We start from the raw sequence: 57,671 nt of genomic DNA on the forward strand, positions 1-57,671 counted from the left end.
AGCCAAGCAAACAGAGGCAGGTTTGACTTTTAGTTTCGAGTACAACACGGATTTGTTTGCAGAGGAGACAATAAAGCGGCTGGCAGCGCGTTTTACGACTTTGTTGATAGGCATAGTGGCTTCTCCGTCCGAAAAGCTTGGCGATTTAACTCTGTTGCCGCCGGAAGAGCAGGATTACCTGCTACACAGTTTGAACCAGACAGCGGTAGAGTATGACCGTAGCCAATGTATCCATGAGCGGCTAGAAGCATTTGCTGAACAAACGCCGGATGCCATTGCATTGATCTTTGATGACCAGCGGTTGACTTATGCGCAACTTAATGCCAGAGCTAATCAGTTAGCACATCAATTAAGAGCGCAGGGCGTTTCAACGGGTGGGCGAGTTGCTGTGTTGTTGCAGAGAGGCATCGACATGGTTACAGCACTATTGGCAGTGATGAAAGCAGGAGCTGCGTATGTTCCGGTTGATCCTAGTTTTCCTGCCGATAGAGTGCGGTATATGCTGAACGATGCGGCGCCGCAATGTATTATAAGTAACCGCATTATAAGTAACCGCGAATGTGCATCAGGATTAGTCGGTTTTGCCGAATTAACCTGCTTACTGGATCACATTGACCTTAGCCAATCACCCACCACCAATATTTCTAAACAGTCGATCAGTTTAGCCGCATCTGCTCCGGCCTACGTGATTTACACTTCGGGTTCTACGGGTAATCCCAAAGGTGTGATGGTCAGCCACTCTGCGGTTAATAACTTCTTGATCTCAATGCAAGATAACTTGCAGTGTATGGCGCAGGACAATGTTTTAGCCATCACCACTATTTCCTTTGATATTGCCGTATTAGAGCTCTATCTGCCTTGGTTGTCCGGCGCCGCTTGTGTTGTGGCGGCGCAGCAGGACGTGACTGATCCCGCCAGACTGGTTGCACTACTCGAACAACATAACATTTCGCTGTTACAAGCCACGCCAACGACTTGGAATATGTTGCTTGAATCAGGCTGGCAGGGGCGCTCATCGTTAAAAATGATCAGTGGCGGCGAGGCCTTGCCATTAGCGACAGCAACGGCGTTATTGAGCAAAGGCAACGCTCTCTGGAATATGTACGGACCGACGGAAACCACGGTTTGGTCAACCATTGCGAAACTGGACGCACAACTACTTGAGCAGCAACTTGTTACTATCGGGTTACCGTTAAACAACACCACAATTTATTTACTTGATGAACAATTAAAACCGGTGCCTTTTGGGGCGGTGGGAGAGCTATACATTGGTGGTGATGGGCTTGCTGACGGCTATTTCAAACGTGAAGATCTGACTGCTGAGCGATTCATTAACCTGACATTTTCTGACGGTTTAACCGCCAGGGTTTATAAAACGGGTGATCTTGCTCGTTACACTACAGAAGGTTCACTTGTGTATTTGGGTAGAAATGATTACCAAGTGAAATTACGGGGCCACCGAATTGAACTTGGCGAAATTGAACAGGTTATCAACCTGTTTCCACAAATAACCCGTTCTGTTGTGATTGCGCTAAACGATCAGCAAACACAACAGTATCTAGCGGGTTATGTAGTCGCCGAACAACAAATTGATATTGATGCGCTACGTCAACACCTTGAGCAGAAGTTGCCAGCCTATATGTTACCACGAGCAATTATTCAGCTCGAAACATTGCCGCTTACGCTAAATAACAAGATTGATCGCAAAGCGTTGCCAATACCGCAAAACAGTAATATTGCTGTTAAAGCCAGTACGCCGCCTATCAACGAGAAAGAAGAAATACTGGCAGCTATTTGGTGCGAAATGCTAGGTATTGAGCAAATAGGCCGGGATGACAACTTTTTTATGGTTGGAGGCCACTCATTAATTGCGACTAAGGTGATCACAAAGATTAATGAGCAGTTTCAATGCAGTTTACAGGTAAAAGATATCTTTGAAGCTGCAACAGTGGCTCTTCTTGCAGAGAGAGTGCCTTATGAAGCGTCGGATAAGCATTATCAAACAATTCCTATTCTTGAACGCAAGACAAATTTATTACCGCAATCTTATGCTCAACAACGAATCTGGTTTATCGAGCAGTTTGGCGGTGATAGCACCGCCTACAACATGGTGTCAGCTTATACGGTAAGCGGTAAATTTGAACTGGCGGCAGCGAATCTAGCCCTGCAAACCATCATCGATCGACATGAAGTGCTGCGTACTGTTTACCACAGCGATGAAAATGGAACCTGGCAGGTTATCAAGCCGGAGTGGTCGTTTGAGATAGCTCAATCGGATATCAGTGACATCGGCAAAGCCGGGCAAGAGGTGTGGATTGAACAGGCTATTCAGCATGAAATGACCTACCGATTTGATTTGGCACAGGATGTGATGGTGCGTTGTCACTACATCATCACTTCAACGAAGCAGGGCGTGTTGTTATTTAACATGCATCATATTGCTTCTGATGGTTGGTCAATGGGGGTACTGGTTAAGGAACTTGTGAGCTTGTACCAAGCTTATCGCCAAGGTCGACCTAACCCGTTACCGGCTCTGGAGATTCAGTATGCCGATTATGCGGTCTGGCAACACAGCGCAGAAGGAGAATCTCAGTTAGCAGCGGGATTGGAATATTGGCAGCAACAGTTGTCGGATTTACCCCCAGTACACGGGTTGCCTCTGGATTACGGGCGGCCGGTCAACCAGACCAGTCATGGTCGCAGTTATGAATTTAGCCTGAACAATGAGGTTAGCAAAGGGTTGCAGCAACTGGCGCTGACACAAGGGTGCACTCTTTTTATGGTGTTGCATGCGGCGTTTACGGTACTGCTCAGTCGTCATAGCGGGCAACGAGATATTGTGGTGGGAACCCCGATAGCGAACCGTTTGCAGACATCATTAACGCCGTTGATCGGCTGTTTTATCAATACGCTGGTATTGCGCAGCGAATGTGAGCTAGAGCAATCGTTTATCGATTACCTGAGATCGATCCGGGAGGTAAACCTGGCTGCCCAGCGGCACCAAAATGTCCCGTTTGAATTATTAGTAGAGCGGTTGCAACCGGAGCGTAGCACCAGTTATTCACCGTTGTTCCAAATCATGTTTTCTATGAATACGAATGACCGTGTGGAGCTGCAATTGGACGGGGTAAGTTTGTGGCCGAGGCCGGAACAGACCCGCAATGCGATGTATGAATTGACACTGGATGCCAGCCAGACAGAAGAAGGTCTGACGTTTAATTTTGAGTACAACACGGATTTGTTTGCAGAAGAGACAATAAAGCGGCTGGTGGTACGTTTTACCACCTTGTTGATGAGCATTGCGGCTTCTCCGTCCGAAAAGCTTGGCGATTTGGCTCTGTTACCGCCGGAAGAGCAGGATTACTTGTTGCACGGTTTGAACCAGACAGCGGTAGAGTATGACCGTAGCCAATGTATCCATGAGCGGATAGAAAAGTTTGCCGAACAAACGCCGGATGCCATTGCGCTGATCTTTGGCGACCAGCAGTTGACTTATGCGCAACTTAATGCCAGAGCTAATCAGTTGGCGCATTATCTGGTTGTTCAGGGCGCCAAACCGGATTCAATGATTGCGATATGTATTGAACGAAGTATTGACATGATTGTGTCGGTACTTGCCATCTTGAAATCGGGTAGTGCCTATTTGCCTCTTGATCCTGCGTATCCGCAAGAAAGGCTTGCTTATATTATTGATGATGCCCAGCCTTTGATGGTGATAACCAACAGCCATAACAACAAGTTATTGCCTGAAAATAGTCCATTGAGCATTGATGTGACTACCACCTCGTTTGCCGGATTCTCAACCGATAATATCGCCGCCGCTGAATTGGGTTTGCGTTCTACCCACTTGGCTTATGTTCTCTATACCTCGGGTTCTACGGGCATGCCGAAAGGTGTGATGATTGAACATCAGGCATTGGTGAATCTGGTGGTGGGGCTTGCGGATGCCTATCTTTATTCAAAGCAGGATCGGGTACTGCAATTTGCCGCCCTCAGTTTTGATATGTCTATTGAAGAAATATTTGGCGCCTTTGGCAATGGCAGTACGTTGGTCTTACGTGGCGAAGATTGGTTGATAGATGTCGCTACTTTCTGGCAAAGGTGTCGGGAATACCAGATCAGTGCGGTGAATTTGCCAACCACGTTCTGGCACGAAGTGGTAAGTGAAGATACGGTCTTGGTACCTGAGCATATTCGCCAAATTAGTGTCGGCGGCGAGCAGATTAAGCCGGATAAAGTGGTTGCATGGTATCAGCGACCGGGGCATTTACCCCGTTTAGTCAATGCCTATGGGCCAACCGAATACACGGTCAATACTTGCATTGCCTACGATTTTCAGGGAGACACCCTCAGTATTGGGCGCCCAATTCAAAATACGGCCATCTTCTTGTTGGACAAAAATCAACAGCTTGTGCCTTTTGGCGCTGTTGGTGAAATTTGTGTCGCGGGTGATGGTGTTGCGCGGGGCTATATCAACAAACAGCAATTAACCCGTGAACGATTTATTGATAATCCTTTTGTCAGCCGCTATCCAAAGCTCTATCGAACCGGCGACTTGGGGCGTTACTCACTGGCAGGGGATATTCAATATTACGGGCGTGATGACCATCAGGTTAAGATCCGTGGATTCCGTATTGAGTTAGGGGAGATAGAAACAAGGCTGCGTAGCCTGCCTGCCATTCGCGATGCGGTTGTCATTGCTCGAGAGGATGAATCGTCCCACAAGTATCTGGCGGCCTATATCACCCTTGATGGTCAGCAAAAAATTGCTGAGATCCGACACCTATTAAGTCAGCAGTTACCGAGCTATATGGTTCCTTCGGCGTTTGTGGTGCTAGAGGAGATACCGCTTACTGCTAACCGTAAAGTGGATCGTAAAGCGCTGCCTAAACCGGATTTTGTTGCTCAGGGGGAAATTGAATATATCGCGCCAGCCACTGAACAGGAGACACTGCTAGCTGAAATTTGGCGAACACTGTTTGGATTGGCGCAAGTCAGTGCTGTTGCCAACTTCTTTGAGTTGGGCGGACACTCGTTGTTGAGCATGAAGATGCTATCCCATATTAAAAAGCATGGTTATCGATTGGATATTCGGGCCTTGTTTGAGTACCCGAAATTACGGGATATGGCGAAACAACTTTACGATCCACTACAGGCAACCGAGCAGAGATCACCGTTGTTAACAGCCCATGAAGCATTGGAAAGTCTGGTTTCCCTGTCGGAAACCGAGCGGGCTTTGATCGTCTCTCAGTCGCCGGGAGGTGAGCAAAATATTGTTGGCATTTATCCTTTGGCGCCATTACAGGAAGGGATCTTATTCCATCACATGATGTGTGGGCAATCTGACCTTTATGTTACTCCGATGCTGTATTCATTTCCGTCAAACACCGAGATGGAAAGCTTTATTGGAGCATTGGATAAAATAGTACAGCGACATGATGCGCTGCGAACCGGAATTTTTTGGCAAGGTATTGATGAACCGGTGCAGGTTATCTACAAAGAGGCGCCATTACCGGTGGTTGACATCGATTTGAGGGATGATGTTGATATTCAGCAGCAGTTAGCACAGTTTATGGAACCATCACAACAATGGATGGATGTTACTCAGGCGCCGTTAGTCAGGGTAACTCGGTTTATCGACCGCCAGCAAAAGCAGCGCTATGTTATGGTGCAGGAGCATCACCTGATAAGTGATCATGTGTCATTGGAGATTATTCAAGAAGAATTTCTGGCTATCTTGACCGGTGATGAAAAGTCACTGCCAGAAGCTTTGAGTTATCGGGAGTTTGTCTTAAACGCCATCAGCCAAACCGATACAAAAGCGGCGCAGCAGTTTTTTACCGAGCAATTGGCTGGGGTTGATGAAATCACGGCACCTTTTGGGATCACAAGTGGAATGGTTAACAATAACGTATTCACTGAAATCCAAATTGGGTTGCCTGCGGATTTATCCGCAGAGATTCGTCGCTCTTCTTCTGCATGGCAGATAAGTCCAGCGCTTATTTTTCACATGGCATGGGCATTGGTTCTGGCAAAAACCAGCGGCACTAAAGATGTCATATTCGGTACGGTATTATCTGGTCGCTTGCAGGGTGTTGATAATATTGAGCGAGTCGTTGGTTTATTCATCAATACCTTGCCACTGCGTGTTGATTTGAGTCAGTTGAGCGTGGCTCAATTAATGCAGGAAATGCAACAGAAACTGGTTAGCTTGCTGCAATTTGAGCAAGTACCGACTGCGATTGCTGAACAATGTAGCAAACTGTCGGGTTCTAGCAGTTTATTCGACAGTATTTTGAATTACCGTCACTCCGAAGTGAGTGGCGAGACAAGTGAACTTAACCAGCTTTGGCAAAAAACCGGCATTGAGTTGGTCGATGTAAGAGAACGTACCAATTACCCGATTACAATATCGATTGACGATTTCGGGGATGATTTTTCTGTTGCCGCCCAAATCGACAGTCGATTTGATGCTGAACGCTTGGTGGAATATCTCATCAATGCTAGCAGACAACTTGTTACTGCTTTGCAAAATCAGGTACAGGTTGCCGCATTGTCGCTCGACATCCTTGATGCTGAGGAACGGGCGTTCCTGTTGCATTCGTTAAATCAAACGGTATTACCGTATGACAACTCACAAACTCTGATTGGGAGATTCGAAGCCCAAGTTAAGGCGACTCCCGATGAGATTGCGTTGAATTTTGCTGGCGAGACGATGACGTACCGTGAGTTAAATCAGCGATCTAATCAACTTGCTCAGTATCTCCTGAACAAGGGAGCGAAAGTAAATACTCCCGTCGTGATGTTCATTGAACGTTCCTTTGAGATGGTCATCACTGTTATCGCTATCTTAAAAACGGGCGCCGGTTATGTGCCGCTGGATACCTCATTACCGACAGAACGCTTAAACATCATTCTTAGTGATCTGTCTGATGAGATCTTAGTAACGATGTGCTCCTTGAATGATAGGTTTGCGGTAAAACGCCAGAAAATGGTGTTGTTGGATGATCCGTATACAACAGAGATCTTGGACAAACAGCCAACCAGTAATTTGGCTATCGAATATTCCCTAGATTACCTTGGTTACGTGCTCTATACCTCAGGTTCAACGGGTAAGCCTAAGGCGATTGAAATGCCACAGCGGGCGCTGAGCAATTTATTACAAGGTATTAGCCAGCTTGAGCCAGCGCTGACGGGGCCGAACCGTTGGTTACAATTCTCATCAATTGGTTTTGATCTCAGTTTTGAAGACATATTCATGCCGCTGTTGTCCGGGGGTTCACTACAGCTTATTGATAAATCGACTCAGTTGGATATTCGGCTGTTAGCGAAGCAAATCCAGCAGGGGCAACTTCAAGTCCTGAACTTACCTTATGCCGTATTGCAGAATCTGGCTGAGTATAGCGGCGTCAATGGGCTACAGTTCCCCGAATTAAGGGTTATTGTTTCGAGCGCAGAAAGGCTCAAAATCACAGCGGCCATCAGACAGTTTTTCACGACACATAGTCAATGTAAGTTAGTGAACCACTATGGCCCGGCAGAGACCCATGTCGTAACGTCTAACACATTACAGGGAGAACCTGCCTCATGGCCTGATTTGCCGACGATTGGCCGCTCATTGCCTAACGTGGCCGGTTATATCTTGGATGAGTACTTGCAGCCTGTCCCGATGGGAGCCATTGGCGAGCTATATTTAGCCGGGGACTGTTTATCAAGAGGCTATTATCAGCAGCCCCAGCTTACCGCAGAGCGTTATCTTGATTGTGATTGGGTTCTTGGGAAACGAGTATATCGAACCGGGGACTTAGCCAGCTTTCATCAAAACGGTGAAATCAACTACTTTGGCCGCAACGATCATCTGGTCAAGATCCGTGGGTTCAGAATTGAACTCGGTGATATCGAAGCTCAATTAAGTAAGTTCGATGGCATAACCGGAGCCGTAGTCATTGCGATTGATACAGAAGCAGGCGATAAGCAGCTTATTGCTTATTTTATCGCGGCTAACCCATTGGATTTACCTGAAATTAAAGCCTATTTATCGGCTAGCTTACCTGATTACATGTTGCCATCTGCGTATGTGCAGATGGCGGCTTTTCCGCTGAATACCAATGGCAAAGTGGATCGCAGCCGACTTCCACAACCTGGAGCAGATAACTTTGTCAAAGCCAAATACATCGCGCCAGTGACTGAACTGGAACAAAGTGTTGCGAAAATTTGGCAGGGGTTATTGCAACAAGACAGGGTAAGCATGGCCGACAACTTTTTTGATTTAGGTGGTCATTCCTTATTAGCGATGAAGCTAATTTCTCGAATTGAACAGGCATTTTCCGTTGGCGTGCCAATTGCGATTGTGTTTGAAAGATCAAGATTAGAGCAGTTATGTGATTGGCTTGAAAAAGAAATTGTTATTCAACGTAACAAGTCAGTTGGGGCTGTAGTGGAAGAATATGAGGTAACCGAGTGGTGATTATGAACCTAAAAGGCTTTATTGATAGATTGTCCGAGCAGGAAGTTCGTCTTTTTGTTGAAAATGGGACGCTAAAATCTCAGTCTGCTCCTGGCGCCATCACACCTGAGCAGGGAACATTTATTAAACAAAACAAACAAGCAATTATTGATTTTCTCTCTCAGGCGGAGGTAGGGGGGCAACCGAAGCTTGCGTTATTACAACGTCGGCGCCTTACCAAGGCACCGTTATCCTTTGCGCAGCGCCGTTTTTGGCTGGTCGAACAGGTTTCTACGGTTGAACGTCAGTATAAGATTTCAACCGCGTTCAATGTATATGGTCAATTTTCCTTAGCAGCCGCAAATCAGGCGATGGATGCCATTCTTAAGCGACATGAAATTTTACGCACTGTTTATCAAGAATCACAAGGCATGCCGGAACAAGTCGTGTTGGACGACTATGTTTTCCAGATTGACAAAGACACCCTTGCCGATGGTGTTGACCAACAGCAACAGATAGAGAATTGGCTGGTGGGGCAGGGACAGAGAAGATTTGATTTAAGTAGGGATTTGCCGCTAAGAGTGGCTTATCTGGCCTCTGATCTAAAGTCAGAGACATCTGATAAGCCATTGGCTGGCGTATTGTTTTTTGATTTGCACCATATTGCTGCTGATGGCTGGTCTCTGGCGATATTGGTGGATGAATTTACCCTTCTTTACCAGCAAATTGTGCATGATAAGCCCGCCTTGTTGACTGAACTTGAACTGCAATACTCGGACTATGCCTACTGGCAGAACCAAGCTGAAACTCAGCAAATGTTTGACGAGCAGTTGCAATATTGGCAACAACAGTTGGCTAACCTGCCATTGGTTCATGAATTGCCTTTGGATTATGCTCGTCCTCAAAAATTGGATATGCGCAGCGCAACGCACACACAAAAGATACCGCTGGAGACGGTGAGTAAACTTAAGCGATTAGCGGTGGATGCAAATGCCACTTTATTCATGCTGTTGCATACCGCTTTTGCTGTGATGTTGGGGCGTTACAGTGATAACCCGGATGTGGTTATTGGCACACCTATTACAAGCCGACCGGGACAAAAACTGGAATCGCTCATTGGTTGCTTCCTCAATACGCTAGTGTTGCGTTTGGATTGTACACCGACGCTGACATTCAATGAGTTGTTGAAGAGTGCAAGGCAGGCGCACCTTGATGCACAGAGCAATCAGGCCATTCCATTCGAATTATTAGTTGAGAAGTTGCTAGCTGAGCAAAGCACCGCGTTTACGCCCTTATTCCAAGTGCTTTTCTCAATGCAAAATTATGAATCTCAACAGTTGGAACTTGCTGATGTTGAATTTGAAGAGGTTATGGAACAACGGGGACAAACGCAGTTTGATTTGACCCTAACCGCGACAGAAGATAAGGACGGATTGTCGCTGATTTTTGAGTTTAATCAAGGTCTCTTTAATCCAGACACAATCGCCCGTTTTGCCGAAAATATGCAATTGTTGTTGGCACATATTGCGGTCAATGATGATAGACCCATTAATCAATTGGCGATCGTCAGTGAGCAGGAACAAGCTGTGTTGGACAAGTCTCATCAATCGGCTTGGCAACTGCCTGAGGAACAACCTTTTGTGCATCAGCTTATTCAACAGCGGGCGGCTGAGTATCCTGAGCGAGTGGCAATTCGCTATCAGGAGCAAAGCCTCAGTTTTGCTGAACTTGATGCAAGGGCTAATCAGATCGCTCAATTATTATTGGCTAAAGGCGCCGACAACAACCAGTTAATTGCTATTTTGATGGAACCCGGCATTGACTTTGTTGTCAGCATGTTAGCGATATTGAAAGCAGGGTGTGCTTATTTGCCATTGGACCCCACTTATTCTGTAGCACGGTTAAGTTTTATCTTGGCTGACAGCAATGTTGGCTTGGTTATCGTCGATAACAAAAGTATCGATAAGGTCGATTTACCAACGAGTAGCGTTTGCACTATCTTGCTTGATGACACTGAAATTGCCGCCCAGTCTCGTACTGAACCGATGCTGACCTCAAGTGTGACAGCAGATTCCCTTGCCTATGTCATTTATACCTCAGGTTCGACAGGTAATCCTAAAGGGGTGATGATCCCTCACGGGGCTTTGAGCGCATCAACGGTTGGGCGGTTTAATTCATACTCGATAGTGCCGGAGAAATTTTTACTGGTTTCATCATTTGCTTTCGATTCATCGGCTCCGGCAATATATTGGGGGCTTGGCAGCGGCGCAACGTTGCATTTAATGGCCCCCCAAGATGCGAAAGATGCATCATATGTGGCAAAGATGATAGACAGTCAACAAATTAGCCACGTTCTTTTTATTCCCAGTTTCTACGATGCCGTTCTTGATTCCCTTACAGGACATTCACTGCGTAAGGTGATTTGTGCCGGCGAGAATTTGTCGGACCAAGTTAAGACAAAACATTTCCAATGTCAGCCTCAGGCAACTCTGGTCAACGAATATGGGCCAACGGAAACCACGGTATGGTCTTCGTTGAAAATCTTTGCAAAGGCGACTGAGCCAGTCACGATTGGTCGTCCAGCGCCCCATGTGTCGCTTTATGTATTGGCGAAAGATCGCTCCCAATGTCCGGTTGGCGTAGTTGGAGAACTGTATGTCGGTGGTGTCGGATTAGCAAAAGGATATTTGAACCGTCCAGAACTGACGGCCGAACGTTTTATTGATCATTTGGACGCTAAAGGTAACAGCGAACGACTATATCGCACCGGTGATTTAGTGAAAGTATTGCCATCAGGCGAAATTGCTTACATTGGCCGAAACGATTTCCAAGTGAAATTGCGTGGTTTTCGTCTCGAATTGGGTGAAATTGAGAACTGTATCCGCGCTAATTTTGAGGTAGCGGATGTTGTGGTTTGTGTCAGGCAGGATGACAAACAGAGGCAATCCTTGGTGGCTTATTTAGTCGCTCCGTCAATGCTCGACATACGTGAACAGCGCGATAAAGTCGAGCGCATCTTGCCGGAGTTTATGTGGCCTGGCTGCTATGTGTTATTGCCGGAAATGCCGCTGACTGAGAACGGTAAAGTTAATCGTCAAGCCCTGCCTGCGCCAAGTATGGAAAATATTGCTGAGGAGCCTTTTACGCCACCAGAAACGGCAACTGAAAAGCAGTTGGCTGAATTGTTCCATAGAGAGCTTGGCTTGGAGCGAATCAATACTGCGGCCCGGTTTGTACAGCTCGGTATTCACTCACTGCAATTTGTCAAACTCGGCAGTGTCATCAGCGAAGAATTGAAGATAGAACTGTCCGTAAAGGATTTTTACGTCTACGACACTCTGTTTGCTTTAGCACAATATGTTGAGCAGCAGCTTGCCGAAAGACAGAAACAGATTGGGGGAGAAAGGGAGGTCGTTGAACTGTGAATATCGCCGCATTTTTAGCTGACTTAAAACAGCAAGACATTATGGTATACCTTGAATCTGACTCGCTTAAGCTGAACGCGCCTAAAGGCGCAGTATCGCAAGATATGCTTACGGAGTTGAGAACGCATAAAGTAGAGATTATTGCGTATCTGCAAGGGCAACAATCAAATCCATTACCGATCAAGACTGTCGATAGAGGGCTGACTCGGTTACCGCTTTCTTTTGCACAACAACGCCTGTGGTTCATCGACCAGCTCTTTGGCAGCAGTGAACATTACAATATGGCGACGGTGTTGGAAGTGAGTGGCGGGTTCGATTTAACGATTGCTGAAAAAGTCATGCAACGCATTGTCGAACGCCATGAAGTGTTGCGCTCAGTTTACCGAGAAGAACAGGGCGAAGTATGGCAAGAGATTCAGTCAAATGTTAAGGCAAAGATCAATGTTCGGCACTTGACATGTGAACCTGACGAGCTGAAAGCGATATTTTATCAGTATGTTTCTGCTCCGTTTGACTTGCAGAAGGATCTCATGGTCCGGATCGACTTTTTTACAACGGATACTCAGCGGCAATTTCTTATCATCAACTTGCATCATATTGCTGGAGACGGATTGTCTTTCTCTCTATTGATGGAAGAATTTGTCACCCATTATCAAGCGATTAAGCAGAATCTGCCGGAATCCTTGCCTGTATTACCCGTGCAATATGCAGATTATGCTTACACTCAGCAGTCATGGATTGCTGACGGGGTGTTTGATGCGCAACTTGATTATTGGCAACAAAAATTAGCGGATATACCGCAAGTTCACCAATTTCCATTGGATTTTCCGCGGCCGGTGAAACAGACCAACTATGGTGTTAAGGTGCGATTCAGATTGGATCGGCAATCTTCGGCGATGTTGCGTAAGCATGCAGGCAATGCCGGGGCGACCCTGTTTATGTTATTGCACGCCGCATTTTCAGTATTTATCGCTCGCTACAGCCAGCAAACGGATATTGTCATTGGTACACCGGCCACTAACCGGAAACAAAAAGAGTTACAGTCACTGCTCGGGTTGTTTGTCAATACGTTGGCGTTGAGAACCGAATATCAGGGCAAGATTGATTTCATGCAGTTTGTGCAGCATGTAAAGCAAGTCAACATTGAAGCGCAAATGAATCAGGATTTGCCGTTTGATGTTCTGGTGGAGAAATTGGCGGTGAATCGGAACATCGCTTATTCACCGATATTCCAGTTCATGTTCACAATGGATACGACTGAGGCTGGTGAATCGAGACTGGATGACGTGGTGTTTACCCCGGTATCTTCGGGGGAAGCATTCTCTAAATTTGATTTGGAACTCGATGCGATTGATGACAGTGACACCATTCTGTTTGAAGTGGTGTACAATAGTAGCCTATTCCATGAACATACTATTGCAAGGTTACTCAAATCGTTTGAAATCTTGTTGATTGATATCGCCAAAAATCCTTATAAAACATTAGACTCTTTAGCGTTGTTGGATGAAGACGAAAAGCGCCGTTTAGGGCAACAACTGGCGATACCCTCTTCTATCGCGACAACGACAGAATCTGTGCAATGCCAGTTTGAACGTCAGGTAGAGCAAAGATCCGATGCTACCGCTTTGGTATGGCAGGTTGCAGGAGAAAACCAAACCCTGACATATCGCGAGTTGAACCAGCGGGCTAACCGATTGGCGCATCACCTAATTGAAAAGGGGATTAGGCCGGGCAATATTGTTGCGTTATGTTTACCGCGTTCCCCGGAGATGATTATCAGTATATTGGCGGTACTGAAAGCAGGCGCCGCTTACACCCCCATTGACGCTGACAACCCTCAGTCCCGAATCCAGCACATTATTGCGGATTGCCAACCGGCGGTTGTGTTGACGAACAACGCCTATGCAGACAAGTTTGCTGAACTGAATGTCATTGTTGAGCTGTTAACCTCGGAAATGGAGCCATTTTTAGGGATTGCATCTGATAATCCGAATATCAACCATAGCTTGGATGAACTTGCTTATGTCATGTATACCTCTGGATCGACGGGCAAGCCTAAAGGGGTCATGGTAGAGCATACGCAGTTGAGCCATTTTGTTGCGGCAGCATTGGCAATGTATTCCGTTAAACCTGATGACAACATATTGCAGTTTTCTTCGTTTGCATTTGATATTTCCATTGAAGAGTGTTTTGTCACCCTATGTGCAGGGGCCGCTTTAGTATTGAGGAACGATGATTGGTTGAACAGCGCTGATCTATTTTGGCAACAGTGTTGTCAACACAACATCACCGTAATGAGCTTACCCACCGCATTTTGGCATCAGGTAAGTAGTGGCGACGCCTTGGTGCCTGACACACTACGATTGGTTATCGTTGGCGGTGAAGCCATTAATGCTGAAATTGTCAGGCATTGGTTCGCATCAGCAAACCGTCCTCCGGTGATGAATACCTACGGGCCGACCGAAACAACAGTTTTGGCGAGTTACTACCTGATTGAATCCGCATTGCAGATTGAACAATCGGTTCCCATTGGCAGGGCGTGTGGTCATGTTAAAGCCTATATTGTTGATGAGCATTTGAATTTGGCGCCACAAGGTGTCATTGGTGAATTAGTGGTTGGTGGTAAAGGCGTTTCCCGAGGTTACTTAAACCGACCTGAGGAGCAGCAGAGAAGTTTTGTCCAGGTTGCTTTTTTCGACGGTGAGGTTGAACGGCTTTACCGGACCGGCGATCTGGTGAGGTTTAATGTTCATGGTGAAATTGAATATATCGGGCGGAAGGATAGCCAGATAAAAATTCGGGGTTTCCGCATTGAGCTCGGTGAGATTGAGAACCAACTTATTGCGATTGATGGGGTGAGGCAGGCGGTTGTCACTGCGGATGAGCTTAACGGCAACAAACAACTGATTGCATACTACGTTGCGGATGCGCCGCTGGAGCCAGTGGCGTTGAAGGAACAAATAAGCCAAACCTTGCCGGAATATATGGTCCCCAATGCCTTTATTTCGCTAACCAGCATTCCAATGACGGTAAACGGTAAAGTTGACTACAAAGCGTTACTGAGTGTAGAGACACAAGAGCCGTTACCAGAGAATTATTGCCTCCCGCAGGGGGAACTGGAAGAACAACTGGCTGATATGTGGCAGCAGTTGTTAGGTCATCCTAAAGTGAGCCGTACCGATAACTTTTTCAAGCTAGGGGGACATTCCCTGTTGGCGATTAAATTGGTATCGGAAATCAAGAAAACCTTGGCCGTACAGATCTCTGTTCGGGTAGTGTTTGAAAGCCAAACCTTGGCTGAATTTGCACAATTGATCGCTGAACAACAGACAGCAACTAGCGGCAATGCAACGATAGCGCCAATTACGCCTGTTGTTGAAATAGCAAGAGTTGAAATAGCAAGAGTTGAAATAGTAAGAGCTGAAATGGCAAGAGCTGAAATGGCGCGGCTGCCATTGTCGTTTGCTCAGCAACGGCTTTGGTTTATTGACCAGTTAGATGGACAAACGCCTCAATATAATATGCCGTTGGCATTAACCATTAAAGGGGACTTTAATCTCGCTATCGCTGAACGTGCGATAAACATGATTGTTCAACGCCATCAGGTGCTCCGAACGGTCTATCGGCATGATATTGCTGGTGCATGGCAGGAAGTGTTGGACAAGGTAACTGTGAAGATCGACTGTATTGACTATCAAAGCCTTGGGGAAAAAAGCTGTCAGCAGCAGGTGCAAGAATTTATTCAGCAGCATGCAGAGCGGGCATTTGATTTGGCTAACGATGTCATGCTGCGAGCGGCCTATCTAAAAATAGCCGAAGATCAGAGTGTTATGGTATTCAATATGCACCATATCGCATCAGATGGTTGGTCAATCAACGTGCTTGCTGATGAATTTGTCAACATATACAGCCAACTGCTTGAGGGCCGTCAGCAACCGGCTTTGCCATCGCTACCCATTCAATATAAAGATTATGCTGTCTGGCAACGGCAACAACTACAGGGTGAAACGTTACACACGGATCTTAACTACTGGTTAACTCAGCTTAATGAGCTGCCGCCTGTACACGACTTACCGTTGGATTACCCGCGCCCATTACAACTTGGCAGCCGTGGCGGGTTACTTGAATTTAGTGCTGACAAGTCTCTTTTGATTGGACTTAAATCCCTTGCCAGTCAACATAATACGAGTCTGTTTGTGGTATTGCATGCTGCATTTACCCTGTTACTTGCCCGTCATGGTCAAAGCAAGGATATTGTCATCGGGACGCCGGTTGCGAATCGTTTGCAGCCAGAAGTTGAGCCGCTTATCGGCTTTTTCGTCAATATGCTAGTGCTGCGCACCAAATACCAGGCAAATCTCACTTTTGCTGAATATCTGTCACATATTCGCCAGGTTAATATTGATGCTCAAGCGCATCAATTACTGCCGTTTGAACTGTTGGTTGAGAAAATGCAGCCGGAGCGGAGTACAAGTTATTCGCCGCTCTTCCAAATCGTATTCTCAATGGATACCAATGAATCCAAGGTATTGCAATTGAGTAACGTTGAATTTGAATATCTTGATAGCGAACATGTTACCGCCCAGTTTGATTTGACCTTAGATGCCAGTGAAAGTGAGGACGGTCTTGATTTTAGTTTTGAATACAACTGTCAACTATTCGAACGGTCAACAATAACCCGATTCAGCCAACGGTTCCTGACTTTATTGTCTGCATTAGTGACTGACCAATATCAAACAGCGCCTTTGACTAAACTGCCGGTGTTAACTGAGCAGGAAAGGCAATATCTGTTGAGCGATATCAATGACAATTGGCAGCCTTATCCTGCGGATAAGTGTATTCACCAGTTGTTCGAAGACCAAATGGAACGGAGTCCAGAACAAATAGCGGTTATTGACGGCGAGCTTCATCTCACTTATCGGCAAGTGAATGCGCAAGCGAATCAGGTCGCTCACTTTTTATTGGACAAAGGTTATACATCGGATTCCTTTATTGCGGTTTGTATGGATCGTACTGCGGCCGCAGTGATTACCGTACTTGGCATCTTGAAGGCGGGTTTAGCCTATGTGCCATTTGATGCTGATCAGCCATTGCAGCGGATTGAATACATTCTTCAAGATAGCGGTACCCCATTGGTTGTGGTTGATGATATTCAGCGTTTGCCTATTGAAGTGGCTTCGGCGTACAACGTCTGGAGATTGGATGAAATATTAAGCCAGTCACGGATTGATACCCATATTGCGGCGACGCAGAGTCATTCAACTGCGACCAATTTGGCTTACATGACTTACACTTCAGGAACAACCGGCCATCCCAAGGGCGTGATGGTTGAGCACACGGCGATGATTGCCCGTTTATATGGCTGGGATGCGGTATTTGGCTTATTCCAGCAGCCGCCGACAGTATTGCAAATGGCGGGTTTGGCGGTGGATATTTTTCTGGGTGATATCGTTAAGAGCTTGACCACCGGTGGCCGCTTGGTGATTTGCCGCAAGTCGGATTTGATTACCACAGAAGCTTTGTATCAGCTTATCGAACAACAGCAAGTGACGTTTGGTGACTTTGTGCCGGTCATTCTGAGGAATTTACTCGATTATGCTGAACAAAACAGGGTTCAATTGGATTCCCTGCGCCATATATTAGTGGGTTCTGAAGCTTGGTATGGTCGTGATTTGAACCGTTTGCAAAAGCTGATGCATACCGATGCCCGTTGTTTCAATATTTATGGACAAACAGAATCGGTGATTGATGCCAGTTACGGTGATGTGACGCATCTCTCTTTGCCTGATGATGCCTATGTTCCTATCGGTACGCCGTTTGCCAATACCCACATTTATATCCTTGATGCTTATGGCGAGCCTGTGCCTATGGGGGTGGTTGGTGAAATTGCGGTAGGCGGCCCGGGTTTGGCAAGAGGTTACAACCGCAATAGCGAATTAACGCAACAAAAATTTATTAAAGACAACCTTTCTGGCGGTTGTGGTTATATTTATCACACCGGTGATCAAGCTAGATTAAAATCTGATGGGACTCTGGAGTTTTTAGGGCGTAATGATGATCAAATAAAACTGCGTGGATTCCGTATTGAACTGGCTGAAATTGATGCCAAGCTGCGTGCATTGCCTGATGTGCAGAATGCGATTGCTGTGGTACGGGAAATTGAGCCGGGCAATAAACAAATTATTGCTTATCTGCAAACGCCGCAATCGTTATTGGTTGAACAGATCAGAGAACAGCTACGGCACCAATTACCTCATTACATGATCCCCAGCGCATTTGTCTGTCTGGATGCTTTCCCGGTAAGTATTACCGGAAAAGTGGATAAAGAAAAACTACCTGCGCCAGCAGCCAGTGCTTTTACCAGTATTGAATATGTTGCGCCGCAAAATGACGTTGAAAGAACATTAGCGTCTATTTTTGCCGTGGTTTTGAAGCAGGAGAAAGTGAGTCGTTACGATAATTTCTTTGCTTTGGGTGGTGACTCAATATTAATTGTGCGTGTTGTTGCGATGGCTAAACAAGCTGGTTTAGCGCTCAGTGTAAAAGATGTTTTGGCTTATCAAAGTATTCATGAAATAACGCAGCAGTTACCTGATTTGAACAACAAAAGCGTCTCTTCTAAAGATGCTTATCACGCTTTTTCATTACTCACAGATGACGAGCGGGCGGCATTGATTGAGCCATCAACATTGGATGATGCATATTCATTATCGAGTTTGCAAATGGGGTCTATTTATCATCAGCTAAAAGATAAAAGTTACCACATTGTAGAACATTACTCGATTAATGCAGAGTGGAGTGAACAAGCGTTTGGTCAAGCATTTAATGCCATAGTACAACGCCATGAATTATTGCGTGCGACATACAACTTCGAATTAGGAAGAGCGTTGCAATATATTCATAAAACGATTGCTCTGCCGGTTACCCTTAATGATTGCCGCCACCTTTCCGTACAGGAATTTGAACATCAATTAGATCACTGTTTGCAACAGGAAAATAGCCACTTTTTTGTTGAAAATGAATTAATGTGGCGAGTTCATGTATTTATTGATGCTAATAAGACATTTGCTCTGGTTTTGTCCCATCAACATGCCATTCTTGATGGTTGGAGTGTTGCCAACCTAAATGTTGAGTTCATGGAAAACTATTTATCGGTATTGTCTGGCGGTTCTATTCCACTAAGAGCTGACTTACCGCATTACGGTGAATACATTGCTGAAGAATTGGCGGCTATTGATGATCCTGAACACAAAGCTTATTGGCAGCAGATTGCCAACGCGGCTGTACTTCCTGACTGGACTGGAAAAGGAGCAACACAACATTATTCCGCTCGTCTTGAGCTATCTCATTTACATGACGATTTGCAACAACTTGCGACGCAATTAAAAGTGCCGTTGCGCACATTACTGTTGGCGGTACATGTTTATGTATTGGCGAAAATCAATGGCACTGATGCCATAACCAGTTCGGTGGTAAGTCACGGAAGACTTGAAGTGGAAGGTGCCGAATCCTGTCTTGGATTATTCTTGAATACGCCGCCGGTTAATGCAGATATTCATCAACAAACCTGGGCGTCGTTGATTGAGCAATTAACCGAATACAGCACGGCAAGCTGGCCTTATCGACATTATCCAGTAGCTGTGATGCAAGAGGAATTCAAGTGTGATTACTCTGGCGCTTTATTTAACTATGTCGATTTTCATGTGTCTGATGAATTACAGACAACTCAGGATGTTGATCCCGGGCAGGATTATGATCATGAATATGAACGAGTTGATTATGGTTATGATTTTGTTTGCCATCATAGTTCAGCTAATAGTTTTCTGATTCTGCAATTGGCGTTAACTCAATCGGTGTTTGGGCAATATCAGGCGGGCCAAATATTGGCCTATTATGAAACGGCAATAAAATCGATGTTAGTTTCACAACATCATCACTTGGGGCATGCGGATTATTTAGTTCCAGATCAAATCCAACACTTGCATCAATTAGCCGGTCATGCGTCATCTATTGCTAATGACTGCACATCTCTGACTCAATTATTTGCCCGAGTTGCGCATCAGATACCTGATGAAGTGGCCTTATCAGGGCCTTGGGGAAGCATGAATTATGCGCAGTTGGCGTTAGCGGCTGACAAACTAGCGGCACTTCTTATTGCGCGGGGTATTGGGGTAAATGATACGGTGGGTATTTATTTATCAAGTAGCCCTGAAGTGGTGATCAGTGTCTTGGCTATTTTGCAGGCGAACGCAACGTTTGTGCCATTGGCAACCGATTATCCAACAGAACGCATTGTCCATATTATTAATGATGCTGATATTCAGCTTATTGTTTCACAGCGTTCTGAAAGCCGCACTTTGCCGGTTGATGAACAAAATATTGTCATGGTTGATGAGATTGAGTCGGTTGATACTGCGGTTGTGGCACAAGAAGTGGCATTATCAGCGCAAGATCGTATTGCTTATATCATGTATACCTCGGGTTCAACGGGTACGCCTAAAGGCATTAAGATCAGTCATCACAATTTATTGAGCTATTATGAGGCCGTTCAACGCTATTACCCGACAACTTCTGCTCATGCGGTATTGCAAATTGCCAACATTGGTTTTGATATTTTTATCGAAGAATTAATGTTGTCGGTATTTTCCGGTGGTCGTCTGGTTCTGGATAGTCATAAAACAGCGTATAGCGTTAAACAGTTATGTCAGATCATTGATGCACAAAAAGTCACACTGATTTCGGTACCCACAGCTTTATGGCATGAATGGACGTATCAGTTAACTGCCGACGATGTTGAACAACTCGTTAAGCATTTGGAGGTATGCATTGTCGGTGGTGAAGCCATGCGAATGGAGTTATTGGCGCTATGGCAACAAAAAACACAAGGAAAGATCCGTTTATTCAACACTTATGGACCGACAGAAACAACCATTGTCGCGACTGCTATTGATGTTACCCAGTTAGACACCTTAACCGACGCAGTGGTGCCGATAGGTCGTCCTTTGGCACATTGTCAGACCTATGTTTTGGATTCTCAGGGTGGATTGGTGCCGCCGGGTGTTATTGGTGAACTCTACATTGCGGGTGATGCTTTAAGTTTAGGTTACGTGAATAACCCAGAGCAAAATGCGGCCCAGTTTGTTGAAATGGCTATCTTGCCGGAACAAACAGTACGTTTATATAAAACCGGTGATCGTGTTTATTGGAATAACGAGGGTGAACTGGTTTATGTCGATCGTCTTGATAATCAGGTCAAGATCAGAGGTTTTCGTATTGAAACTCGCGAAATAGAGTCAGCACTGTCAGCTATTGATGGCGTGGCGACAAGTATTGTGCGAGTGATTGTCGATGCAACGGGCGAAAAACAACTGTGTGCTTGGCTGGTTATGCCAGAGGGTACCGAAACGGATGCTGTCATTCCTCCGATAAGAGAGCAACTGAAAACCCGATTACCAGAATATATGGCGCCAACCCTGTATGCGGTGATAGCCACGATACCAACCACGGCAAATGGTAAAGTGAATTTTGCTGCCCTACCTGAGCCAAAACCTTGTATTACGCGAGGGTTGGATCGTATTGCGGAAACTGAAATTGAAAAACAATTGGTACAACTGTGTGCCGACGCACTGAAATTACCGTTAAGCATGGTGAGATTAACCGCGTCTTTTATCGAGTTGGGAGGAAATTCATTAACCTTATTGAGGTTTTTACATCAGATACAACAGACTTTTGCTGTCACGGTCAGCGTTGCCGATATCATGACGGCCAGTGATTTGGCAATACTGGCATTGATAATTGAGCGTAAGCAGTTGCAACAAGCTGAACAAGTTAATCAGGGGCATAACTCGGTGGCAGAAGAAGGCTGGTTATGATGATAAAAATAGACGCTGATAAATAAGGTGGAATAATGCGAGTCGTTGATATTATTCGGCAAACTTCGGCTGCGGGGGTGCAGTTATTTGTTGAGCACGGCAAACTGGGTTTTAAGGTCATGTCAGGTTGTGTTTTTACTCCTGAACTAAAAAATCTGGTGATTGCTAATAAAGCCGACATTATTACTTTTTTAGCGCCAGATGAAGCCATTAAATTGGTGTCATTGGGTGCTGACCAAACGCCATTATTTTTGGTTCCTGGCGCAGGTGCGCCAGTATCATCTTTTATTGATTTAGCCCGAGAAATAAAAAACGATTTCTGCCTCAAAGTATTTGACGCAACCTCCCTATTCTTAGGGGGGAACACCATGACTGTTAAAACATTAGCTGAACGTTATGCGGCATTACTTTTGCAAGACTATCCACAAGAGCATTATCGACTGGTGGGTGATTGTGTCGGGGCCTGTGTTGCTTTCGAGGTTGCTTTGGCGTTGGAAAATAAAGGGAAAACCGTTGACTTAATAGCGATTGATAGTTTTCTTACCGCCTATGAGCAACAGCCTTATACTCGCGAAGAGATCGACGAAGTGAGTGCCGAGTTAGCTCAAGGCATTGAAGGCGAAGCGCTGGAAAGGTTTATTGAAGTTTATAAAAGCTACTCTGTGATGGCTTGCAATTATGTACCATCGGCCAGATTAAAGGGCAAGATGACATTCATTTATTGCGAAACTTCTATACAACTACGGGCAGAAAAAAAGAAGATTATTGCATCCTTACAAGATTATGTCGCACAAACGATTACTTGCGGCATGGTGGGTGGTGATCATTATTCAGTATTAAAACCGGGTGCCGTTGAAGAGTTGGCTGAGGCTATATTGCGACAACGCTACCGGCCGGAGCCTTTATTCAAAAAATCGAACTTAACCTATCAGGAGTTGCTCGACATTGTGCAATATCGGGCCGATATTTATCGGCCTATAAATAATATCAACCATTGTCACCGCGTGAAGATATCACAGGTCGGATATTGGTTTATTGAGATAGCGGATGGCGGTGTACATATTGATTTCAACGCTGATGATGCAATGTATGAACAATGTGATTTTTATAGTGAAATTGAAATCAGTGTGGAGTCATTAATAGCGTGCGTAACCAGTGAGGAGCCATCAGCCGCTATCGCTAAGGCGATATTGGATAATAAAATTCAGGTCCAACGAGGAGAAGAGCTGTATCACTTATTATGGATTATTTTTGGCATCACGCAACCGGATGAAATTTTTCACTGGATTGATCAACAAGATAGCCAAGATAAATATTTAGGTGTTCAAACTAATGGCATTGCTTTTGACAATAAATGGCATGTCAATTCTCCCGTTGAAACTCGCTATATGCCTGCTCATTACAGTGTGATTGATAAAGCATTAATGTCTCTGCCGATCGAGTACAGTGACTTTGAATTTGTCGATTTGGGATGTGGTAAAGGGCGAGCGATTATATGTGCATCTAGTTACAATTTTAGCAAGATTACTGGAGTAGAATTTGTTGAGTCATTGGTGTTAATTGCACGGCAAAATATTAACGTTATAAATAAAAAAAATCACATTGAGATAATACAGGCTGATGTAAATCATTATCGATTTAATGAAAACCATGTGGTTATTTATCACTTTGATAGTTTTTTAAATGATCAGCTTAAGCAACTTCTACAGCGGTTGAAAACAGATGTTTATGACAAAGGCTATAAGGTGTTGATTTTGCAAATTAATGGTGATGATGCTATTTATCAACACTGTTTTTGGTTAACGCCAAAAACCATTAGCCGAGGTTTTATGGGGGGATGGAATATCACTTTGTGGCAAAGTAAAGATTGTTAAAGTCAGGCAATAATAAAATTTTATTTAGGAGTTAATCTCGATGATCTCTGATTTGGTTAAAGCCAATCGGTTAAAAATTATATTTAATAGTATTGTTGGTGCTTTTAGTGCTTTCTTTAGTATTTGGTTAATTTCCTTGATTACTGACGATGCATTGGAGCAGATTAGTGCTGACTTATTATCGTGGACAGTTAAGTTTTTCACCGGGCTTGCTTGCTTATTTATTGTAAGTTCTTTTGCTAATTACCTAATGACAAAGTTAAGTGTCAAAATTATTTTTGAAGTTCGTAGTACCTTAGTGAAACGGATCTTGAATACCCCTTATGCCATTTTGGATAGGATTGGCGGGCATAAAGTTCAGGCCAGTTTAACATCTGATGTGAGTGATATTTCCAGGGCTATCTCTACCATGCCGCAGTTTATTTATCATGTAATTACTGTGATTGCATGTTTAGGTTTTCTGGCATTCAGATCGATTGAGCTGTTTATGGTCACGCTGGTCATTCTCCCATTAGGGCTTTTGGTTTCCCGTTATTTCATCAGTCGAGCTGAAGCTTATGATGAGATATATCGTGATGATTATGATAATCTTCATGAACAATTTAAGAGTCTGGTGGATGGAGTTAAAGAGCTTAATAATAATGAAAAGCGCAAACATTCGTTTTTTAATCGAGGTGTTTTACCCTCATTAGAAAAGATTAATGACTCTGATCTTAGATCAGAAATTTTCTGGAAATTGAATGAAAATTGGGGACAAATATTATTATTTATGGTGCTTGGCGCTATTTTATTTTCTCATGTTATGTGGGGGATAGGGGAAAGTAACGATATTCTTACCTTTATCTTTATTATGACCTTTTTACTGGGGCCTGTTGATTTTATTTTGTCCTCACAGGAAACTATAGTAAAAGCGCTCATATCTCTGCGTAAGATTGATCGCTTGAGGTTTTCTGAAAACTTATCAATGGAGCCAACTGTAACCAACACCGAAGAATATAAAGAATGGTCTCGAATTTCTCTGCGTTCCATAAGCTTTCAGTATACCGGTGAAGGGAACTGTTTTTCTGTTGGACCGATTAATCTGGATATTCAGCGCGGCGAAATTATCATTATTAAAGGTGGCAATGGCAGTGGTAAATCGACTTTTGCCAAATTATTGATTGGACTGTTGAATAAATCTGAAGGTGATATTTTCATAGATGATAAGGTGGTTAATAAAGATAACCGAGAGAATTATCTGAATATGTACAGTGTTATTCATTCGGATTTTTATCTGTTTGATACGGTAATTAACCGAAAAGGTGAACTTGCCGATGATGAATTAACGCGTCAATATCTGAAAAAATTGGATTTAGCAGAAAAAGTCACGGTTAAAGATGGCAGATTATCCACAACTAAGCTTTCTCATGGTCAACGTAAACGCTTAGCTCTGGTTATCTCTTATATGGAAGATGCGCCTATTTATTTATTTGATGAATGGGCTGCCGATCAGGACCCTAATTATAGAGGGTTTTTCTATAACGAATTACTTCCTGAAATGAAGCGCAATGGAAAAACTATCATCGTTATTAGCCATGACGATAAATATTTTCATATCGCGGACAGAGTTATCACTATGGATAATGGTTTGGTGGATAATATTGAAATCAACGTACACCCCGATAAAGTAGAAAATGGTGCTTTAGAGCCCGCTATTTCTACTGTATGACTATAATAAGGAAAGATAACTATAATAAGGAAAGGTAATTATAATAAGGAAAGGTAATTATAATAAGGAAAGGTAACTATAATAGGGAAAGATAATTATAATAGAGAAATATAATCATAATAGAAAATAGATATCAGGAGGTTATCATGTTGGAACTATTTGAAGATCAATTAGCTGGAATTAAGGAAAGATATGGGAGTGACTGTTTAAAAAGAGTAGAGGATATGTTTTATCCTTTATTACAACAAAGAGCGCCATTACAAGCAGATGCTAAATATATCATGCCTGGGCTTTCTACCACGCCGTGGTTAGATACCCATTCTTTTCCGCAGTTGCAGCCATTAGTCACCTCATTGATGAATAATGCGGGTAAAATAAAACAGGAAATTAACGCGGTCATCAGCGGTGAATCCCAACATATAACCGATTATGAGCACTATTTGGGAACGCAAAGAGATTGGAAAGCGTTATATTTGTTCAAAAATGGTCAGCCTAATAATGCAGTTGCCAATATTTTGCCCGCTACATGGCATATTTTTAATAATGAATTACGGGATTGGCATTGTCCTCTATTGGAAGTTCACTTTTCGGTGTTGCAACCGGGTACGGTGATTAAACCGCATTGTGATTTATGGAATTTCACTCTTAATTTACATTTTGCGGTCGATATTCCTGCTAGCAATTGTGAGATCATCGTTGCCAATGAAGCCAGATGTTGGAAAGAAGGAGAATGTTTACTTTTTGATTATTCTTATCAGCATGAAGCTTATAACCGTTCAGATAAACATAGAATTTGTTTATTAATGGATATCTGGCATCCAAATTTATCGTTTGCGGAACGAGAAGCATTGGTTTTGATTATTACCGGTATTCGTGAACTTTTCGATTAGCTTATACCCAATGGATTTCAAAATGCATCGCGACGGCAAGGGAGCGAATCCCCGGGAACATAGATAACGATGTGACCGGGGTGAGTGAGCGCAGCCAACAAAGAGGCAACTTGAAAGATGACGGGTATATTTTCCTAGATATGTGTTGCTGGATATGGCAACACAGTTTAAAAGGATAGCCTTTATGAATAGAAATGGGCAATGCATGGTGTCTGATATTCAGGAGTTTGATGACTTCATTTTTGAGCTTGACTCAACAGAACAGACATATTTAAAGCAGGAATTTTTAGCGTCTACGCTAAAATATGACATTGATAATTTCGAGGAATTTTACTGGCAATGTTTTTATCAATCGTTCAATTTGCCTGTGCGTTTACAGAAAAAGCTATTTGATTTCCGTGCGTTAGAAAATGAAAATTATTTGCTGATAAAGGGATTGCCTATTCCTGATGATCTTGGTTTAACGCCTTTATCTTATGAACAAACAAATAGTTCTGAGGTGGCGGGTGTTCGTACTTTGATATCCACGATTTTATCTCGCATTGGATATATTTATTCGTTTGTTAATAAAAAGAACTTTAATTTTATCGATGATGTTTTCCCAATGGAAAAGTATAAGAATATGCAGTTAGGGGCAAACAAAGAATTTTTGGAATGGCATGTTGAAGATGGTTTCCATGATGCAAAAGCGGACTGGGTTGCTTTATATTGTCTACGTGGCGATAAAAATGCTGAAACCTATTTGTTTCAAACCAAGAATATTCATTTAGATGCTGAAACTATTGCCGAATTACAAAAGCCAAACTTTGAGATCGATGTCGATCCTACATTTATGTCAAATACCAGTGGCCGCCGTTGTGTTGCCATATTAAGTCAACATCAAGAACCAGAAATGATATTTGATCCAGCTTATATGCGTTGTTTAACCCCAAATGCAGAAGCCGCGTTAGAAAAGTTGAATCAGTGTATTAATGAAAATAGAGAGTCCTTTATATTATCGCCTGGAGAAATGTTGCTATTTGATAACCGCAAAGTCGCTCATGCACGCAGCGAGTATGAACCTCGATACGATGGTTATGATCGCTGGTTACTCAGGGCATTAATATTGGAATCAAAATTCAAAGCTAGAGATTACTTTTATACAGGTACTTTAAGGGCAAAATAAAAATGACATCATTTAAAACAATATCATTTAAAACAATATTATTTAAAACAATATCATTTAAATCAATCACATTACTGTTGATTACCTTATTAACAATAAGTTGTAGCGGATTTAAAAGTTATTCAGAAAAGACGAAGACAGCATTTGAAGCGAAAATTGTTCGTACTCATTATGGTGTCCCTCATATTTATGCACACGATTTGGGAAGCTTGAGTTTTGGCAACGCCTATGCTCAGGCACAAGATAATATATGTATTATGGCGGATAGTTACGTGCGCATTAGAGGGGAGCGTGCGCGTTTCTTTGGTGCTGATAGAGATAAGCAGGGGGACTCACTGAATTTAATTCAGGACTTCGGTTATAAAACGTTAGCTTTGGTGGAACAGGCGCGTGAAAAATGGCCGCAATTAAGTGCTGATTCACAGGTAATTATTGATGGATTTGTTGCAGGTTATAATACCTACCTGTCCCATGTTAAGGAAGGGCGTTATACCTTACCAAAAGCTTGTCGAGATCAAGAATGGGTAACACCTATTCAACGTGAGGATGTACTGGCATATGTATTTTCTATTGCGGTATTTCCGGGTTCTGCTCAATTTCTTGACGATTATTATGCCGCTGATCCCAATAAAGAAGATCAAAAACGATTGTCTTTAAATATATCTAGGAATAATGGTTATTCCATTGGTTCGAATGGTTGGGCATTAGGCCGTGACAAAGTTGAAGAAGTCAATGGCATGTTATTGGCTAATCCCCATTTTCCTTATGAAGGCAACCTGCGTTTTTGGCAGGTGCATCATGTCATGAACGGAAAGATTGATGTCATGGGAGCCTCCTTAATTGGTTTCCCGGGTATTATTAATATTGGATTTAATCACAACATTGCCTGGACTCACACTTATTCACAGGCTGAACATGTCATTGTTTACAAAATGCAAACTGCTGCTAACAATCCGCTGAATTATGTGATTGATGGGGTTATTAAGCCGGTAATGTCGAAGCCGATTCATATTGAAGTCAAAACCGACAGCGGTATTGAAACGGTCACGAAAGATCATTTTTATACTGATATTGGGCCGATTATTGAAAATGAAGACTTTGCTTGGTCCGAGTCTGAATTTTATGTCGTGAAAGATGTCAATCTTTACAATCTTGATATGATTGATCATTGGTTGGCGTTGAATCGAGCGGATAGTCTTGCTGATGCAAAACAATCTTATAAAGATTTTAATGGCTTGGCTTTTAATAACACGTTGTTAACGGGTAAAGAAGGCGTTGGTATTTTTATTGGTGATAAAGCTGTACCGGCATTGTCTCTTGAAGCTATTCAATTATTGAATGATAACGAAACCCTAGCGGCAGCACGTGAGAAGTATGACGTGACTATTTTACCGGGTAACTCATCATCCATGATTTTTACCGAAGCCTTGGGTTATGATCAGATCCCGCAGCTTGTGGAAACATCCTATGTACAAAATTCCAATGATTCTCACTGGGCAACGAACTTGGAACATTTACTCGAAGGTTTTTCCCCACTTCTGGGTAATGAACGAAAACCCCTGTCGTTCAGAACGCGTATGGGATTGCAACTAATACAGGATGCGGCGGGTGATAATAAGCGATTTTCTCTCATGGAGTTAGAGCGGGCGTTATTCTCTGAGCGTTCATATTTAGCCGAACTGATATTAAAAGATGTGGTTGCCCTATGTGATAAAACACAGAACCGATTAATTAGATTGGTGAATGGCATGAAGGTCGATATTACTCAGGCATGTCAATTGCTATCACAATGGAACGGTGAATTTAATGCTGATAGTCGGGGCGCTATTATATTCCGTGAATTAGCTTTTTTAATTGATCAGCAAAAACACTTTGCCGTACCGTTTGACATAGCCCACCCGGCAACAACGCCACGCCAATTAAAACAAAGTGAAGAGTTTGTCACCTTGTTAGCACGAGCGGTTGCTAATGTGAATAATGCGGGGCTGGCTTTAGATACTCCGGTGAGTCAGTTTCAATTTATTGAAAGTACCGCGCCTGACGGTAAACCGGCAGATAATCGCATGAGTTGGCCGGGGTTGTTTGGAAAAGAAGGCGGCTTTAATATGATCGCTCCGTGGGATGGGGATGAAACCCTGTTTCCTAAACATCATTATACTGTGGGTAATGATGTGGTGACTGGTGAGGCATTGGAATCGGAGCTAACTGATCAAGGATATCATATTCGTTATGGTTCCAGTTGGATAATGTTGGTGGCATTTGATCAACAAGGACCTAATGCGCGTGGGTTACTCACTTATTCGCAATCTTCTGATATTGATTCGCCTTATTTTGCGGATCAGAGCAGATTTTATTCTCATTATAAACAGCTATTGCCGTTGCCTTATCGGCCAGAAGAGATTAAACGATCAACTATTTCAGAATTGGTTATCCAACATTAGGCAATCAGATTATTTGGGCCTTGGCTGGATAAAATTATTAACTGGCGGATTGGTTCCGTCAGTTATCGAAAATACTATTTATTCTTTGGAACTATATAAATATGATGGATTTTTCTAATTCTGGATGTCAGAAATGTGTAGAGTTCACCATGCCATCCATAGAGGATGTGTTTACTTGTATGCTGGATAGAGTCCCTTTTATTATTCGAGGAGGGGCTGAACAGTGGGTAGCAAGAACGAAGTGGACATGGGACTATTTTCAGCAAAAATTTGGTCATCACCTGATAAAAGTATTTCGATCATCAAATAATAAAGATAATAAATATATGTCTCTTGGTGACTATATTGATTATATAAAAGATGTGGAAGAACCCGATCCTTATTATGCTTCTGCGTGGCAGTTTTCGCTCTATTTTAAAGAATTGGTGAGTGATTATGAGGTCCCTGACTATTTTTCCTGCTTGATTCGTAAGCATGTTGCTGACGATATTTTGCATAATGAAGCCGCATTACTATTACTTCGCTGGATTTATATGGGGCCTAAAAACAGTGGTTCTCGTTTGCATTTGGACATTGCTTCTACTCACGCCTGGAATGCGGTTATTAGTGGTCGAAAAGAGTGGGTATTTTATGGGCCGGAAGAAGCAGCGAAAATAGGTTATGGCAAAGTTGATGCTTTTAACCCTGATCTGGCCTTATATCCCGATTTCACTCAGGCGCAGGGTATTCATTGTATACAGAATCCTGGTGATATTGTTTTCACCCCTTGTACACACTATCACCAAGTTAAAAATTTGGCGTCAGGAATTTCAATCACTGAAAATTTTATTAATGACACGAACTTGGAGCTTGTTAAGAACGCCATAACTAACGACGATGATATATCACCTGAACAGGCGAGTTTTATTCGGATATTGATTCCTGAATTAAGTTAATTGTCGGAAATAACGGGGCAGTTAATGGTAGTAATAAGGTGAAAAAATACCTTGGGGCTAACGTAAATGGCGTTTTTAGCGCCGATTATCATAGTCAGGCGACTTGGCCCCGTCGGCTGACTTATTGGATTGAAGCAGGTTGTTCTACTTTGCAAAAATGGGTAGCTTTATATTGCATTAAAAAAACGATGGTCGAGACACTCTAATATGTGGCTACGACCATGATGTAGTATAGAAAACTCAGCATATCAAGGAGCTGCTGTGCTTAACTCAGCTAATGAAATGGCTATTTCACTAGGTAGAGTGGGTATTTTGTTGGATAGGAATCGTATTCAGATGACGGTACCATCTTAATGGATGATTTATTACCTCTGATTATCTTTATTCCATTTACTGGCCATTTAGCGGAATCAAGAAGAAATGCGGCCGGTTGTCCAGTTGTACCAATAGCGGGAGCGCCGATTTTTAATGACGCGCCATAGGGAATGGCATGGAAAATCTCAGGTGTAACTTCAACGAAGTTCTTAGTTAAGAGCTGAATTGACCGAATTGACTCAGTTTGAAAACGCGTTCCAGATACAACAAATGTTAAAGGTAAACCGGCTGCTTTAATTCCATAACCTTCGTAGATGCTCGCGATTTGACTGGGAAGCAGACTTTCACAGTTCATTCCAGCACTGACGTCGATACCAATATGTGCCAAGTTTGTAGGCGACCTACTTGGGAAATTACGTGCGGTCGCATTGATAACATCCATTGGCAGTGTACCGCACTGTCCGGTGCTTGAGACAACTGAGTGCTTATCAGGTCTTGATACAATACCGGGACCTTCTACAGTAGAGGTGCTTAATTGGACGTCGTTGTAGATTTTCGTGGAGAAGTCTGGAGGATAAAAGCTTAAAGATAGCCTGGAGCCATCATTGTGGGCCACGATCCATGCATTGAGCGCATCAGAAAATTGCATATCGACGCTTACCCAATAGTTTTGCTGGTATCCGGTGTGATTCTCTTCCGTTTTTGTGACGAAGCCATTAGGAGTAAGTTCTTCCACTTCACTTTGAAAGGTTGGATCGGGAGATCTTAAGACATATTGCCCTCCGCCACCGTAAATTTTATCTAGGGAATCTGCTCCGGTCGTATCGGTGTACATAAGGTAAAACATACCATTGAGATAGGATATGGATGGTTGTCCTGCCCCATAAGGATTTCCATCTAGCTTCTTGTTAGCGGGTAAGATTATCGGATTACCATTATTTGCACGTGTCCAGTTAATTCCGTCAGTACTTGTTGCGAGGCCAACTTTTGTTATGCCTCCAGCATCAACACGCACGCTGTCCCACCCACCATAATACATATAATATGTACCGTTAACCCGTATGACAGAGGGATCGCAAGTGTGGACTTTATCGAATGCGTTTGCTTCCTTGTTAGGGGAAAAAACGATCTGATGGGGGTCCCTGCCTCCACGTGCGTGGAAAGGGCCATCAAGAGATGAAGATTCGGCATAGAAAATATGGTCACCGGGATGAGTGCGATCGGAGCCGCACCACCACATCCGATATACCCCGTCCAACATCACGGAAGGTGCATAGTTGTATACCCCCCCCCTTAACTACAGGACCGATAGAAGTCCGAATATTTGATGTTGTTAAAGGTATCTCTGTTTGTGCTAATGATGGAGGAGCTAATAATAATCCGCAGAGAGTAGCTAAGCTTAAGGCGACCAATGAAATATTTCGATAAATCACACGCAAATGTTGAGACAGCAATCCGCAATAATACAAGGTATAAACTAAAGCATCATTTAATGTGGATCTGCGATTATTTACCAGAGCCGGCATTTTAAATGCATAGTTATTGATGTTTAATTGCTTGATGATGCCCCAAATTTTGGGGGCTTTTTTGGTACACAAAGTCACAATTTTCTCCAGAGTTGTAAGTTTAAGTAACGGAGCGAAAAAAGTTCTTAGCAAAACCTCCCTCAAATATGCTCCTAAAAAGATGTAATGGCTGGTAACCAGCATTCGTTGCACTAAATTCAGTCGGTGATTGGTAATTTAACCTGCTATGCAAGCGTGCTTTTGTTAGTACGTTGCTATTCGAACAGTTCTTGTGCTGATCTTCTGGTGTGCCTTATACGGGCATCTTCTTACCAATGTCGCTATAACAAAATACTGCCTATCAGCGCTGATGTAGTACAGTAATCTACTGTCATAAGTTGTTATTAAAGATAAATTTTTTGTATTTTTATCCTGTCAGTGTCAAACTATTAGAGTTAAATAAGTCAGTATGAAAAATCTAACAGTTGTTATTTGTTTTTCGGTCAATATCTGTTCATAACAAAAAATGTTACATAAATCACATAAAAATATCAATTAGTTTATTTTTGAGACTATTTTTAATTGAACAATCAAAAAATTTCGGTTTGAGGCTGGATGCTCTTATTCCGCTTTATCGGTGTTGTATTTCAGCCATAGAAAACGCGATGTTCACAACCGCAAAAAGTTGCATGACTCAAGGCTTTTCTAATGAGTGTTTTTTGTGGAGGATAGAAAAATGCGGCTGTAATACGAAGGTCTATGGGTTATATGGTAAGAATCAATGTGGAAACGGTATTGCTAAGAATGTCGCTATTGTGACAGGTGGGATTTTTGGTATTTTTGGTCGAATGAGTGAAAAAACTCCTGCTAACGTTGGAAAAACAATAAATTGTGTCGCCGAGGCGACATTCCTGCATAAAGTGTTTTAACATTTGGTCGTTAAATACGTACAATCCCGTCCCTGAATGTGTTCTCTACAGAAATAGGCTTAGTTTGTCACTGATCCGGTTTTATACATCGCGGAGTCGTCTGCCAGCTTGGCTCGGCATATTCGCGATACTGATGTTGTTCATTGCGCCAGTGATTTCCCGGTCACTGGAACATGCGCGCAGCATTAGTGAGGCTCATTCATCGAAAGTGGTCGATTGCCATAGGGTTATGTCATCTGACGATGATATGCCTCGGAATATGTCTCATTCTGACGTTTCTTCCGCATCACATGTTACTAAATCATATGTTACTAAATCACATGTTACTAAATCACATAGTACTAAGTTATATAGTACCAGCCATCATGATGGCATGCAGATGGGTATGCATGCTGGCGGTGGTATGTCGATGTTGGAGGATATTGCCTGTGGGTACTGCGTTTTTCTGATTCATGTACCTATATTGGATTTGGCGAATACACCGCTATTTTGGTCAACTTCGCTGACGTCACGGCCACCACCGATTCAAACTGTAGCTTCCTTTCTGCCGCATTTCATCTTTGCTGATTCGTTGCCTCGCGCTCCGCCTGAACAGATCTAATCTTATTGGTTTAAACATAATTGCAACGCTTTGTCCTGCAACTTGTTGAGTCAGGAAAAGTTTGCTCATACCAAAAACGATTTGGTTGAATTCTATAACGTATTCCGCTTTTGATAGAAATATCACTTTGGAAGGTGGATTCACATTAAGGCAAGATGATGTTCGAAAAAAATTCTTCTCATAAAAAAAATATGCTATCCCTTTGTATCCGTTCGGCAATGCCGCTTTTTCTGCTAGCGACTTTTAATGGCTATGCGGCTGAAACCGCATCGGATGCGCACGACCATGTAAAAGGTTCAAAAACCAATGATGGGGATGTAATTACCGTAACCGCGCCTTTGTACTCTCCTTTGGCGATTGTCACTTCGCCAAAAACGCCTCGTCAGCCAGTTCCGGCAAGTGACGGTTCTGATTATTTAAAAACCATACCCGGATTTTCCCAAATCCGTAATGGCGGCACCAATGGCGATCCCGTATTTCGGGGTATGTTTGGTTCAAGAATTAAACTCCTGACTGATGGCGCAGAAATGTTAGGAGCGTGTCCCGGCAGAATGGATGCCCCTTCATCTTATATTTCGCCAGAAAGTTATGATCTGCTGACAGTCATTAAAGGGCCTCAGACGGTGTTGTGGGGGGCTGGCGCTTCGGCAGGGACCATAAGGTTTGAACGTGAACATCCTCGATTTGATCAACCGGGAGTCAAATTCAATGCCAGTGGACTGACGGGTTCAAATGACCGTTGGGATGGCAATGTTGATGCTAGTGTTGGTAGTGAATTGGGATATTTACGTTTAATGGCGAATAAATCCCGCTCAAATGACTACAAAGATGGCGGTGGGTATCGTGTCCCTTCACGTTGGGATAAATGGAATAGTGATCTGGCATTGGGATGGACACCGGATAAAGACACATTGCTCGAACTGACCGTGGGTAAAGGTGATGGAGAGGCCCGTTATGCCGGACGCAGTATGGACGGTTCACAATTCAAACGTGAAAGTCTTGGCGTGCGTTTTGAGAAATCTCACATTGGTGAAGTGCTTGATAAGGTTGAAGCTCAAGTTTATTACAACTATACCAACCATATTATGGACAATATAACCTTGCGTTCTCCGAATAGCGCTATGTCGATGGGAATGTCATCTTCGGGTTGTAAACATGGATGTGGCATGCACATGAATATGAATCACGGTATGTCTATGCAACTGGATCGTCGCGTTGTCGGGGGACGAGTTATGGGCACCTGGCTATGGCAAGACTTCAAATTGGAAAGTGGCGCGGATACACAAACCAATACTCACCGTAATAAAGCAGGTAGTAGATGGCAAAAGGATGCGCAATTCTATAACTATGGTCTATTTAGTGAGCTAACTTGGTATGCTACGGAACAGAGCGAATTGATAACCGGCGCCCGTCTTGATCGCAGCCGAGTAAAGAAATTTGCTGGTAATAGTGAAAAAGAGCGTAATGATACTTTACCGAGTGGTTTTATGCGGTTAGAGCATACACTGGCGGATATGCCAATGATGTTTTATGTCGGTATTGGTTATACCGAACGTTTCCCTGACTATTGGGAACTGTTCTCGCCTAAATATGGTCCGGCGGGGAGTGCCAGTGCTTTTGATGGGGTAAAAAGTGAGAAAACCACTCAGCTTGATATTGGCGCTCAATATACCGGGGAGCGTTTTAATGGTTGGGTATCCGCCTATCTGGGGCGTGTAAATGATTTCATTTTATTTAGATATAGCCCGACAAACGCCCGTATTAGCCAGGCGGATAACGTTAATGCCAATATCATGGGGGGAGAAATGGGCTTTGGTTATCAATTGACAGATCATTGGAAAACGGATGCCAGCCTTGCCTATGCTTGGGGAGAAAACAGGACGGATAACAAGCCGATGCCTCAGATTCCACCTTTGGAAGCCCGTTTCGGATTGACCTATGAACGTGGTGATTGGAGCAGCACCGGCTTGTGGCGATTGGTAAGCAGCCAGCATCGGATTGCTGTGGGGCAAGGCAATGTCGTGGGTAAAGATTTTCAAGATAGTCCCGGTTTCGGCGTGCTTTCTGCCAACATGGCCTATAAGGTTAATAAAAATGTAAAAATTAGCGCGGGTATCGACAATATTTTGGATAAAGAATACAGCGAACATCTTAACCTTGCCGGTAATAGCACCTTTGGTTATTCATCGAATACTTCGGTGAATGAACCCGGCCGGACGGTGTGGGCGAAAGTAGATGTAAAATTCTAATGAGAAAATGGCGTCCAATTAATTGGGCGCCAATTATTTGTTTATCCTTTTCCTGATTAATGACTATTTCTGATTACCGATATACGGATAAACTTTTACATAATCGACATCGAATGTTGCGGTTGTTTTATTTATCGGGCCATAACCTTGCACTGGATAACTACGCGGTACTTCAGAACTTAAAATAATGTATTCTTCTGCGATTGAAATAGGAACTTGATCTAACCCCGACAGAGTTTGAGCAATATCATCAATATAAAATGTATAGCCATTTGGAGTCCATGCCACAGCAAATTTGTGGAATTGACCATCAGTCAATTTACTGGTAGATGATCTCTTTGACCACTCCTTATGAGCGCTGCCATAACCATTCCAGTGAATAGCGTGATCATATTGATCCTGTGTCGCTTCGGCTAAATGTTCAAATACATCAATTTCGACACCTGATTTTTCTGGATTTGTTAAATCGAGACCCATTGTCGGTGACTGTATCCAAAATGCAACTTGATTACCTTCTGCACGATTAAATCTGATAGCGGCTTCCCAATAGCCATATGATTGTAGAAAACTTTTTTGTGTTGAAATCATGCCGCAATAATTTTGTAACTTGCCAGAAGAACTATCGGAATAGGTTTTTATGGTTAAATGACCATTTTGTACGATAACCGCTGATGGAGTATTAATACAATTTTTTCTGACGCCCAGACCACGGTGATCCCATTTTTGGGTATTAAGCGTAACGCCATCGAAATTATCTTCAAATGAGGGAGTAGAGCTAAATTCATTGGGGATTTTTGCTAGAGCATACCCACTGAACAATGTGCTTAATAACAACGTGTAGGTTAGCTTAATTTTCATCTATTTTCCTTGTATGTTTGACGTGAATAATTGTTATTTATTCGATAGCTATTACTGATTTCTATTCGAGCCATTGAACCTTATGGATATCAATCTAAAAAATGAGTGCTATTGGTTCCCCTTTTTTGTAGCAGAGATATGAATTACTTTATCGAATATTAGCGACGGGGTTACCGATTTAATTTATTACCCCTATTATTTTCGTTTTATTCATTCAATATGGTATTAATATTGGTTGATAAAAATGAAAGGGAATTAAAGTTGACAATATGAGTTGGGAAAAATAATTGAGATAGATAGAATAAAAACAGTGAATATCGATGAATAGAACCCCGTTCGTCAGAACGGGGTATATGACAAATCTAAATTATTTCGATGCATCCAGCGCTTGAGCAAGATCGGCAATAATATCGTCGATATGTTCAATGCCGATTGACAAGCGAATCATATCCTGTGATACGCCGGCTTTAATTAACTCTTCATCATTTAATTGGCTATGCGTTGTTGACGCTGGATGACAAGCAAGTGATTTAGCGTCGCCAATATTAACCAAGCGCACAATCAATTTTAGTGCATCAATAAATCGCGCGCCGGATTGCTTCCCGCCTTTAATACCGAAGGAAAGGATAGCTGATGGTTTCCCATTCATATAATGTTGAGCTAATTCATGTTCTGGATGATCTGGCAGCCCTGCATATTTCACCCAACTAACTTGAGGATGATCTTGCAAATAATGAGCGACTTTCAGCGCATTTTCAGTATGACGTTCCATTCTTAATGCCAGTGTTTCCAATCCTTGCAGGATAAGGAAAGCATTAAAAGGCGACAGTGACGCTCCCATATTACGTAGCGGTATAACACGGCAGTGTCCGACAAATGCAGCTTTGCCGAATTGCTCGGTATAAACGACATTATGATAGGAGGGATCTGGGGTAGTTAATATAGCAAACCGTTGCTGATATTTTTTCCAGGGGAAATTGCCGGAATCCACAATGATGCCGCCAATAGAATTACCATGTCCTCCCATATACTTGGTTAAAGAGTGAATAACAATGTCAGCGCCGTGCTCGAAGGGGCGACAAAGAGCAGGAGTGGCGACAGTATTATCAACAATTAAAGGGACGCCATGACGATGAGCGACTTCGGCAAATTTTTTCAGATCAACAATATTACCTGCCGGATTACCAATAGATTCACAAAATACCGCCTTGGTATTGTCATCAATCAATGATTCCAATGCTGCGATATCATCATGTTCAGCAAACCGTGTCTCAATTCCGAATCGCGGCAATGTGTGAGCTAACAGGTTATGAGTGCCGCCATATAACTTAGCAACAGATATAATGTTATCTCCAACGCTGGCAATAGATTGAATCGCGCAGGTGACGGCAGCCATGCCAGATGCAACCGCCAAAGCAGCGATTCCTCCTTCAAGTAGAGCAACCCGTTTTTCTAATACATCATTAGTTGGGTTCATAATGCGGGAGTAGATGTTGCCTTCAACCTTTAAATCAAATAGGTCGGCGCCGTGTTGGGTATCGTCAAACGCATAGGATGTCGTTTGATAAATAGGAACAGCAACGGCTTTGGTGGTTGGATCAGGGGAATATCCGCCGTGGATAGCAAGAGTTTCTGGTTTCATTTTCGATCTCTTTTTTTACGGTAAAATGACATATATCTTTGATGAATAGGTGTAATCGGCTTTTGTTAAATCCATAGCCGCTCGCAATTGCTCATAAGGAACTTGATTTATATCTCTTTTTGATTGATGAACTATTAGAATAGATATCTGTGTAGACATGATATTTCCGCTAATTCTTTATTGATTAAAGAAATAATTTGAAAAAGTTACTAATTATTTGCTTTAGCTATGTTAGTATTATTATTTTTTTAATAATGTGGATGTTATCACAAAATACTTCAATAATTTCAGCCAAGTAACATTAACTATTAAAATAGAAAATGGGAACAAAATACTTAAATAAATATTCAATCTTTTATAAAGATCACAAAAATTGCTGTGAAATAGTTAGTTCTCGTTAGATTGCTTTAATTTATTTATTCGTTGTTGCCTGAGCGAAAATAGAAGGTATACTCGTCACTCTCACTTTTTCAGGCTTTTTTAAATGATTTTGGTCGTAATTTATTGTTAGTATTATCAATATTGGCACTAACCAATAAATTAATAGGATTCTTATGGCTACGTTTTCAAATCGGCGGGAGTTAAAACAACTTTTATTTTTCTCTTTCCCTATCATTGTTAGTCAGATAGCACGTACAGCAATGAGTTTTGTTGATATTGTGATGTCTGGTCACTATGCTACGGCTGATTTAGCAGCGGTAACATTAGGCAGTAGTATTTGGTTTCCTATATTTGTATTGGGATATGGGATGATTATCATGCTGGCAGCAGATGTCGCTAAGCAGAAAGCGCAACATGATGACGAAGGGATTAGAGACAGTCTTAAAAATTACTTGTTTCTGGCGGTGATACTTTCGATACCAATAATTCTTTTATTAATGTTAGTTAGCTGGCTACTTTCGTTCATCGGTATTGATGAGCATATTTTAAAAATTACCCAGGGTTATGTTATTGCTCTGGCTTGTGGTGTTCCTAGTGTTATGATATTTAATGTTTTTCGTTCCTTTCTACAAGGATTGGAAGACACAAAAATCGCAATGTATTTGTCTGCGGCTTCTTTATTATTGAATATACCATTAAATTACATCTTCATTTATGGGAAACTGGGTTTGCCAGCAATGGGCGGCATTGGCGCGGGTATTACAACTGCAATTATTAATAATCTAATTGCTGTATGCTTGATTATCTATTTTCTCCTAAAGAAGGAATATCGTCGCTATAGGCCAGATTTTAGTTTGCCGAAATATAATGCTTTGATGAAGACTTTTTATATTAGCATGCCAAGTGGATTGGCTCTTTTTGTTGAAATGGTTTTTCTCGATGTGATTGCGATAACCGCGGCTCCTTTAGGTGCTCAAGTCATTGCCGCGCATAATATTATGCTTAATATTACCTCGATCATCTATACCATAACTGGGGGGATTGCCGCCGCGGTGACTGTGAAAGTCGGTTCCTATATTGGGAAGGGAGATAGAACATCGTTAATCGGCACTATAAGGATCTCAATTGCTTTAATTTTATCTATTTCCGCAGTTATTGGCGTTTTAATCTACTATTTCGCCGGTTCATTTATTTCACTCTATACGAACGATAATGGAGTTATAATAATTGCGCTTAACATCATTTTTCTGTTATGTCTGTTCCAATTCTTTGACTCTTGTCAGGCGGCTTTATCCGGTATTTTACGGGGTTTTCATGATACTCGATCGGTATTTTACGCGCCGTTATTCGGTTATTGGCTGGTGGGTTTGCCATTAGGGTTTGTTTTGGCTTTGACAGACTGGGTAACCGAGAGGATGGGAATTATAGGGTTTTGGTATGGGTTGGTTTTGGGGCTTTTTGTGAATGCTATTTTGCTGTTTATCATATTAAAGGTTAGACAGAGAGGTATGATTTCTCAAATAATTTCATATTAGCCTAATAACTATCATATTTGCATAAATTCCCTGTCGAAAGGTAGGGGATTTTTCTGAATTTATTTAAATAACTTAATTAAACTCTTTAATATTAGAGCTAAAATAGTATCAATGTTATCATTTTACTATTTATTTTATAAAAAATCATAGTTAATGAAAATTTACTCTCTAAAACTGTGGTTATTTAATTTTTCGTCAATGAAAAATGATATTTAGTTAGATTTTAAGTCATGTTGGTAATATTTTTATTTTAGTGAATTTAATAATTGATATATTAGATGTTATGCTCGGAATAAATATATTTATATCTGGGGAAATAATTTTTCCTATTTAAATCATTTAGATGAAATATATGTTTTTGATTTTTATTTGTAATTGTTAAATATTTCTTAATTAATTCTAAATAACTAATTTCCAATCATATAGTTGTCATATAAATAATGACATTGTAATTAATTTAATATTGAAATAATTTCTTATTTATACATCTATATGTATTGATATTTTTACACTCATTATTGGGTGATTCATCTAAGATTATATCCATTATTATATTAAGGTTATGGTAAATATTTATTTAATAATTAAATAGTTAGCTGAATTAATTGCCATGCTATACAAATAGATACGATTATTTTATGATAATGATTATCATTTCATTTTTTATTAAAAGTACGTTAATATGCGCGCCAGTCTTCGGACGGTACTAAAACTATGTAATAAGCAATACTCTAACATTTAATTAGTTAACATAAGGAATATGCTATGAACAAAGTTAAAGTGTTAATTGCAGTATTAGGTACATGTGGATTAGTAACACAGGCAATGGCTGCACCTGGATTTGGGCAAACTCAAGAGTTTGATGCGAATAAACCTAGCATTAATGTAGGTGTGACTAAACAGGGTGGTTCTGGTCATGGAAGTCCTGGGGGGGAACCGGGAGTTGGGGTACATTCCATTGCTGGTGGTCAAATTGTTAGCTTTTCAGGGCTTACCCGTTATGCCGCAGCGGATGCAAATGGAATTCACAAAATTTCTATGCCGGGATCAGGTAGCCATAGTGGGATGGGGGTGTTCAATTTCAGTAAAGTGGCTAATGCTGATGTTTATTTTGGTGAATGGTCACAAAAAGGCACGGTAGATGATACTACTCATACCGCCTATTATTCCGGTAAAGATGTGACCACTAATTTGCCTACTGGTGGTATTGCAACTTATACGGTTAAAGGAATTAACCAATATAGTGGCAGCAATGCCCTACATGGAACATTTACTGCTGATTTCGGTCAGAAAAGGCTTACTGGTTCAATAGCAAATAGTGCATTGACCGTTGGTATTAATTCTAGGATTAGAACAGATGGTTCATTTGCGGGTAGGGCGACTGCTGGAAATGTTGTCGGGACAAACAGCGGCCATTTCTTTGGTGATAATGCAGCTAGTTTAGCAGGGACTGCTACGTTTGCTTCGGATCATAGCAAAGATACTGCTTTTGGCGGAACTAAGAATCCATAATATGAGTTTGTAATGACTGGATAAGACAAAGTTCATATTGGCTTTGTCTTATTTTTGTTTATTTTTGGCTCGACAATTAAGCAGTGATATTAACGATGCTAAATATCCCAATTGTTCGTTTTACTTTACTCATTAGCTGTTTGTTTATAAAGCCATCTTTGGTGCTGGCAGATGAAGATACCGGTAGAAGATTGTGGCATAACGTACAGCGAAATTTGCAGAATCAAGAAGAAGCGCTTGTCACAGATGAAACTGTAAATAAAAAGACGGATCATTTATCGATAGTACTTAATGGTCAAACGTTTAGTGTTGAAAATAATGTGAATGATATTGGTCAGGCGCTCTATTTAGCTATTAATCATCAACAAGTACAGGATGTTAAGCGCTTTTTGTTGATATACCAGAAGTTACCTGGACATGATACTCAATTGGTCCATTTTGCTCAGGGGAATTTGGCGCGTTTACAAGGTGACTTAGTAGCAGCAGAACAGCATTATCAGGCTATCTTGCAGCAACAACCTGATTTTATCCGTGCTAAATTAGAGTTAGCCAGGGTCTATTATGAGAATCAAAAAAATAGTGAAGCCAGTTTACTATTTAATGAAATTTCAGCGGCTAGTCGCGATAATGAAAATAAATTACCACCGGCAGTCATTAAGAATATAACTAATTATCAAGAGGCAATTAATTTGCGCAATGCTTGGCGTGGATCTTTTTCCGTGGGATATATCTTTAACGATAACACGAATATGTCGCCGGATAAGCCTCCTGTTTGCACATTCTATCGTGAAAATGGTGAGTGCGTAGTTGAACGTAATTTGCCTATGGCAAAGAAAGCAAATGGTATAAGTTATGATGCTACGTTGCGTAAGATATATCCGCTGAGTGGTCACCACGGTGTCTTTCTGCGTTCGATGACTTATGGGGAAAGTTATCGTCATCATAGTGAAGAGAATGAAAATACCACTTCTGCTTATTCGGGCTATAGCTATAAAGCGCAAAAAGATGATTTCCTATTGGGGCCAGTTGTTGAGTTTAATTATGTTGGTAATCATTCCCGTTATCGTACTACAGGAGTGAAAACCGAATGGATGCATATTCTATCTAAAAATCTGGCATTGAATTTGGAAGGTGAATATAAGCAGTTTCGTTATCATAAACTTTATAATCATAATGACGGTAATATGGCCTCTGTTTATGCTACCTTATCTTATTATTTAACTGATCAAACCATTACCTTTGCGGGGGGGGATTGGGTTAATAAAACCAGTGTTGAAAAAGCGGATGATTATCAGCAAAAAGGTGTGCGAGCAGGCATTTCCACTCAATTGTATCCGGGAATTAATGCAGTGGTATTTACTGCATTGCGCCAGCGGCAATTTGGTGATTACAGCGTACCTCTAAATGCACGTCGTAAAGATAATGAACAATTCTATGCGGCAATTGTGAGTATGCCTAAATTTGAGGTTTTCGGTTTAACTCCAGTAATTACTTATCGATTTAGAAAAAATAGTAGTAATGTTGATTGGCTCTATTCCTATAATAAGAATGAAGTGTTAGTCAAGTTTGAAAAGTATTTTTGATACTGATTGAAGTAATAAGTTATTTCAATTCACACTATGGCAGATAATGATTATGTATAAATTGAATAATAAATATAGCAAAATAACATTCATGCTGGCATTGGCCTACAGTATGATGCCTTATCGTTCTGAGGCAGAAACACTAATAGCCCCGGCTCAGTCATCTAAACAGCCCGCTGAGAATAAGGCTGACCTCGGTAAAATTAACGTTTCAGCGACCAGCGAAAAAGATGAGGCAGGTTATGATGCGGTTTATGATAAAGATATTACTAATATTTACTTGGGTAAGGATTTGGTAGAACGCTATAAGGGCGCTTCACCGGCGGATGTTTTAAAAAGCGCAGTCGGCGTATTTAGCGGTGATTCGAGAAACAGTGGCGCATTAGATCCTAATATTCGTGGTATTCAGGGGCAGGGACGGGTGCCTGTTACCATTGACGGTACTGAGCAGGCAATTACCACCTGGCGTGGTTATAACGGTGCGAATAATCGTAACTATATTGATCCTAACCTGATTAGCAGCATTGAAATAGAAAAAGGCCCGTCACTGACACGTGGAGTGAAAGGTTCGATCGGTGGAGCGGTAATGATCAAAACCTTGGGTATTGATGATGTAGTACCAGTAGATGAACGATTTGGTATTAACTTGAAATTGGAAACCAGCAGTAATGCTGTTAAGGAACGAGTACCACATCTGGAATTAGGACAAGATTATCGGGATATTCCCGGTTTTAATCAGGGATTTAATTATGTTGATCCTGCGTTAGAAATTACGCCGAAAACTTCAAAAGATAATAAATTATTGGGCCTAAAAGATAATGCGATACGTCTGGCGCTAGGTACCCGGCAGGAATATTTTGATTTAATGGCAGCTTATAGTTATCGCAGTAAAGGAAACTATTTTGCCGGCAAGGGTGGTGCTCATCGTTATGATGCTCCCATTAGTAAAGAGGATATAGAGATCCTTGATGGCGGTACCCGGTCGTATGATCCTTATCTGCCTTTTGTGGCACGTATATATCGCCCTGGAAATGAAGTGCCTAATACCTCCAGTGAAATGGAATCTTGGTTGCTTAAAAATAACTGGTATCTGGCTAATCAACAGACGATTGGGCTTGGTATCCGTGATACTAAAACGATTTACGGGGAGATTATGCCTTCGCGGATTGGTTGGGTTCGGGCTGAAAGTAACGTTGTACCACAGTGGCCGTTGGCGAATGTACATCAGCAGGCATTTAATCTGGATTATAAGTGGAAACCTGATGGAAATAAGTGGGTTGATTTTGATATGAAATTTTGGATTACCCGTACTATCAGCGATACTAATACTGCCGGGGGATATCCACGTGAACCGCGAGAGCGGGATGCCGTTTGGGATGTAAATGGTAAGGAAAGAGATCCAAATAAAGATGGTCGCCTGGTAGATACTGCTGCTACCAATACCCATAATAACCGTTGGGGTGTTGATCTTTCTAATGCTTTCCAATTGACCTCAAGTTTAGATTTAACCTTGTCAGCTAGCCTACAACAGGAACGTTTAGGTTCCCATGATGATTATAAAGGGAAGAATTTTTCTAATTTTCGATCGCCACCAAGAAAAGGACGCCGCCAAGAGAATAATATTGCTTTTAATTTTGATTGGCGGCCTACTTCATGGTTGGCATTAAGTGCCGGCGCTAGGCGGGTAAGTTATTGGTCTAAGGATGATTTTTTAAATGAACGTTTGGCTGCCCGTGATATTGGTTATAGTAAGCATGAAAAATTGGTTGGCCAAGGGTTGCAATATATGAGAACACTTACCGACCGGGAAGCTGAACTATATAAAAAGTTTGATGAATGCTTTGAGTGTCTGACTGATGATGAATTTGACGAATATAGCGATAAAAAATTTACAAGTTCAAAAGCACGAGATTCAATTCTTCGCCCTATGGTGCCGGTAGATGTGCTTTGGAAATATCATGATGATGGTAAGTTATATAAACAAGATAATCCCTATTTTAATGGGAAACTTGATATGAACGAACGCGTTATTGATCCTGTGACGAATAAAGAAGTGTATAAATATGAATACAGTACTGCTCAACAGAATAGTAGCTATATTGATGACTCTGGAGAAATATTAAATAATAGTGATAAGGGAGTTTATAAAGCGAAAAGTGAACAGGAGCGCTGGTCTAAACAACCTAAACGTAAAGATCATGCTTGGGCGCCGGTATTTTCCGCAACGGCTTATATCTCTGATCATGCACGTATCTATACCCGTTATGCTGAAGCAGTACGTATGCCAAGTATTTTTGAGGATACCGTTGGCTTTTCCTCCGGTTTGACTGATAAACCTACTCGTGCCTTTAAACCTGAACGTAGTAAAACAGTGGAAGTGGGTTATGTGCATGATTTAAGTCAGTTATTGGGTGCGGAGCGTAATGCGGATATTAGATTCGCTTATTACAATACCATTATTGAGCATGTTTTTGATCGTGACAGTAACTTTGTATTTACTCAGTTAGATAAACAGAAATTATCCGGTTTAGAACTACAGGGACGTTATGATAACGGTAGTTTCTTTACCCATTTTGGTCTATCTTATAATCTTAAAAATAAAGTTTGTGATAAAACTGCATCGCTTATGTTAGATCCAAGAAACCAATTTGGTGTTCCTGAATGTATTGATGGCGGTTTTCCCGGTGGTTTTTTAAGGACAACTATTCCTCCTCGTTATTCTCTTAATCTGAATATTGGCGGCCGGTTATTGGATGAAAATTTAGAAATCGGTAGTAGAGTGTTATACCACAGTAGTGTGGAGAATAAGGATGAAAAATGGTTAATGAAAAAAATGCCCGGCGTTTATAAAGGAATAAATAATAATCCGATGCGCTGGAATTCGGTAATGACTGTAGATGCTTATATTAATTATCAGGTTACACCAGATGTGGTTGTTGAATTATCTGGCACCAACTTAACCGATCGCTATTATCTGGACCCGTTAACACGTTCCATGATGCCAGCGCCTGGTAGGACGTTTAAGCTTAGTGTCACCAGTCGGTTCTGACTCTTTAAAGGAGATTTGCCGGTTGCGGTTAAGAGCGCTGGCAATCTCCACAGATAACGAACGGAAAGATGGCTTGAAGTTATGATGAGAAATCGTTTTTATATTGGTTTGTTTGCTTCTTTACTGTTACATGCGGGTCTTGTTGGATTTATGGCGCGGCATTTACTGCGTGATGACAGTGCGAATAATCAATCAGTGAATTCGCCAATAATTAGCATGTCAATAGAAATGGTTGCTTCGGCAGCACCGGCCGGACAGGAACAACCTGTGGAACCGGAACCTATTCCTCCCCCGTTACCGCCAGAGATAGTGGTAGCGGAATCACCACATGAGGCAAAAATAGTACTTAATAAGCCAGCGGATAAGCCACGGAAACAGGAACGCCCGAAGCCACCGCCAGAAAAGCATGTGGATGCTAAACCGAAGAGTAAACCTCAGCCACAGAAAAAACCGACAGAAGGGCCTCAACAAAAACAGGCAGAGCAAACGGAAGGCAACTCTCAGTTAGCGGGGAGAGATGCAGTGGATTCACAAGCTGGCGCCCGTCAGGCGACGACCAGTCAACCGATGACGGGCGTGGGAGCTGATGAGTTACAAAGCTATCAGGCTGCCTTGCGTCGTGAAATTGAAAAACATAAACGCTATCCGCGTCGGGCTAAGAAGATGAAACAACAGGGGATAGTTCAGGTCAGGTTTAGCTTGCTGGATAGCGGCGATTTGACGAATCACCAATTAGTGCAGAGTTCAGGCGCTGATGAATTGGATCGTGCTGCCCTTGCGGCGATCCAACAAGCTCGGTCAGTTGGGCTGAAACCGGCTGGTTTGCCGAGGGAGCTTACTTTAGCAATAGAATTTAATTTGAAATAAATAAGGGCTTGGGCAGCGAAGATACTATTGCTGCCCTGATAATAGTGGCGTCATATGAGGGGGAAGTTAGATCGTTTTGGCGTTCGGCCGTTCAATTCGCATATGTAATAACGGAAATGGATTACCTTGACCATCAATTTCTGATCGACTGAAAACTTTGAATCCTTGGTGCTGATAGAACCCCACTCCTTGAATATTTTGTTCATTAACATCAAGTTCATTGATACCTAATTCGCTAATAGCAAAATTCAGCAGCGCTTTGCCGATACCTTTACCACGGGAATTTGGTGAGATAAACAGCATTTCAACCCGATGTTGATCAACGCTAATAAAACCCCCAATTTCATGTTTGTCATTTATCGCTTTATAAACAGTCAGCGCCGGTAAATAGGTATGCAGAATTAATGGGCGTAGTTGATTAATATGTTCGTCAGATAAAAAGTCATGTGTTGTTCGTACTGAGGCTTCCCAGATTTCTATCAGCTTATTGAAATCGGCCTTTATTGCTTGCTGAATTCTCATATTTATTCTTCTTAATCTTTTATTTCTCTAAACCGATGATGAATTAACACTATCACGTTTGTTGTGATGGATCGCTTCAGATATTACTTAAAGCTATCCATTATTCCTATCAGAATCTTATTCTGTCTGTTTTGTGATCTATTGCATGAAACAAAGAAGAGAATGAAATCAATTTGGTCTAATATTACTTTTTATAGATAGTTGAATTTTAACCAATTTGGTTAGTTGAACAATCAAACAACACTAAACATTAAAACCTAAAAAAACAATGCGGGATTCTCTCTGTTACTAACTATAATGAGGTATTGGTTAATCAGGAAAGGGATTGCGTCATATCTCATTAACGTGGTTTCTATTTAGATTGATCATTTCAATTGAACAGCTAGTTCAATGATAAATATAAAATAACTTCTTGAGGATCATATTAATGAAAAGGGCATTTATATTTACACCAGGCATGTTAGCACTTTCGATAAGTGCAATTTCGAATGCGCACACTTATGACCATCTATATGTTTTTGGTGATAGTTTGAGTGACAGTGGAAATGGAGGTCGATATACGATCAATGGTACAACCAGTAAGTTGTATAATGATCTTATCGCTCAACATTTAGGGACTGAACTGATTCCTTTCAATAAAGGTGGGACTAATTACGCAGTGGGTGGATCGACTGCTGTTCCTGATTTGAACAAAGCTAACAATACTCAAAATCAAGTAGATAATTATTTGGCAAGCCACGGTAATCGTGCTGATCCTAATGGTATGTATGTTCACTGGATTGGCGGTAATGATCTTAAAGCTGTCATGTTAGGGGGCGATCCGAAAATTGTTAAAAATAGCGCTATGCAAGCCTCAGCACAAGTGCATAAACTTCTTGATGCGGGAGCTGGGATCGTTATTGTACCTACTGTTCCTGATCTCGGTAAAACACCAATGATTATGAAATCTGTCGTCTCTGAAGGACTCAAGAAGATCCCGATTTCTCTTACTCCTGACCAGATTACGGAATTAAAGGATATGGTTCGTGCGGGCGCTAATGCATATCCAACGATAAATGAAGATACTCGCTTTCAAGTTATCGAAGGTATCTTTGAAACGCTTGCGGCTAGGGCTTCAAATGGAGATGCTAAAAAAGCGGAAGAATATAAGCGACTATTACTTGATAGTTATAACGAAACAAGCAGTAAAGCCTCAGGCTTGGTTGACAAGTACAATAAATCAGAAGATATCGAACTTAGCAAGAAGAGCGGCAATATTGTTCGAGTTGATGTTAATGCGCTTTTGCATGAAGTCATTGAAAATCCTTTACGTTACGGTTTTTCCAATACTTTAGGCTATGCTTGTGTTCGGGATACGGAGGCTAATTCCTGTAGTTCTGATGATCCCGGTTTTGATGCCAGTAAATCCTTTTTGTTCTCTGATGATTTTCATCCAACGCCGGCCGCACAGCGTCTGGTCGGCGAGTCTGCTATTTCAATCCTTAATGCTCCACATCAGGTTATGTCACTGACGAATACCAACAATGTGCCGGTGAAGGGTGCGCTTGCCTCTCTTGACAACCGTTTGCAACAGCTACGAAGCGTAGGTAATGACCAAGGTAAAATAGGTGTATTCGGTGGTTATAGTGGTAATCACAACAGTACACTGACACTGGGTAGTGACTATCAGCTCACGGATAATATTCTGTTGGGGGGAATGATTTCTCGTTATAAGGATAAGCACTCAGTTAATCATTTCCGCGCTGATGGTCGTGGTTATGTCTTCACCACTTATGGCTTATGGCGTTACTACGATAAGGGTTGGATTAGCGGCGATCTTCACTATTTGGACATGAAATATGAAGACATTACGCGCGGTATCATGCTCAATGAGTGGCTACGCGAGGAGCATGCTTCGACTTCCGGTCATCAGTGGGGCGGACGCATTACCGCGGGTTGGGATATTCCGCTGACATCTACAGTTATGACCAGCCCGATTATCCAATATGCTTGGGATAAGAGCTATGTTAAAGGTTATCGTGAATCTGGTAAGAGTAGCACGGCTATGCATTTCGGCGATCAACGTTACGATTCTCAGGTCGGAACATTAGGCTGGCGTCTGGACACCAATTTTAGTCGTTTTAACCCTTATGCTGAAGTTCGGTTTAACCACCAATTCGGCGATAGGCGTTATCAGATTAGTAGCGCCATTAACTCAACTGAGACATCTTTCGTTAGTAAAAGCCAAAAGCAGGACACCAACTGGCGTGAATACATTATCGGCATGAATGCTGCTATTACAAAAGATTGGGGCGCTTTTGCGTCAATATCACGCAATGATGGTGATGTTCAGAATCACACTTATGCTTTCAGCTTAGGTGTTAACGCCAGTTTCTAATTTCTGGTTAAAAGATACAAGTTGATAAAATAGTAGCTTCCTGCTCATTGCGATAGTGTGGTTATTATCTTAGTAATGCCCGACAAAGTGATCGGGCATTTTTTCGTGATGATTGCCTCATATTTTAGGTTGTTTATAAATATCTGGTCGGACAATTTGCCAAACAAAGTTTTCTTCGTTTACCGGGGAATAACCCATTTTTTCATACAGCCACGGCGCCATAGAAGTGACCAGCATAATATGACGAAGCTGTGCTATTTGGGGATGTTCCAGGCAACATGTCATTAGCCAGCGTCCTAATCCCAATCCTCGATAATCATCCAAAATAAAAACATCACTAAGATAACCAAAGGTTGTGAAGTCAGTCACGATACGAGCAAATCCTATTTGCTGAGTATTTTTATACAGACCAAAGTTCAAGCTATTGTCGATCGACAACTTAACTGTCTCTTTGTCGATTCCTTCCGCCCAAATGGATTTCGTTAAAAACTGCTGTATGATCGTAATATCTAATTTATTCTTATCTGTAGTGACAACATATCCATCTTTTTCCCAACGATGCAATTTTTCCATTCTGGCTTCCTCTGAAATAAAATGATAATAATTGATTATGATATCTCTGCGCTTGAACGCGTTGTTGAGGCTTTTGTAATGGAAAGAATATAGCGATTTGAATGAATAACACCATAGGGCCGTATGTTGTCTCTTCAAGTTTTCGACTATATAGACAGGCCCTACTGTACAGAGCAGACATCCATTTCTTCAAATTTTCTTGACATTAGATAGACTTAATTTTGTCTTCCGGTATATACCATCGAAGAGAATTCTTAATGGGAGATGGAGTTACCATAACCAATCCTTTGTTAGCCAGTTTCAATAACAAATAACGCGCTTTGTAGATGGTAAAATCGCATTGTTCTGCTACATCACGCGTGCTAGGCCATGATTCTGGTGGAGGAGCCGCTTGCATTTTCCGAATGGTACATAATTCGGATATGACATTGAGTATTTGATCCGTTTGAGAAGGTTGAATTGAATCTTTCCGGTTTTCCATATTAACTCCAGGCTTTATTGAACCCAGTTGGATATCTTGAATAATTCGGATAATCCAACGGTTAATTTCAACACATGAGGGCAATTTGAATGTCCTATTCAGTCATAAAGAATTACCGGGTATATCCTGTTTTGTCAAGGTTGGTTTTTGTACGATGCAGATCAATTATATCGAAAAATTGAAATTTTAGATCTTTTAATTTGAAAAACAAACTGCATAAAGTGTTTTATACTTATATAGATATAATTTGCGACACTATAGATCGCAAATGATCGGATTGAAATGTTATCTAAGTATTTTGTTGTGAAATTATTTGAATTTGTATTTTTTGTTTTTATTAACTGAATTATTCTGTAATACTTAAAAGGTCGATAAGGTGGTTGTTCATATATAAATGTTTTTTATGATTTACTCCTTGCATCAAATTTTTTCTAATCTTAATAAGATTGACAATGAAATTATTTATTTAAAATTTGTTGTTGTTTTATGCGGGTATTAATTGTTATTAGATAATCGTAATAATTCGAAATGAAACTGAATAAAATTATAATATCGACCATATTAATATTAGGTGTTGTGTCTATTGTAAATAAATTTGATCAAAGTTATATCACAGTGACTCTTAATGGCGTTATTATTACTGTCCCTTATTTTTCCGAACAGGATCTTTTTGGTAGTGCGGTAAATCCGGGGAAAATTTCCAAGATAATATTGGAAAAAGAGAGAGCTTCAATCCATAAGAGTCTTGAAAACCGTTTGGAAAATTGTGAATTACAGCCAGTAGCTCATCGGTTATTATCTCGGGCAACATTAAAAATATTGTTGGCTTTACCTTGGGTTTCTAATAAAGTTGATAAATCTCCAGGATTGTGCCAGCGAAAGAAGGTTTATATATTCAGATTAATGATAAGTTTTACTTTTTAATAGTTTTTTTGATTATGAGACAGGTATAGTCTGATTATTTTCAATAAAATCTTGGCATTTAAGTTGTCTCACTATAGAATTTTCTATTCTTTATATCTCCATATTGAATTATTTTCATGCCAATCTTATCTATTTTTTATATTCATATAAAACTAATGAATAAAATGAATGGATAAAAGAAATTTTTAATATTCATTATTCTATGCAATAATTTTAAATGAATAATTTAGTGATTTATCCAATTTATAATTAGTCTTATGGTCTTATAATTGAATCATTTATTCATAAAGATAAATTGATTTATCGGATATTAATTTTATTTTTATCAAGCAATAATATTGATGAAATTAATAAATTAATTTTTTTGTATAAATAAGCAATATGTTTGTTAGATAAATATCAGTGGATATTAATTGAGAAAAATTCTTATAGTATATTATTTGTAAATAAAATTAAACATTAATGGCGTGACTTTATTTTTAGTTTATGTTAACAATTATAAAAATAGAGTCTCTATTTTAATGCTAATTTCTCTTTGTTAATTGTTATTGAAGAATGAATATAGGTTTTTAACCGTTTAATAACGTCGTAAATACTCGCTTTCTTTTAGCATTGATAGTTATCTGTTCTGTTAAAATAGTGATTTTGGTTTTGTATTTTCTAACGAAAAAAGCATGAAAAATAACAAAAACGTGAACAAACATGGCAAAACATCGTTTTTCGGACAACATTTTTTTGAGCTGTATATGGATCATGTGGAGCATTGCTCTGGGATTCTATCTGGCTGGTAATCTTTTTGGCTGTGCAGTGACCGCGATTCTCTCTTTTTTGGCGCTAATATTTTGCTTTATTCACATGAGGTCGAGATTAAAAACTATGTTTGGAAAAAAATCAGAGGCAACGGCTGTTGAACCCGTGTCCCAATTTGTTGATGATAAAAAGAACGCTAGTGCAGAAGCTCGTCGTTGTACTATTGTTGCCAAAAGCTCGGTATTTAAGGGCGATATTGATGTAGAAGGCGATATACAGATTTGGGGCAAAGTGATTGGCAATATCCGGGTAAAAGAGGGCGCAATCCGCATTATGCACGCTGGACGGGTTGAAGGTGAACTTAGCGCGCCGGAAATCATTATTGATGGCGACGTTGAAGGAACCTGTTGTGCAGCGACGTTGGATATTCTTGAACATGGTGAGCTGCGTGGAATCAGTCGTTGCAGCAGTATGTCCATCAAACGTGGAGGCTTGTTTTTTGGGCAATCGGAACAGGTTGAAAACAAAACTGCATCCGAACGTGTTGTACCAATAAAAGATACCAACAATGATAAATCTAAAGATAAGGCCACGGTAAAAACAAGTGCCTGATAAACCGGGCCCGTGTGATATCTGATTCAGATCCTTCCAGCACGGGCCTTCCCTGTTAGCTTTTGACGAGTTGCTCTATTTTCTCTTTAGTTTTGTTTACTATAGCAATCTATCTATTTAATTGTTTTAATCACTCTAATTGAAGTATGTGGTTTGTTGCATGGTAAGTATCCTGTTTGTTAACTAATATTGGGAGAAGAAGAATATGATTGTGATGTTGGAGACAGACAGATTAATTATGCGTGCATGGAGAGAAGAAGACAGATTACCATTTTGCCATTTGAATAGTAACGCAGAAGTCATGGAATATTTTCCTGCCACTTTGACGGCGGAACAGAGTAATACGATGGTGGATACGATTATCCAGAGATTTGAGCAACAGGGAGGTTGGGGATTATGGGCTGTGGAGCTGAAAGAAACCGGGGATTTTATTGGTTTTGTTGGTTTGAATATTCCTGTGGCGGAATTACCGTTTTCACCTTGTGTTGAAATTGGATGGCGTCTTGATAAGCCATTTTGGGGTAAAGGTTATGCCAGTGAAGCTGCTCGTAAAGCTTTGGATTTTGCCTTTACCCAATTAAAACTTGAGGAAATAGTTGCATTTACGACAATTTCTAATTTGCGATCTCAAAAAGTTATGCAGCGGCTTGGCATGGTGAAAGATGAAAATACTTTCTTGCATCCTTCATTACCGAATGGGCACCTGCTTCATGAACATGTACTTTACCGGATTCGTCAATAATAGCGCTATTCTCTTTTCTGGTTTTCATTACTTTGATGTTTTATACTACAGTTGCATAGATATGTATCTTGGAAATTCAAATGAAATATGAATTAGCTGTTATGGCAGCCTTGACTAAACTAAATCATCCTAATACGCGTTCAATTGTAGAAGCGACGGGGATATCTGAACGTAAGGTGCAACAGGTTTTGCAAATATTGCAACAAGACTTAGAGGTAAAGATTAACCGTATTAGGAATGGGAAGGTCAGTTATTTTGAGGTTATTTCTTGGGGGATATTTGAAAGCGGTCAGGCGATTAATGGTAAACTGGTCAATTTGGATCTGGCTAAGTTTAAATACTCCCGTCAGCAAGAGAAAGATATTAGAAATCAAAAGAATAGAAAAACAATAATGACAACTTATAATGAAAAAAAACATTATTTTGACAGTGTAAAATTAAAAAACTATAGAGATAGTATGCGTCTCGAAGGAATGAATATTGTTATGAATAGTTTGCCTGAAACACCGAAAGAGCAAAAAAATCTTAAAGATAAACTAATTAGAAAATATAGTTTACAATGAGGTAATTATGATAGATAAATATGGAGCAGGGCAAGATCCCTACACATATCCGGATATAGATACACTTATTAATAAATTAGGTATTCGTGATCCTGTTGTGCTTGAGCAGGCGGAAAGGGAACTCACTGAACTTGCTATATTGAATATTTCATTCCAGGAACCACCTTACGATTTAGCCTTTTGGTGTCAACTTCATAAACAGATATTTTCTGATTTGTATGATTGGGCTGGTCAGCTAAGAATAATTGATATATCTAAAGGGGATACCCGTTTCTGTCATGCTAAATGTATTGAGATAGAAGGGAATAGGATATTTAATATGTTAGAGAATGAAAATTATCTTGAGGGATTACATCATCAGAAGCTTATTGAAAAACTTGCTGAATATTATGCAGAATTAAATGTGATTCATCCTTTTAGAGAAGGAAATGGGCGAACTCAGAGGTTGTTATTTGAATATATTGTTATAAACTGTGGGTATAAAATCTCTTTTGAATCTATAAATGCTAAGCAGTGGATTGACGCTAATATTTCTGCTTATCAATGTAACTATCAGCCATTAATAAAAATTTTTAAAAATTGTGTTTCTGTTTAATATTTTGGCTATTTTATTGATTATTTATGAGTATGATTTTAAGAAATAATAAACTTAAATAGGCAGAAAAATAGCTTTAATTATGTCCTTATATTGGTTGCTATTAGATTTACTTAGTGTGCTGGGCGATCAGTAATCATTAAAATAATTGAGCTGCGTAAAGATATATCATTATGAATGAGAGTGATAACCAGATGGTAAAGTGACAAGAATAAAACTATTCCTGTCACTTTTGCTTGTTATTGATTTATTTAAAAGCAAGCTATTGAGAAAAAAATACTATAAAGAGCTATTGGTCCGCATACTTGAGTACATTTGGTCAGAGGCTTATCGCTTTGCAAACAGATAGTTGCGAACGCCGAATTGGAGGAGAAGGTGGCAATACTTAACGCTAAAAGACAAGCTGATAACTTTTTCATAGTTGATACCTCATCAGGGGTTTATTGGAGCCAAATAATTTATCTGAGTTACTAATTATTGTTTAATAGTAGGTAATAAGTTCCTTTTTTGTATAATTTTTTGTTGTATCGTTGAAAATCTGTTGAAGTAACGCCGGTGGATTTGTGACGAAGGATGGGTAAATAATTGTTATTTATTAATAATGATGAATAATTCAATATTGATTTTTTGATATTCCATCTTTCAATATATTGTTTTTATTATTTTTTTAATGGAAATACATTCATTTCATATTAATATTGTGAAAGTTAAAATAAAAATTTTTTATCTGTATTATTGCATCCATATTTATAGGCAGGTGTTTCTGGATATAACATAAGTGAAACAGTAGATGTTTTAAGGTAATTTTATGATATTATTAATAAATAACTTTTTATATTTTTTGTCTTCAAAACTATTTATTAGTATTAATTGCTCAGTAATGGTTAGTCACTATTATCGATAAAAATAATTCATCATGATTTATTTAAGATCTACTATAGTTAAAGTGAATTATCAATGCATGATTTATGTGATTAAATCTATTGCATTAAATGATTTAGGCGGTAAATTTTTTGAAAAAATATTAATTATACCTAAGGAGAATCCATGAGTAATCTCATTCAAAACACTGCCTTAAAAGCCGCAAACGGTTGGTGGAAATGTGGCGATACCGGAATAATTTATCAATGGGGGTATAATCCGAATGGAGGAGCTGGAAGAATTACAATAACATATCCAATTCCTTTTCCCAATGTATGCTTATCTATGCAAGTTAGCGTGTATGCCAATGGAGTTCCTTCAGATAACTATTCAGTAGTTTACGGATTTAATTCTACCAACGCTACAATTGGGCGTGACCAATTAGGCTCATATTGGTTCGCAATAGGATATTAAGTAATATGTTATTACAGAGAAGAATTAATATATTTTAGCTTTGGAATTGAAGAGAAATTATATTGAAAGCTATTTAGTGAATTGCTCCCATAATATTGTATGTCAATCTATATATACATAGGGAGCAATTTTTATAAGATGCTCGTCGGGATTTAGATTAACCATTGTCCGCTATTATCTGGTTGGGTATGCGGGAGAAAAGACTACGATTGGAAATGGGGCACTTAAACATAATATTCATTGAGATAGATATTTTTACTGAGGGTTGTAAAGAGCTATTAAGTGATGATGAATATCATGAATTTCAGTAATACATTATAGATAATCTTACAGATGGAAATGTTTTCAACGTATTGTTGCGTAAGGGATGATACCATTTTTCTGAGACTTGCTTTTAACATATGACTATCTTCTG

The 57,671-nt window shown here is 41.0% G+C and carries 33 protein-coding genes (1 of these 33 only partly in view); 25 read left to right on the plus strand and 8 right to left on the minus strand.

What is annotated here, in order from left to right; translation table 11 throughout:
- From OO184_RS03435 to OO184_RS03480, 10 genes are all read left to right on the plus strand, one after another.
- Positions 1-8,467: the 3' portion of a non-ribosomal peptide synthetase gene (locus tag OO184_RS03435; RefSeq protein ID WP_265377983.1), read on the plus strand. The gene continues 1,376 nt to the left of window position 1, outside the view; the window shows 8,467 of its 9,843 coding nt (coding positions 1,377-9,843); its start codon lies beyond the left edge, outside the window; its stop codon occupies positions 8,465-8,467.
- A gap of 2 nt (positions 8,468-8,469) precedes the next feature.
- On the plus strand, positions 8,470-11,871 hold the full coding sequence (locus OO184_RS03440; RefSeq protein WP_265378085.1) for a non-ribosomal peptide synthetase: 3,402 nt from the start codon (positions 8,470-8,472) through the stop codon (positions 11,869-11,871).
- A complete protein-coding gene (locus tag OO184_RS25035; protein ID WP_265377984.1) occupies positions 11,868-21,743 on the plus strand; it encodes a non-ribosomal peptide synthetase in 9,876 nt (3,291 codons plus the stop codon). Before OO184_RS03440 ends, OO184_RS25035 begins: the two co-directional genes overlap by 4 nt.
- A gap of 35 nt (positions 21,744-21,778) precedes the next feature.
- A complete protein-coding gene (locus tag OO184_RS03450; RefSeq protein WP_265377985.1) occupies positions 21,779-23,617 on the plus strand; it encodes a thioesterase domain-containing protein in 1,839 nt (612 codons plus the stop codon).
- Positions 23,618-23,657: 40 nt separating this feature from the next.
- Positions 23,658-25,325, plus strand: coding sequence for a cyclic peptide export ABC transporter (locus tag OO184_RS03455; protein WP_265377986.1), 1,668 nt, complete (start codon positions 23,658-23,660; stop codon positions 25,323-25,325).
- A gap of 146 nt (positions 25,326-25,471) precedes the next feature.
- The gene (locus OO184_RS03460; RefSeq protein ID WP_265377987.1) at positions 25,472-26,215 is read left to right on the plus strand and encodes an aspartyl/asparaginyl beta-hydroxylase domain-containing protein; all 744 of its coding nucleotides are present in this window, start codon (positions 25,472-25,474) and stop codon (positions 26,213-26,215) included.
- A gap of 184 nt (positions 26,216-26,399) precedes the next feature.
- Positions 26,400-27,380, plus strand: a complete 981-nt coding sequence (locus tag OO184_RS03465) for a TauD/TfdA family dioxygenase (RefSeq protein ID WP_265377988.1) — start codon at positions 26,400-26,402, stop codon at positions 27,378-27,380.
- A gap of 2 nt (positions 27,381-27,382) precedes the next feature.
- The gene (locus OO184_RS03470; RefSeq protein ID WP_265377989.1) at positions 27,383-29,821 is read left to right on the plus strand and encodes an acylase; all 2,439 of its coding nucleotides are present in this window, start codon (positions 27,383-27,385) and stop codon (positions 29,819-29,821) included.
- 149 nt (positions 29,822-29,970) lie between these two features.
- Positions 29,971-30,756, plus strand: coding sequence for a cupin-like domain-containing protein (locus OO184_RS03475; protein WP_265377990.1), 786 nt, complete (start codon positions 29,971-29,973; stop codon positions 30,754-30,756).
- A 38-nt stretch (positions 30,757-30,794) separates the two neighbouring features.
- On the plus strand, positions 30,795-30,962 hold the full coding sequence (locus tag OO184_RS03480; RefSeq protein WP_265377991.1) for a hypothetical protein: 168 nt from the start codon (positions 30,795-30,797) through the stop codon (positions 30,960-30,962).
- Between the two features lie 80 nt (positions 30,963-31,042).
- Here the strand turns inward: OO184_RS03480 and OO184_RS03485 are convergent, their stop codons facing one another.
- Complete coding sequence (locus OO184_RS03485) at positions 31,043-32,086, minus strand: hypothetical protein (protein ID WP_312023681.1); 1,044 nt, start codon at positions 32,084-32,086, stop codon at positions 31,043-31,045.
- A 187-nt stretch (positions 32,087-32,273) separates the two neighbouring features.
- Positions 32,274-32,675 (minus strand): hypothetical protein, encoded by a 402-nt coding sequence (locus tag OO184_RS03490; RefSeq protein ID WP_265377993.1) that lies wholly within the window; start codon positions 32,673-32,675, stop codon positions 32,274-32,276.
- 566 nt (positions 32,676-33,241) lie between these two features.
- Here OO184_RS03490 and OO184_RS03495 point away from each other — a divergent pair.
- From OO184_RS03495 to OO184_RS03505, 3 genes are all read left to right on the plus strand, one after another.
- Complete coding sequence (locus tag OO184_RS03495; RefSeq protein WP_265377994.1) at positions 33,242-33,505, plus strand: hypothetical protein; 264 nt, start codon at positions 33,242-33,244, stop codon at positions 33,503-33,505.
- Positions 33,506-33,569: 64 nt separating this feature from the next.
- Entirely contained in the window at positions 33,570-34,106 is a 537-nt protein-coding gene (locus OO184_RS03500) for a DUF2946 domain-containing protein (protein WP_265377995.1), read from the plus strand.
- 155 nt (positions 34,107-34,261) lie between these two features.
- Entirely contained in the window at positions 34,262-36,355 is a 2,094-nt protein-coding gene (locus tag OO184_RS03505; protein WP_265377996.1) for a TonB-dependent copper receptor, read from the plus strand.
- Between the two features lie 63 nt (positions 36,356-36,418).
- On the opposite strand, the gene OO184_RS03510 is transcribed toward OO184_RS03505, so the two are convergent.
- The 3 genes from OO184_RS03510 to OO184_RS03520 form a co-directional block, all read right to left on the minus strand.
- Positions 36,419-37,213: a glycoside hydrolase family 16 protein gene (locus OO184_RS03510; protein ID WP_265377997.1), complete on the minus strand. Its 795-nt coding sequence runs from the start codon at positions 37,211-37,213 to the stop codon at positions 36,419-36,421.
- A 367-nt stretch (positions 37,214-37,580) separates the two neighbouring features.
- The gene (locus OO184_RS03515) at positions 37,581-38,855 is read right to left on the minus strand and encodes a bifunctional O-acetylhomoserine aminocarboxypropyltransferase/cysteine synthase (protein ID WP_265377998.1); all 1,275 of its coding nucleotides are present in this window, start codon (positions 38,853-38,855) and stop codon (positions 37,581-37,583) included.
- A 15-nt stretch (positions 38,856-38,870) separates the two neighbouring features.
- Positions 38,871-39,014, minus strand: a complete 144-nt coding sequence (locus OO184_RS03520; protein WP_265377999.1) for a hypothetical protein — start codon at positions 39,012-39,014, stop codon at positions 38,871-38,873.
- Between the two features lie 395 nt (positions 39,015-39,409).
- Between OO184_RS03520 and OO184_RS03525 the strand changes: the two genes are divergently transcribed.
- From OO184_RS03525 to OO184_RS03545, 5 genes are all read left to right on the plus strand, one after another.
- Complete coding sequence (locus OO184_RS03525) at positions 39,410-40,771, plus strand: MATE family efflux transporter (protein WP_265378000.1); 1,362 nt, start codon at positions 39,410-39,412, stop codon at positions 40,769-40,771.
- Positions 40,772-41,536: 765 nt separating this feature from the next.
- Entirely contained in the window at positions 41,537-42,283 is a 747-nt protein-coding gene (locus OO184_RS03530) for a Slam-dependent surface lipoprotein (RefSeq protein WP_265378001.1), read from the plus strand.
- A 95-nt stretch (positions 42,284-42,378) separates the two neighbouring features.
- Positions 42,379-43,866: a surface lipoprotein assembly modifier gene (locus tag OO184_RS03535; protein WP_265378002.1), complete on the plus strand. Its 1,488-nt coding sequence runs from the start codon at positions 42,379-42,381 to the stop codon at positions 43,864-43,866.
- Positions 43,867-43,918: 52 nt separating this feature from the next.
- Positions 43,919-46,915 (plus strand): TonB-dependent receptor domain-containing protein, encoded by a 2,997-nt coding sequence (locus OO184_RS03540; RefSeq protein ID WP_265378003.1) that lies wholly within the window; start codon positions 43,919-43,921, stop codon positions 46,913-46,915.
- A gap of 81 nt (positions 46,916-46,996) precedes the next feature.
- Positions 46,997-47,782, plus strand: coding sequence for an energy transducer TonB (locus OO184_RS03545; RefSeq protein WP_265378004.1), 786 nt, complete (start codon positions 46,997-46,999; stop codon positions 47,780-47,782).
- Between the two features lie 66 nt (positions 47,783-47,848).
- On the opposite strand, the gene OO184_RS03550 is transcribed toward OO184_RS03545, so the two are convergent.
- On the minus strand, positions 47,849-48,304 hold the full coding sequence (locus OO184_RS03550) for a GNAT family N-acetyltransferase (protein WP_265378005.1): 456 nt from the start codon (positions 48,302-48,304) through the stop codon (positions 47,849-47,851).
- A 427-nt stretch (positions 48,305-48,731) separates the two neighbouring features.
- Between OO184_RS03550 and OO184_RS03555 the strand changes: the two genes are divergently transcribed.
- Positions 48,732-50,681, plus strand: a complete 1,950-nt coding sequence (locus tag OO184_RS03555; protein ID WP_265378006.1) for an autotransporter outer membrane beta-barrel domain-containing protein — start codon at positions 48,732-48,734, stop codon at positions 50,679-50,681.
- A 117-nt stretch (positions 50,682-50,798) separates the two neighbouring features.
- On the opposite strand, the gene OO184_RS03560 is transcribed toward OO184_RS03555, so the two are convergent.
- Both OO184_RS03560 and OO184_RS03565 read right to left on the minus strand, forming a co-directional pair.
- Positions 50,799-51,254, minus strand: coding sequence for a GNAT family N-acetyltransferase (locus tag OO184_RS03560; RefSeq protein WP_265378007.1), 456 nt, complete (start codon positions 51,252-51,254; stop codon positions 50,799-50,801).
- Between the two features lie 205 nt (positions 51,255-51,459).
- Positions 51,460-51,735: a FaeA/PapI family transcriptional regulator gene (locus OO184_RS03565; RefSeq protein WP_049582811.1), complete on the minus strand. Its 276-nt coding sequence runs from the start codon at positions 51,733-51,735 to the stop codon at positions 51,460-51,462.
- Positions 51,736-52,311: 576 nt separating this feature from the next.
- Here OO184_RS03565 and OO184_RS03570 point away from each other — a divergent pair.
- The 6 genes from OO184_RS03570 (at position 52,312) to OO184_RS03595 (ending at position 57,256) form a co-directional block, all read left to right on the plus strand.
- Positions 52,312-52,659, plus strand: coding sequence for a hypothetical protein (locus tag OO184_RS03570; protein WP_265378008.1), 348 nt, complete (start codon positions 52,312-52,314; stop codon positions 52,657-52,659).
- A gap of 876 nt (positions 52,660-53,535) precedes the next feature.
- Positions 53,536-54,021 (plus strand): bactofilin family protein, encoded by a 486-nt coding sequence (locus OO184_RS03575; RefSeq protein WP_265378009.1) that lies wholly within the window; start codon positions 53,536-53,538, stop codon positions 54,019-54,021.
- A 205-nt stretch (positions 54,022-54,226) separates the two neighbouring features.
- On the plus strand, positions 54,227-54,763 hold the full coding sequence (locus OO184_RS03580; RefSeq protein ID WP_265378010.1) for a GNAT family N-acetyltransferase: 537 nt from the start codon (positions 54,227-54,229) through the stop codon (positions 54,761-54,763).
- A gap of 80 nt (positions 54,764-54,843) precedes the next feature.
- Positions 54,844-55,326, plus strand: coding sequence for a YhfG family protein (locus OO184_RS03585; RefSeq protein WP_265378011.1), 483 nt, complete (start codon positions 54,844-54,846; stop codon positions 55,324-55,326).
- Positions 55,327-55,333: 7 nt separating this feature from the next.
- Positions 55,334-55,921 carry a putative adenosine monophosphate-protein transferase Fic gene (locus tag OO184_RS03590; protein WP_265378012.1) on the plus strand — a complete coding sequence of 196 codons (588 nt, stop codon included), beginning with the start codon at positions 55,334-55,336 and terminating at the stop codon, positions 55,919-55,921.
- Between the two features lie 1,047 nt (positions 55,922-56,968).
- A complete protein-coding gene (locus tag OO184_RS03595; protein WP_265378013.1) occupies positions 56,969-57,256 on the plus strand; it encodes a gp53-like domain-containing protein in 288 nt (95 codons plus the stop codon).
- Positions 57,257-57,671: the final 415 nt, after the last annotated feature.

The organism is Photorhabdus aballayi, assembly GCF_026153155.1.
Classification (GTDB): Bacteria; Pseudomonadota; Gammaproteobacteria; order Enterobacterales; family Enterobacteriaceae; genus Photorhabdus; species Photorhabdus luminescens.

Bases quoted from the DNA above. Each gene is read 5' to 3' on its own strand.
- OO184_RS03535 (WP_265378002.1), top strand. From the start codon at position 42,379: ATGCTAAATATCCCAATTGTTCGTTTTACTTTACTCATTAGCTGTTTG.
- OO184_RS03515 (WP_265377998.1), bottom strand. From the start codon at position 38,855: ATGAAACCAGAAACTCTTGCTATCCACGGCGGATATTCCCCTGATCCA.
- OO184_RS03455 (WP_265377986.1), top strand. From the start codon at position 23,658: ATGATCTCTGATTTGGTTAAAGCCAATCGGTTAAAAATTATATTTAAT.
- OO184_RS03580 (WP_265378010.1), top strand. From the start codon at position 54,227: ATGATTGTGATGTTGGAGACAGACAGATTAATTATGCGTGCATGGAGA.
- OO184_RS03520 (WP_265377999.1), bottom strand. From the start codon at position 39,014: ATGTCTACACAGATATCTATTCTAATAGTTCATCAATCAAAAAGAGAT.
- OO184_RS03585 (WP_265378011.1), top strand. From the start codon at position 54,844: ATGAAATATGAATTAGCTGTTATGGCAGCCTTGACTAAACTAAATCAT.
- OO184_RS03575 (WP_265378009.1), top strand. From the start codon at position 53,536: ATGTTTGGAAAAAAATCAGAGGCAACGGCTGTTGAACCCGTGTCCCAA.
- OO184_RS03440 (WP_265378085.1), top strand. From the start codon at position 8,470: ATGAACCTAAAAGGCTTTATTGATAGATTGTCCGAGCAGGAAGTTCGT.
- OO184_RS03565 (WP_049582811.1), bottom strand. From the start codon at position 51,735: ATGGAAAACCGGAAAGATTCAATTCAACCTTCTCAAACGGATCAAATA.
- OO184_RS03530 (WP_265378001.1), top strand. From the start codon at position 41,537: ATGAACAAAGTTAAAGTGTTAATTGCAGTATTAGGTACATGTGGATTA.
- OO184_RS03550 (WP_265378005.1), bottom strand. From the start codon at position 48,304: ATGAGAATTCAGCAAGCAATAAAGGCCGATTTCAATAAGCTGATAGAA.
- OO184_RS03495 (WP_265377994.1), top strand. From the start codon at position 33,242: ATGTTCACAACCGCAAAAAGTTGCATGACTCAAGGCTTTTCTAATGAG.
- OO184_RS03590 (WP_265378012.1), top strand. From the start codon at position 55,334: ATGATAGATAAATATGGAGCAGGGCAAGATCCCTACACATATCCGGAT.
- OO184_RS03560 (WP_265378007.1), bottom strand. From the start codon at position 51,254: ATGGAAAAATTGCATCGTTGGGAAAAAGATGGATATGTTGTCACTACA.
- OO184_RS03460 (WP_265377987.1), top strand. From the start codon at position 25,472: ATGTTGGAACTATTTGAAGATCAATTAGCTGGAATTAAGGAAAGATAT.
- OO184_RS03545 (WP_265378004.1), top strand. From the start codon at position 46,997: ATGATGAGAAATCGTTTTTATATTGGTTTGTTTGCTTCTTTACTGTTA.
- OO184_RS03595 (WP_265378013.1), top strand. From the start codon at position 56,969: ATGAGTAATCTCATTCAAAACACTGCCTTAAAAGCCGCAAACGGTTGG.
- OO184_RS03465 (WP_265377988.1), top strand. From the start codon at position 26,400: ATGAATAGAAATGGGCAATGCATGGTGTCTGATATTCAGGAGTTTGAT.
- OO184_RS03525 (WP_265378000.1), top strand. From the start codon at position 39,410: ATGGCTACGTTTTCAAATCGGCGGGAGTTAAAACAACTTTTATTTTTC.
- OO184_RS03540 (WP_265378003.1), top strand. From the start codon at position 43,919: ATGTATAAATTGAATAATAAATATAGCAAAATAACATTCATGCTGGCA.
- OO184_RS03450 (WP_265377985.1), top strand. From the start codon at position 21,779: ATGCGAGTCGTTGATATTATTCGGCAAACTTCGGCTGCGGGGGTGCAG.
- OO184_RS03475 (WP_265377990.1), top strand. From the start codon at position 29,971: ATGCCATCCATAGAGGATGTGTTTACTTGTATGCTGGATAGAGTCCCT.
- OO184_RS03505 (WP_265377996.1), top strand. From the start codon at position 34,262: ATGATGTTCGAAAAAAATTCTTCTCATAAAAAAAATATGCTATCCCTT.
- OO184_RS03470 (WP_265377989.1), top strand. From the start codon at position 27,383: ATGACATCATTTAAAACAATATCATTTAAAACAATATTATTTAAAACA.
- OO184_RS03555 (WP_265378006.1), top strand. From the start codon at position 48,732: ATGAAAAGGGCATTTATATTTACACCAGGCATGTTAGCACTTTCGATA.
- OO184_RS03510 (WP_265377997.1), bottom strand. From the start codon at position 37,213: ATGAAAATTAAGCTAACCTACACGTTGTTATTAAGCACATTGTTCAGT.